The organism is Streptomyces mangrovisoli, assembly GCF_000974985.2.
Classification (GTDB): domain Bacteria; phylum Actinomycetota; class Actinomycetes; order Streptomycetales; family Streptomycetaceae; genus Streptomyces; species Streptomyces mangrovisoli.
This window is the reverse complement of the sequence record NZ_LAVA02000072.1, coordinates 1-43,531: the sequence shown is the minus strand read 5'-3', so window position 1 is coordinate 43,531 and position 43,531 is coordinate 1. Positions and strand designations below refer to the sequence as shown.

40 protein-coding genes are annotated in these 43,531 nt (G+C 73.5%); 19 read left to right on the top strand and 21 right to left on the bottom strand.

The window, feature by feature from the left end; genetic code table 11:
• Positions 1-28 precede the first annotated feature (28 nt).
• Entirely contained in the window at positions 29-1,750 is a 1,722-nt protein-coding gene (gene leuA, locus WN71_RS27445; RefSeq protein ID WP_046581807.1) for a 2-isopropylmalate synthase, read from the bottom strand.
• 339 nt (positions 1,751-2,089) lie between these two features.
• Between leuA and WN71_RS27440 the strand changes: the two genes are divergently transcribed.
• The 4 genes from WN71_RS27440 to WN71_RS27425 all read left to right on the top strand — a co-directional run bounded on the left by WN71_RS27440 (position 2,090) and on the right by WN71_RS27425 (position 6,124).
• Positions 2,090-3,160, top strand: a complete 1,071-nt coding sequence (locus WN71_RS27440; protein ID WP_046581806.1) for a M4 family metallopeptidase — start codon at positions 2,090-2,092, stop codon at positions 3,158-3,160.
• 53 nt (positions 3,161-3,213) lie between these two features.
• Positions 3,214-3,480, top strand: coding sequence for a protealysin inhibitor emfourin (locus tag WN71_RS27435; RefSeq protein ID WP_046581801.1), 267 nt, complete (start codon positions 3,214-3,216; stop codon positions 3,478-3,480).
• Positions 3,481-3,557: 77 nt separating this feature from the next.
• A complete protein-coding gene (locus tag WN71_RS27430) occupies positions 3,558-4,871 on the top strand; it encodes a GH1 family beta-glucosidase (protein WP_046581799.1) in 1,314 nt (437 codons plus the stop codon).
• Entirely contained in the window at positions 4,868-6,124 is a 1,257-nt protein-coding gene (locus tag WN71_RS27425) for an MFS transporter (protein WP_046581798.1), read from the top strand. The genes WN71_RS27430 and WN71_RS27425 overlap by 4 nt, the downstream gene beginning before the upstream one ends.
• Positions 6,125-6,155: 31 nt before the next feature.
• On the opposite strand, the gene WN71_RS27420 is transcribed toward WN71_RS27425, so the two are convergent.
• A complete protein-coding gene (locus tag WN71_RS27420; protein WP_046581796.1) occupies positions 6,156-7,013 on the bottom strand; it encodes an NAD-dependent epimerase/dehydratase family protein in 858 nt (285 codons plus the stop codon).
• Between the two features lie 143 nt (positions 7,014-7,156).
• On the opposite strand from WN71_RS27420, the gene WN71_RS27415 reads away from it, so the two are divergent.
• From WN71_RS27415 to WN71_RS27395, 5 genes are all read left to right on the top strand, one after another.
• Entirely contained in the window at positions 7,157-8,005 is an 849-nt protein-coding gene (locus WN71_RS27415) for a helix-turn-helix transcriptional regulator (protein ID WP_046581794.1), read from the top strand.
• A 142-nt stretch (positions 8,006-8,147) separates the two neighbouring features.
• On the top strand, positions 8,148-9,218 hold the full coding sequence (locus WN71_RS27410; RefSeq protein WP_046581792.1) for a PhoH family protein: 1,071 nt from the start codon (positions 8,148-8,150) through the stop codon (positions 9,216-9,218).
• Between the two features lie 14 nt (positions 9,219-9,232).
• The gene (ybeY, locus tag WN71_RS27405; RefSeq protein ID WP_046581790.1) at positions 9,233-9,730 is read left to right on the top strand and encodes an rRNA maturation RNase YbeY; all 498 of its coding nucleotides are present in this window, start codon (positions 9,233-9,235) and stop codon (positions 9,728-9,730) included.
• Positions 9,727-11,040, top strand: coding sequence for a hemolysin family protein (locus tag WN71_RS27400; protein ID WP_046581788.1), 1,314 nt, complete (start codon positions 9,727-9,729; stop codon positions 11,038-11,040). The genes ybeY and WN71_RS27400 overlap by 4 nt, the downstream gene beginning before the upstream one ends.
• A 4-nt stretch (positions 11,041-11,044) precedes the next feature.
• Positions 11,045-11,404 (top strand): MmcQ/YjbR family DNA-binding protein, encoded by a 360-nt coding sequence (locus WN71_RS27395; RefSeq protein WP_046581785.1) that lies wholly within the window; start codon positions 11,045-11,047, stop codon positions 11,402-11,404.
• A gap of 58 nt (positions 11,405-11,462) precedes the next feature.
• On the opposite strand, the gene WN71_RS27390 is transcribed toward WN71_RS27395, so the two are convergent.
• Positions 11,463-12,965 carry an MFS transporter gene (locus WN71_RS27390; protein ID WP_079178150.1) on the bottom strand — a complete coding sequence of 501 codons (1,503 nt, stop codon included), beginning with the start codon at positions 12,963-12,965 and terminating at the stop codon, positions 11,463-11,465.
• Between the two features lie 99 nt (positions 12,966-13,064).
• Between WN71_RS27390 and WN71_RS27385 the strand changes: the two genes are divergently transcribed.
• The 5 genes from WN71_RS27385 to WN71_RS27365 all read left to right on the top strand — a co-directional run bounded on the left by WN71_RS27385 (position 13,065) and on the right by WN71_RS27365 (position 17,853).
• Positions 13,065-13,940 carry a helix-turn-helix transcriptional regulator gene (locus WN71_RS27385; protein ID WP_079178149.1) on the top strand — a complete coding sequence of 292 codons (876 nt, stop codon included), beginning with the start codon at positions 13,065-13,067 and terminating at the stop codon, positions 13,938-13,940.
• A 76-nt stretch (positions 13,941-14,016) separates the two neighbouring features.
• Positions 14,017-14,370 (top strand): hypothetical protein, encoded by a 354-nt coding sequence (locus WN71_RS27380; RefSeq protein ID WP_046581784.1) that lies wholly within the window; start codon positions 14,017-14,019, stop codon positions 14,368-14,370.
• Between the two features lie 259 nt (positions 14,371-14,629).
• Positions 14,630-15,106 carry a hypothetical protein gene (locus tag WN71_RS27375; protein ID WP_046581782.1) on the top strand — a complete coding sequence of 159 codons (477 nt, stop codon included), beginning with the start codon at positions 14,630-14,632 and terminating at the stop codon, positions 15,104-15,106.
• 158 nt (positions 15,107-15,264) lie between these two features.
• Complete coding sequence (locus tag WN71_RS27370) at positions 15,265-16,593, top strand: WxL domain-containing protein (protein WP_046581780.1); 1,329 nt, start codon at positions 15,265-15,267, stop codon at positions 16,591-16,593.
• A 216-nt stretch (positions 16,594-16,809) separates the two neighbouring features.
• The gene (locus WN71_RS27365) at positions 16,810-17,853 is read left to right on the top strand and encodes a WxL protein peptidoglycan domain-containing protein (RefSeq protein WP_046581778.1); all 1,044 of its coding nucleotides are present in this window, start codon (positions 16,810-16,812) and stop codon (positions 17,851-17,853) included.
• Here the strand turns inward: WN71_RS27365 and WN71_RS27360 are convergent.
• Positions 17,747-18,085: a P-II family nitrogen regulator gene (locus tag WN71_RS27360; RefSeq protein ID WP_046581777.1), complete on the bottom strand. Its 339-nt coding sequence runs from the start codon at positions 18,083-18,085 to the stop codon at positions 17,747-17,749. The genes WN71_RS27365 and WN71_RS27360 overlap by 107 nt on opposite strands.
• Positions 18,082-19,398, bottom strand: a complete 1,317-nt coding sequence (locus WN71_RS27355; protein WP_046581830.1) for an ammonium transporter — start codon at positions 19,396-19,398, stop codon at positions 18,082-18,084. Before WN71_RS27355 ends, WN71_RS27360 begins: the two co-directional genes overlap by 4 nt.
• A 228-nt stretch (positions 19,399-19,626) precedes the next feature.
• On the opposite strand from WN71_RS27355, the gene era reads away from it, so the two are divergent.
• A complete protein-coding gene (gene era, locus WN71_RS27350; RefSeq protein WP_046581828.1) occupies positions 19,627-20,580 on the top strand; it encodes a GTPase Era in 954 nt (317 codons plus the stop codon).
• Positions 20,581-20,954: 374 nt separating this feature from the next.
• Here the strand turns inward: era and WN71_RS27345 are convergent, their stop codons facing one another.
• The 3 genes from WN71_RS27345 to WN71_RS27335 all read right to left on the bottom strand — a co-directional run bounded on the left by WN71_RS27345 (position 20,955) and on the right by WN71_RS27335 (position 24,720).
• Positions 20,955-22,046: a carbohydrate kinase family protein gene (locus tag WN71_RS27345; RefSeq protein ID WP_046581827.1), complete on the bottom strand. Its 1,092-nt coding sequence runs from the start codon at positions 22,044-22,046 to the stop codon at positions 20,955-20,957.
• A gap of 384 nt (positions 22,047-22,430) precedes the next feature.
• Positions 22,431-23,726, bottom strand: coding sequence for a glucarate dehydratase family protein (locus WN71_RS27340; protein ID WP_046581775.1), 1,296 nt, complete (start codon positions 23,724-23,726; stop codon positions 22,431-22,433).
• Between the two features lie 52 nt (positions 23,727-23,778).
• Positions 23,779-24,720, bottom strand: coding sequence for a 5-dehydro-4-deoxyglucarate dehydratase (locus WN71_RS27335; RefSeq protein ID WP_046581772.1), 942 nt, complete (start codon positions 24,718-24,720; stop codon positions 23,779-23,781).
• 126 nt (positions 24,721-24,846) lie between these two features.
• On the opposite strand from WN71_RS27335, the gene WN71_RS27330 reads away from it, so the two are divergent.
• Together WN71_RS27330 and WN71_RS27325 are read left to right on the top strand one after the other, a co-directional pair.
• Entirely contained in the window at positions 24,847-25,647 is an 801-nt protein-coding gene (locus WN71_RS27330) for an IclR family transcriptional regulator (RefSeq protein ID WP_046581770.1), read from the top strand.
• Between the two features lie 300 nt (positions 25,648-25,947).
• Entirely contained in the window at positions 25,948-27,180 is a 1,233-nt protein-coding gene (locus WN71_RS27325; protein WP_046581768.1) for an MFS transporter, read from the top strand.
• Here WN71_RS27325 and WN71_RS27320 read toward each other — a convergent pair.
• The 10 genes from WN71_RS27320 to hrcA form a co-directional block, all read right to left on the bottom strand.
• Positions 27,144-28,136, bottom strand: a complete 993-nt coding sequence (locus WN71_RS27320; RefSeq protein ID WP_046581766.1) for an adenosine deaminase — start codon at positions 28,134-28,136, stop codon at positions 27,144-27,146. The two genes, WN71_RS27325 and WN71_RS27320, sit on opposite strands and share 37 nt — an antisense overlap.
• A gap of 20 nt (positions 28,137-28,156) precedes the next feature.
• On the bottom strand, positions 28,157-29,062 hold the full coding sequence (locus WN71_RS27315) for a ribonuclease Z (protein WP_046581764.1): 906 nt from the start codon (positions 29,060-29,062) through the stop codon (positions 28,157-28,159).
• Positions 29,063-29,068: 6 nt separating this feature from the next.
• Positions 29,069-29,422 carry a histidine triad nucleotide-binding protein gene (locus WN71_RS27310; RefSeq protein ID WP_046581762.1) on the bottom strand — a complete coding sequence of 118 codons (354 nt, stop codon included), beginning with the start codon at positions 29,420-29,422 and terminating at the stop codon, positions 29,069-29,071.
• A 264-nt stretch (positions 29,423-29,686) separates the two neighbouring features.
• Entirely contained in the window at positions 29,687-32,881 is a 3,195-nt protein-coding gene (locus WN71_RS27305) for a S41 family peptidase (RefSeq protein ID WP_046581825.1), read from the bottom strand.
• Between the two features lie 107 nt (positions 32,882-32,988).
• A complete protein-coding gene (locus WN71_RS27300) occupies positions 32,989-33,549 on the bottom strand; it encodes a hypothetical protein (RefSeq protein ID WP_240529785.1) in 561 nt (186 codons plus the stop codon).
• Positions 33,550-33,637: 88 nt separating this feature from the next.
• Complete coding sequence (locus WN71_RS27295) at positions 33,638-34,030, bottom strand: VOC family protein (RefSeq protein WP_046581760.1); 393 nt, start codon at positions 34,028-34,030, stop codon at positions 33,638-33,640.
• Positions 34,031-34,065: 35 nt separating this feature from the next.
• The gene (locus tag WN71_RS27290) at positions 34,066-34,809 is read right to left on the bottom strand and encodes a 16S rRNA (uracil(1498)-N(3))-methyltransferase (protein ID WP_046581759.1); all 744 of its coding nucleotides are present in this window, start codon (positions 34,807-34,809) and stop codon (positions 34,066-34,068) included.
• Positions 34,806-35,894 (bottom strand): nitronate monooxygenase, encoded by a 1,089-nt coding sequence (locus WN71_RS27285; RefSeq protein WP_046581758.1) that lies wholly within the window; start codon positions 35,892-35,894, stop codon positions 34,806-34,808. Before WN71_RS27285 ends, WN71_RS27290 begins: the two co-directional genes overlap by 4 nt.
• Positions 35,895-36,062: 168 nt before the next feature.
• Complete coding sequence (gene dnaJ, locus WN71_RS27280) at positions 36,063-37,202, bottom strand: molecular chaperone DnaJ (protein ID WP_046581757.1); 1,140 nt, start codon at positions 37,200-37,202, stop codon at positions 36,063-36,065.
• Between the two features lies 1 nt (position 37,203).
• On the bottom strand, positions 37,204-38,220 hold the full coding sequence (gene hrcA / locus WN71_RS27275; protein ID WP_046581756.1) for a heat-inducible transcriptional repressor HrcA: 1,017 nt from the start codon (positions 38,218-38,220) through the stop codon (positions 37,204-37,206).
• A gap of 177 nt (positions 38,221-38,397) precedes the next feature.
• Here hrcA and WN71_RS27270 point away from each other — a divergent pair, with 177 nt between their 5' ends.
• Together WN71_RS27270 and WN71_RS27265 are read left to right on the top strand one after the other, a co-directional pair.
• Complete coding sequence (locus WN71_RS27270) at positions 38,398-39,120, top strand: MBL fold metallo-hydrolase (RefSeq protein WP_046581755.1); 723 nt, start codon at positions 38,398-38,400, stop codon at positions 39,118-39,120.
• 91 nt (positions 39,121-39,211) lie between these two features.
• A complete protein-coding gene (locus tag WN71_RS27265; protein ID WP_046581754.1) occupies positions 39,212-40,027 on the top strand; it encodes a DUF3097 domain-containing protein in 816 nt (271 codons plus the stop codon).
• A 62-nt stretch (positions 40,028-40,089) separates the two neighbouring features.
• Here the strand turns inward: WN71_RS27265 and WN71_RS27260 are convergent, their stop codons facing one another.
• From WN71_RS27260 to WN71_RS27250, 3 genes are all read right to left on the bottom strand, one after another.
• Positions 40,090-40,593 (bottom strand): hypothetical protein, encoded by a 504-nt coding sequence (locus WN71_RS27260; RefSeq protein ID WP_046581753.1) that lies wholly within the window; start codon positions 40,591-40,593, stop codon positions 40,090-40,092.
• Between the two features lie 26 nt (positions 40,594-40,619).
• Positions 40,620-41,852 carry a radical SAM family heme chaperone HemW gene (hemW, locus tag WN71_RS27255; protein WP_046581752.1) on the bottom strand — a complete coding sequence of 411 codons (1,233 nt, stop codon included), beginning with the start codon at positions 41,850-41,852 and terminating at the stop codon, positions 40,620-40,622.
• Between the two features lie 241 nt (positions 41,853-42,093).
• Positions 42,094-43,531 (bottom strand): PP2C family protein-serine/threonine phosphatase (locus WN71_RS27250; protein WP_167382963.1); only part of this gene is annotated, 1,438 nt, incomplete at its 5' end.

Genomic DNA, 43,531 nt, shown 5'->3' with positions numbered 1-43,531 from the left:
GGCCGGGGAACAGCCGGTCGAGGAGGGGTCAGCGGGCGGCGCGGTTGACCGCGGAGACGACCGCCTTCAGCGAGGCACGCGTGGTGTTCGCGTCGATGCCGATGCCCCACAGGACCTTGTCGCCGATCGCGCACTCGATGTAGGAGGCGGCCTGCGCGGAGGCGCCCTCGCTCATCGTGTGCTCCTGGTAGTCCAGCAGCCGTACGTCGATGCCGATGGACTCCAGGGCGTCGAAGAAGGCCGAGATCGGACCGTTGCCGGAGCCGGACAGGACGGTGTCCTCGCCGTCGACGGTGGCCTCGACGGTCAGGGTGTCCACGCCGTCGGTGTCGGTGGTCGACTGGCCGGTGCGGACCTGGATGCGGCCCCAGGCGTTGTCCGGGTTCGGCAGGTACTCGTCCTGGAAGACGGCCCAGATGTCGCCCGGCGTGACCTCGCCGCCCTCGGCGTCGGTCTTGGCCTGGATCAGCTTGGAGAACTCGATCTGCATCCGGCGGGGCAGGTCCAGCTTGTGGTCGTTCTTCAGGACGTAGGCGATACCGCCCTTGCCGGACTGCGAGTTGACGCGGATGACGGCCTCGTAGGAGCGGCCGACGTCCTTGGGGTCGATCGGCAGGTACGGCACCGCCCACTCGATGTCGTCGACGGTGACGCCCTTGGCCTTCGCCTCGGCCTCCATCGCGTCGAAGCCCTTCTTGATGGCGTCCTGGTGGGAGCCGGAGAAGGACGTGTAGACCAGGTCGCCCACGTACGGGTGGCGCGGGTGGACCTCCATCTGGTTGCAGTACTCCCACGTACGACGGATCTCGTCGATGTCGGAGAAGTCGATCTGCGGGTCGACGCCCTGGGAGAACAGGTTCATCCCCAGGGTGACCAGGTCGACGTTGCCGGTGCGCTCGCCCTGCCCGAACAGGCAGCCCTCGACGCGGTCGGCGCCCGCCATCAGGGCCAGCTCGGCGGCGGCGACGGCGGTGCCGCGGTCGTTGTGCGGGTGGATCGACAGGCACACGTACTCACGGCGGGACAGGTTGCGACCCATCCACTCGAACCGGTCGGCGTGCGTGGAGGGGGTCGAACGCTCCACGGTGGCGGGCAGGTTGAGGATGATCTCGCGGCCCGGACCGGGCTGCCAGACGTCCATGACCGCCTCGCAGACCTCCAGCGCGAAGTCCAGCTCGGTGTCGGTGAAGATCTCCGGGCTGTACTGGTAGCCGAACTCGGTCTCGGGGCCCAGCAGTTTCTCGGCGTACTCGGCGACCAGGCGGGTGCCGTCGACGGCGATCTGCTTGATGTCGTCCTTGGAGCCGCGGAAGACCACCCGGCGGAAGACCGGCGCGGTGGCGTTGTACAGGTGCACGGTGGCACGCCGGGCGCCCTTCAGGGACTCCACGGTCCGCTCGATCAGGTCCTCACGGGCCTGGGTCAGTACGGAGATCGTGACGTCGTCCGGGATCGCGCCCTCTTCCTCGATGATGGAGCGCACGAAGTCGAAGTCGGTCTGGCCGGAGGCCGGGAAGCCGACCTCGATCTCCTTGTAGCCCATCTTGACCAGCTGGTCGAACATCCGGCGCTTGCGCTCGGGCGACATCGGGTCGATCAGCGACTGGTTGCCGTCGCGCAGATCGGTGGAGAGCCAGCGCGGGGCGGCGGTGATCCGCTGGGCGGGCCAGGTGCGGTCCGGGATGTCGACCTGGTCGTACTGACCGTACTTGTGGATCGGCATGGAGGTGGGCTGCTGGCGGTTGGCCATGATCGCGTGGGCTCCTCTGGGTGTCCGGATGTCCGAATGGACGGCCGACGACGCAACGCCAGAGCTCCGCGGGGAGGGGGTCGGCCTCGACTACAGACCCTCGCCGCGGCAGCTAAGAAGAAGCAGCCCGAAACGCATGATGCCGTGCAGCCTAGCCCAGCCGCGCCGGGCGCGCGGGCCTGTATCAGTATGCGGGACGGGCCACGCGGAAGGGGAAAAATGGGGCGAAAGGTGTTCCATACCACTCCGCGCTACCGAGCTGTGCCGAATGTCCGGCTTTTTCACCAATCATGGTTGCGGGTAGTGACAGCCGCGCAGCACGGTGCCAAGGTGCCCGGCATGACGACCAACGGGGGCTTCGAGCCCGTCTTCTGCACGATCGTCCCGCCCCACGTCCTCGACAAGCTGGCCCGGCACGACGACCCGGAGCTGTCCGGGCCCGCCCGCGCGTCCCTGGAGCACGACGCCTACCAGCGCACCCGCCGCCGGCTGACCACCGTGCTCGGCGCGCCCGCCGTCGCGACGCCCGAGGGCGCGCCCGCCGCCCAGCCGCACCGCACGATCTACGACGCCCACCACAAGGAGGACCTGCCCGGCCGCAAGGTCCGCGCCGAGGGGGCCGCGCCGGGCAAGGACGCCACCGTCAACCGCGCCTACGCGGGCCTCGGGGCCACCTTCGAGCTGTACCTCCAGGCGTACGGCCGCGACTCCATCGACGGCCAGGGCCTGCCGCTGGACGCCAGCGTGCACTACGGCGAGAACTACGACAACGCGTTCTGGAACGGCGAGCAGATGGTGTTCGGCGACGGCGACGCCGAGGTCTTCCTCGACTTCACCATCCCGCTGGACGTCATCGGCCACGAACTGACCCACGGCGTCACCCAGTACACCGCCAACCTCACCTACTTCGGCCAGTCCGGCGCGCTCAACGAGTCGCTCTCCGACGTCTTCGGCTCGCTCATCAAGCAGCACGCGCTCGGCCAGACCGCCGCCGAGGCGGACTGGCTGATCGGCGCCGGACTGCTCGCCGAGCGCATCCACGGCATCGCCCTGCGCTCCATGAAGGAGCCCGGCACCGCCTACGACGACGAGGCGCTCGGCAAGGACCCGCAGCCCGCCACCATGGACGGCTACGTGCAGACCGGCCAGGACAACGGCGGCGTCCACATCAACTCCGGGATCCCCAACCACGCCTTCTACCTGACGGCGAGCGCGCTCGGCGGCCACGCCTGGGAGCGGGCCGGGCAGATCTGGTACGACGTGCTCACCGGCGGCGAGTTGAAGCAGGACGCCCTCTTCGCCGACTTCGCCACGCTCACCGGCCGTGCCGCCAAGGCCCGTTACGGCGAGGGCGAGGAACTGACCGCTGTACTGAAGGCGTGGGAGCAGGTCGGGGTGCGCACGACGTAGTCGCGGACCTCATCGGGGTGCGCGCCACCGGGTTCCGTACTACACAGGAACCCATGCGGATTTCGGTGAGGCGTACGGGAGGCTTCGCGGGCATCGAGCGGCACGCCGAGGTGGACACCTCGGACCGCCCCGACGCCCACGCATGGCAGGCCCTGGCCGAGCGGGCGGTCGCCGCCGGCCGGGGCACTCCGCCGGAGGGGGTGCCGGACGGCTTCAGCTACCGGATCACGGTCGACGGCCGGACGGTGTATGCGGCCGACCCCCGGCTCACGGAGGACCAGCGCACGCTGATCTCCCGGGTGCTGAAGGAAGGCGCGTGAGCCGCCCCCGCAAGCACTGAGAGCCCGTTGCCGCCGGGGCGTTGACTTCCGTTACCCCGGGTACGGATGATCCGCGCATGGCGACTGATGCAGGCAACGCGCTCCCCCGCTTCCCGGCCGGATTCCAGTGGGGCGTGTCCACCTCGGCCCACCAGATCGAGGGCGCGGCGGACGAGCGGGAGCGGTCCGTGTGGGACGACTTCACGGACGCGCCGGGACGGGTCAAGGACGGTTCCACGGCGGCGGTGGCCTGCGACCACTACCACCGCTACCGCGAGGACGTGGCGCTGCTGGCCGGCCTCGGCGTGGACGCGTACCGCTTCTCGATCTCCTGGCCCCGGGTGAACTCCCTGGGCGGTCTCGACTTCTACGACCGGCTGGTCGACGAGCTGGCCGCGGCGGGCGTACGGCCCGTGCCCACCCTCTTCCACTGGGACCTGCCGTCCGGCCTGGACTGGCTCGAGCGGGACACCGCGGCCCGGTTCGCCGACCATGTCGCCGTCGTCGCCGAGCGCCTCGGCGACCGCGTCACCAAGTGGATCACGCTCAACGAGCCCGCCGAGCACACCCTGCTGGGCCACGCCCTCGGCGCCCACGCGCCCGGCCGGAAGCTGCTGTTCGACGCGCTGCCGGTCGCCCACCACCAACTGCTCGCCCACGGGCTCGCGGTGCGGGCGCTGCGCGCGGCCGGGGCCGCGGACGTCGGCGTCGCCAACTCGCACGGCCCGACCTGGCCCGCCTCCCCGGACCAGCCGGACGTGGAGGCCGCCGACTTCTACGACCTGCTGCTCAACCGGCTGTTCGCCGACCCGCTGCTCCTCGGGCGGTACCCGGACGGGATCGCCCCGCTGATGCCCGGCGACGTCGAGGCGGACCTCAAAGTGATCGCCGAACCCCTCGACTTCTACGGCGTGAACTACTACGCGCCCACCCGGGTCGGCGCACCGCAGGGCAGCGAGATCGAGTTCGGCGGGCTCACCCTCCCCGCCGAACTGCCCTTCTCCGTCAGGGACATCGAGGGCGTCCCGGTCACCGACTTCGGCTGGCCGATCGTGCCGGAGGGGCTGACCGAGCTGCTCACCGGCCTGCGCGAGCGCTACGGCGACCGGCTGCCGCCGATCGTGATCACCGAGAACGGCTGCTCCTTCGAGGGGACCGACGACCAGGACCGGATCGCCTACCTGGACGGCCACCTCCGCGCCCTGCACCGGGCGGTGGAGGCGGGCGTGGACGTCCGCGGCTATTTCGTGTGGTCGCTGATGGACAACTTCGAGTGGGCGGAGGGGTACGCGCGCCGCTTCGGCCTGGTGCACGTCGACTTCGCGACCCTCGAGCGCACCCCGAAGGCGTCGTACCGCTGGTACCGGGACGCGCTCAGGGCGCAGAGATGACCGCGACCGAGCGGCCGCCCGGCGCCCTCGCGGAGCCGGTGGAGCGGGTCGGGCGGGGCTGGACCGCCTCGCTCTCGCTCGCCAACGGGGCGATCTGGGTGGGCTGGTACGGCCCGCTCCAGATCCTGCTGGCCTCCCAGGCCAAGGACTTCGCGCCCGGCTCCGGCATGTCCAAGGAGACGCTGCTGGCCTGGGTGACCGGCGCCGGCGCGCTGGTCTCGCTGCTCGCCAACCCGCTGTTCGGGGCGCTGTCGGACCGCACGGTCTCGCGCCGGGGCCGCCGTACGCCGTGGATCGTGGCCGGGACCGCGGGCGGCGCGCTGTCGCTGCTGCTGCTCGCGGGCGCGAGCGGCCCGGTGACGATGGCCGCGGGCTGGTGCCTGGTGCAGCTGACGCTGAACGCGGCGTTCGCGGCGGTGACGGCGGCGGTCCCGGACCGGGTGCCGCGCCTGCAGCGCGGGTCGGTGGGCGGCTGGCTGGGCGCGGCGCAGATCCTCGGGGTGGTGGCCGGCACCGGCCTCGCCACCGTCGCGGGCGGGATCACCGCCGGGTACGTGGCCTGCGCGGTGTTCACGGTCGCCGGGGTGGCGCCGTACGTCCTGCGCCACCCGGATCTGCGGCTGGCCCGCGAGGACCGGCCGCCGTGGGCCTGGCGGGCCTTCCTGGCCGGGTTCCGGCTCAGCCCGCGCCGGTACCCGGATCTCGGCTGGGCCTGGCTGACCCGCTTCCTGATCAACCTGAGCAACTCCCTGGTGCTGCTGTACCTCCTGTACTACCTGCGCGACCGCATCCACTACGGCGACCCCGACCAGGGCGTGCTGGTGCTGACCGCGGTCAACGGGCTGACCCTGATGGCGACCGTGGTGGTCGGCGGGGTCGCCTCCGACCGGGTGGGGCGGCGCAAGCCCTTCGTGCTGTGGTCGGGCGTGGTGATGGCGGTGGCGACGGCCCTGCTCGCGCTCTGGCAGACCTGGCCCGGCGCGATCGTCGCCGCGGCCGTCCTCGGGGTGGGGTTCGGGGTGTTCACCTCGGTGGACTTCGCGCTGATGACGGACGTCCTGCCCAAGGCGCTCGACCGGGGCAAGGACCTCGGCGTGATCAACGTGGCCAACGCGCTGCCCCAGGTCGCCGCGCCCGTCCTCGCCGCGCCGATCGTGACCCACCTGGGCGGCTACCGGGTGCTGTACCTGGCCGCCGCGGTGATCGGGCTCGCGGGGGCGCTGCTGGTGCGGCGGATCAGGGGGGTGGACTGAGCCGCGGTCCGGTGACCCGGCCGCCGCGGGCTCACAGCGCGCCCGCGTCCCGGGCCGACCACACGCTCGGGAAGTGCGGGCGCCAGCCCAGTTCGCGGCGGATGCGCTCGGTGGAGAGGATGCCGTACCAGGGGTCGGGGTCGGTGTTGGCGGACAGCTCGGCCGGCACCTCGACGCCGCACAGGGCGTACAGCTCGACCGTGGTCACGGGCGCGTCGTCGCCGACGTTGTAGATCCGGCCCGCGATGCCCGGCGCGTGCAGCAGCCGGAGCAGGGCCTGGGCGACGTCCACGTGGTGGGCCATCTGGAGCCGCTGCGCCGGGGCCCACTTCGGCGCCCAGTTCAGGGCCGCCGCGAGGTGCGGGTCGCCCTCGCCGTAGACGAACGGCAGCCGCGCGACGCGCACGTCCACACCGTCCAGCGCGAGCAGCGCCCGCTCCGCCGCCAGCTTCGACTCGGGGTAGGCGCCCCACATCTGCGCGCCCTCGGGACGGCTCTCGTCGTCCTCGGTCATCGGGCGGCCCCGCCCGCTGCCGTAGATCACGGCGGTGCTGACCTGCACGAAACGCGCCACCCCGGCGCCCTGCGCGGCCCGGCCCAGCTCGATCGCCGCGTCCCGGTTCACCGCCCACGCCTCCTCGTCCGGCACCCCGCGGAAGGAGGCGGCGACGTTGACCACCGCGTCGGCGCCCGCGACCGCCTTGCCGAGCGCCTCCGGGTCGCGCAGGTCGCCCACGGCGATCTCCGCGCCGAGCCGCGCGAAGGGCTCGGCCCGCGCCGCGTCCCGCACCAGGACCCGCACCCGTTCCCCGGGCCGGGTCTGCGCCAGCAGCCGCGGCACGAAGCGCCGCCCCACCTGTCCCGTCGTGCCCGTCACCAGTGTCAGCATCGCGCTCTCCTCGGTCCGTGCCCGGCGGCCGCTCCGCCCGGTGCCACCAGCCTCGGCCGGGGCGGGCCCGGCCGGGAGAGACCTCTCGATCAGGGGACCGGCACTCCCTGGATAAGCCGGGCCCGGTGGCGCAGCCTGGAGGGGTGGACCGACCCGAACTCGCCGACTTCCTGCGCGTGCACCGCGCCCGCCTCGACCCCGCCGACGTGGGCCTCGGCCCCGGGGCCCGGCGCCGTACCCCAGGGCTGCGCCGGGAGGAGGTGGCCGCCGTCGCCGGGATGTCCGTGGACTACTACACGCGCCTGGAGCAGGCCCGTGGCCCGCACCCCTCGCGGCAGATGCTGACCGCGCTGGCGCGGGCGCTGCGCATGACCGGCGACGAGCGCGACCACCTCTTCCATCTGGCGGGCGAGCAGCCGCCGCGGCAGCGGGCGGCGTCCCGGCACGTCTCCCCCGGGCTGCTGCTGATCCTGGACCGGCTGCACGACGCGCCCGCCCAGGTGCTCACCGACTGCGGGGAGGTGCTGGCGCAGAACGCGCTGTCGCGGGCGCTGGGCGGCGACGCGCTGTCCCGGCCGCCCCGGGAGCGCAACATGATCCGCCGGTTCTTCCTGGACCCGGCCGGGCGGACCCTGCTGGTGCCGGAGGACTTCGACGAGCACGCCCGCTCCCATGTGGCGAACCTGCGCGCGGTGGCCGCCTCCCGGCCCGCGGACCCCGAGCCCACGGCGCTGGTGGCGGAGCTGCGGGCGGGCAGCGAGGAGTTCGCACGGCTGTGGGCGGAGCACGAGGTGGCCGTGCGCCGGGCCGCGGTCAAGCGGTTCCGGCACCCGGTGGTGGGCCTGCTGGAGCTGGACTGCGAGGTCCTCGTCAACGACGAGCACCACCAGATGCTGGTCGTGCACACCGCGCGCCCGGGGACGGCGTCGTACGAGCGGCTGGAGCTGCTGCGCGTGGTGGGGCTCCAGGACCTGTCGGCGCGCACGGGCTGAGCGGGTCCCCCGGGCCGCGGGGGACCCGTGGAAAAGCCCTACGGGGTTGTCGGTGGCCCGGCGTACCCTGGAAACCGCCAGGCCGCCCATGTGGCGGGCGTGTCGTATCGAGGAGGACGAGCAAGGCCTCAAGCGCCGGCCCATGACTCAGACACCCACAGCTCAGACCCCCGCGCAGGGGCAGGCGAGTGCGCGGTTCGCGGTTCCCGCCCGGCATCCGATGGTCGCCGTGCTGGGATCCGGCGACTCCCTCCTGCGTGTGATCGAGAAGGCCTTCCCGGCGGCCGACATCCACGTCCGGGGCAATGAGATCAGCGCGGTCGGCGATCCGGCGGAAGTAGCCCTCGTCCAGCGCCTGTTCGACGAGATGATGCTGGTGCTCCGCACCGGACAGCCGATGACGGAGGACGCAGTGGAACGCTCGATCGCCATGCTGAGGGCGAGCGGGAACGGGACGAGCGACGGCCGGGAGACCCCGGCCGAGGTGCTCACGCAGAACATCCTGTCCTCGCGCGGCCGCACGATCCGCCCCAAGACGCTCAACCAGAAGCGCTACGTGGACGCGATCGACCACCACACGATCGTCTTCGGCATCGGCCCCGCGGGCACCGGCAAGACCTACCTCGCCATGGCCAAGGCGGTGCAGGCCCTGCAGTCCAAGCAGGTCAACCGCATCATCCTGACCCGCCCCGCGGTGGAGGCCGGCGAGCGCCTCGGCTTCCTGCCCGGCACGCTGTACGAGAAGATCGACCCCTACCTGCGCCCGCTGTACGACGCGCTGCACGACATGCTCGACCCGGACTCGATCCCGAAGCTGATGGCCTCGGGCACGATCGAGGTGGCGCCGCTGGCGTACATGCGCGGCCGCACGCTGAACGACGCCTTCATCATCCTGGACGAGGCGCAGAACACCTCGCCCGAGCAGATGAAGATGTTCCTCACCCGGCTCGGCTTCGACTCGAAGATCGTGATCACCGGTGACGTGACGCAGGTCGACCTGCCCAACGGCACCAAGTCCGGTCTGCGCCAGGTCCAGGACATCCTGGAGGGCGTCGAGGACGTCCATTTCTCCCGCCTGTCGTCCCAGGACGTCGTACGGCACAAGCTGGTGGGCCGTATCGTCGACGCGTACGAGAAGTACGACAGCAGTCACGGCACGGAGAACGGCACCCACCCGGGCGGCCGGGGCAAGGCCGGGCACAAGGGGAAGTAGACAAGCACACCGTCATGTCGATCGACGTCAACAACGAGTCCGGAACCGAGGTCGACGAGCAGGCGATCCTCGACATCGCCCGCTACGCGCTGACGCGGATGCGCATCCACCCGCTCTCCGAGCTCTCGGTGATCGTCGTGGACTCCGACGCCATGGAGCAGCTGCACATCCAGTGGATGGACCTGCCGGGGCCCACGGACGTCATGTCGTTCCCGATGGACGAGCTGCGCCCGCCGTCCAAGGACGACGACGAGCCCCCGCAGGGCCTGCTCGGCGACATCGTGCTCTGCCCCGAGGTCGCCACCCGGCAGGGCAAGGAGGCGCCGACGCAGCACTCCATGGACGAGGAGCTGCAGCTGCTCACCGTGCACGGCGTGCTGCACCTGCTGGGCTACGACCACGAGGAGCCCGACGAGAAGGCCGAGATGTTCGGCCTCCAGGCGGCGATCGTGGACGGCTGGCGCGCGGAGAAGGGCCTGACCGGCCCGTCCCCCGCGCCGACCGTGTCATGAGTCCCGGGCTGGTCCTCGGCGCGGTCCTGCTGGTCGTCGTGGCGTGGCTCGCCGCCTGCGCGGAGGCGGGCCTCGCCCGCGTCTCCAGCTTCCGCGCCGAGGAGGCGGTCAAGGCCGGCCGCCGCGGCAGCGCGAAGCTGGCCCAGGTGGCGGCCGACCCGACGCGCTATCTGAACGTGGCCCTGCTGGTGCGGGTGGCGTGCGAGATGGCCGCGGCGGCACTCGTCACCTACGCCTGCCTGAACGAGATCGACACCACCTGGCAGGCGCTGCTCGCCGCGATCGGCACGATGGTGCTGGTGTCGTACGTCGCCGTCGGGGTCTCCCCGCGCACCATCGGCCGCCAGCACCCGCTGAACACCGCGACGGCGGCGGCCTACGTGCTGCTGCCGCTCGCGCGGATCATGGGCCCGATCCCGCCGCTGCTGATCCTCATCGGCAACGCGCTCACCCCCGGCAAGGGCTTCCGCCGCGGCCCGTTCGCCTCCGAGGCGGAGCTGCGGGCGCTGGTGGACCTGGCCGAGAAGGAGTCGCTGATCGAGGACGAGGAGCGCCGCATGGTGCACTCGGTCTTCGAGCTGGGCGACACCCTGGTCCGGGAGGTGATGGTGCCGCGCACCGACCTGGTGGTGATCGAGCGGTTCAAGACCATCCGCCAGGCCCTGACCCTCGCGCTGCGCTCCGGGTTCTCCCGCATACCGGTCACCGGGGAGAACGAGGACGACATCGTCGGGATCGTCTATCTGAAGGACCTGGCCCGCAAGACCCACATCAGCCGCGACGCCGAGTCGGAGCTGGTCTCGACGGCGATGCGCCCCGCGGTCTTCGTGCCGGACACCAAGAACGCGGGCGATCTGCTGCGCGAGATGCAGAAGGACCGCAACCACGTCGCCGTCGTCATCGACGAGTACGGCGGCACCGCGGGCATCGTCACCATCGAGGACATCCTCGAGGAGATCGTCGGGGAGATCACCGACGAGTACGACCGCGAACTGCCCCCGGTGGAGGAGCTGGGCGGCGACCGGTACCGGGTGACGGCCCGCCTCGACATCACCGACCTCGGCGAGCTGTACGGCCTGGAGGAGTACGACGACGAGGACGTGGAGACGGTCGGCGGACTGCTGGCCAAGGCGCTGGGCCGGGTGCCCATCGCCGCCGCCTCCGCGGTCGTCGACCTGCCGGACGGCCGCGCGCTGCGGCTGACCGCCGAGTCCGCGGCCGGCCGCCGGAACAAGATCGTGACGGTGCTGGTGGAACCGGTCGGCCCGGCCGCGGCCGCCGGTTCCGGCCCCTCGGAGCGGGACGGGTGACCGGATGACGCCGAAGCAACTGCGCGCCCTGTGCCTGTCGTTCAACGCGAGCGTGGAGGACTTCCCGTTCAACCCGGAGACCTCCGTGTTCAAGGTGCTCGGCAAGCTGTTCGCGCTGACCGCCCTGGACGCCCGGCCGTTGACGGTGAACCTGAAGTGCGACCCGGAGGACGCGATCCGGCTGCGCGCCGACCACCCGGGCCTGATCGTCCCCGGCTACCACATGAACAAGCGGCACTGGAACACGGTGACGGTCGACGGCGAGCTCCCGGACCGGCTGGTCCGGGAGCTCGTGGAGGACTCGTACGACCTCGTCGTGGCGGGGCTGCCGCGGGCCGAGCGGCTGCGGCTCGACCGGCCCTGAGTCGCGGGGGCCGTCAGACGCGGGGCCGTCAGACGCGGGGCCGTCAGACGCGGGGCCGTCAGGCGCGGCGGCCGGTGCGCAGGCCGAGGGCGACCAGGGCCGCCGCGGCCAGCACGATCGCCGCGTCCAGGGCCATCACGGTGTGCACGCCGGTCAGCAGGTCGCCCGAGGTGGTGGCGAGGACGCCGAGCAGCGGGATGCCGATCGTGATGCCGACCTGCTGGGTGGAGGTGACCAGGCCGGTGGCCAGGCCCTGCTCCTCGTCCGGGACGCCGGAGGTCACGATGAGGCCGTAGGAGATGATCGCGCCGAGGTGGCACATGCTGGCCAGGGAGACCGCGGCGGTGGCCAGCCAGACCGACCCGCCGTGCGCGTCCAGCCCCAGCAGGGCGGCGATCAGGGCGCCCTGGCCGGTGAGCGAGCCGACCAGGGTGCGGCGGGCGCCGAACCGGCCGATGACCTTCGGGGCGCGCACCCCGGCGACCGCCGAGAGCACGCCCTGCACGCCGAAGACCAGGCCGGTCTCGAAGGCCGACAGGTGCAGGGTCTGCTGGAGGTAGAGGGTCAGCACGAAGACGACCGTCGACATCATCGAGAAGGTGACCAGCCCGCCGAGGTTGCCCCACGCGACCGTGCGGCGGCGCAGCATCGGCAGGGAGACCAGCGGGGCGGCGGCGCGGGACTCGACGGTCACGAACGCGGCCAGCAGCAGGACGCCCGCGGTCAGCCCGGCGACGACGTCCGCGCCGCCGAAGCCGCGGTCGGCGGCGGTCGACAGGGCGTAGATCAGGCTGAGCAGGCCGGCGGTGACGGTGACGGCGCCGGGGATGTCGAGGCGGGGCCGGTCGGGGGTGCGGGACTCCGGCAGCAGTCCCGGCGCGAGCGGCAGGACGACCAGGACGAACAGGGTCAGCAGGGCCATCGTGGAGCGCCAGCCGAACGCGTCGGTGAGGACGCCGCCCGCCACCATGCCGACGGTGAAGCCGAGCGAGAGCAGGGTGCCCGAGATGCCGAGGGCGCGGTCGCGGGCCGGTCCCTCCGCGAAGGTGGTGGTCAGCAGGGACATGCCGGTCGGGACGATCGCCGCCGCGCCGAGCCCCTGGAGCGCCCGGCCCGCGAGGAAGGACGCGGGGTCCCAGGCGAGCGTGGCCAGCAGGGAGGCGGCGCCGAAGAGGGCGAGCCCGGTCAAGAACAGCCTGCGGCGGCCGAACAGGTCGCCGACACGGCCGAACAGCAGCAGGAAGCCGCCGGAGGGCAGCGCGAACGCGGTGACCGCCCACTGGAGGGTGGAGTCGGTCATGCCGAGGTCGGAACCGAGCGCCGGCAGGGCGACGTTCAGGACGGAGAAGTCGAGCGCCACCATGAACTGGGCGGCGCACAGGACGAACAGGACGAGCCGGTCGCGCGTCGAGAGCCGGGGGGCGCCGGACGGGGCGCCGATCGCGTCCGCGGTGGTGGGGGCGGTGGTGGTGCGGGCGGTCGTGGTGCCGTGGGCCGTGGTGCCCGCGGTGGTCGTGCCCTCGGTGGTGGTGTCGTCGTCGGTGGTGGTGTCGGTCGCCATGGAACGAGCTTCGGGCGCGCGGAATACCGCTGGGGAGTCGGAACTTATGGTGGTGGTGGCACCACCAGACGCGCGGACAGGACCTAGGGGGAGCGGTACGTGGCGGAGGATCCGGCCAAGAGCCGTCGGCTGCGCGAACTGCGCGAGTTCCTGATGAGCAGGCGGGCCCGGGTGACACCGGCCGAGGCGGGGCTGCCGGACGGCGGCGCGCGGCGCCGTACGCCGGGGCTGCGGCGCGAGGAGGTCGCGGTGCTCGCCGGAGTGGGCGCCTCCTGGTACCAGTGGCTGGAGCAGGGCCGGGACATCTCGGTCTCACCGCAGGTGCTCGACGCGGTGGCCCGGGTGCTCCGGCTCAGCGACGCCGAGCGGCGGCACCTGTACCTGCTCGCCGGGCTGAACCCGCCCGCGCCCGAAGTGGCCCCGGAGAAGCGCGACATGTGCGAGGGGCTCCGGCGGCTGATCGACACCTGGATGCCGTATCCGGCGCACATCATGGACGCGTACTACAACTGCGTGATGTACAACGACGCGGCCGCGGTGGTGCTCGGGATGCGGCCGGACATCACGCAGAACTGCCTGGTGGACTTCTTCACGGACCCGCTGTACCGGTCCCGTTCGAAGAGCTGGGAGCGCAACGCCCGTACGGTCGTGGCCCAGTTCAGGGCGGCTTCCTCGGCCCGCCCCCAGGACGGCGGGTATCAGGCGCTGCTGGACGAACTGACCGGGGCCAGCCCGGAGTTCGCGCGACTGTGGGCGGAGCGGGACATCGAGGACGCGGGGCAGATCCGCAAGGAGCTGGACCATCCGCTGGTCGGGCTGCTGTGCGTGGAGTCGACGGCGATGAAGGTGCCGGCCCGGCCGGATCTGACGATCGTGCTGCACACCCCGCTGGACGAGGCGAACACCGCGGCGAAGCTGGAGTGGCTCGCCTCCCCGGAGGGCAGGCGCGGGGCGATGTACCCGGTGGCGGGGTGAGCGGGCGCCGTACGGCGGTGGCGGGTGGGCGGGCCCGGTCCGCCGGGCGGGTCCCGGGGCTTCGTATGCTCAGGTCATGACCGACAGCAACGCGCTCGACGCCGAGGACCTCAAGATCGTCACCCTGGCCCGTTCGGCCCGGGCCCGCAACGCCGTGCCGGAGGGGGCCGCCGTACGGGACGAGACCGGGCGCACGTATGTCGCCGGGACCGTCGGCCTCGCCTCCCTGAAGCTCAGCGCCCTGCGGACCGCGGTGGCGATGGCGGTGGCGTCCGGGGCGGAGTCCCTGGAGGCGGCGGCCGTGGTCACGGCGGCGGAGGGCCCTTCGGCGGAGGACCTCGCGGCCGTGCGCGACCTCGGCGGCGCGGGCACGCCGGTGCACGTGGCCGGTCCGGACGGCGTGGTCCGGGCGACGCTCCCGGCCGTCTGAGACACGTCCGGCCGGGGCCCGGTCCGCCGCCGCGGCGCGTCCGCGCACGGCCCGTCCGGGCTCGGCCGGGGCTCTGCCGGGGCTCGGCCGGATTTCACTCTTGTCGGGGACACGCCCATCGCGCATCAATGGGAAAGCGATTTCCGACGGGTCGTCAGATCCGTCGTAGCCCTCAGTGTGTCCGCACCCACCTGACGGTGAGTACCTCCCGTCCATCCCCACATGGCATCCCCATACATCGGGAAGGGAGTCGGATCCCATGAGAGGCAAGCGATTGTTCACCGGTGCGGCACTCACGGTCGGGACCCTCGCGGTCACCGGCCTGGCGTTCGCACCCACGGCCGCCGCCGTCACGCCGACGACCGCGACGACCACCGCGAGCTGCGGCATCTTCGGCGGTGGCGCGGCCACGCTCACCGCGACGCAGAGCGGCACCTCGGCCACCATCACGCTCACGTCCACCGCGATCACCGCGCCGCTCGCGCTGTCCGCGAACTCCATCACGTCCACGCTCACCATGGCCAAGTCCGGGGGCGGCTCCGTCGCCTTCAGCGGCAAGGTGAACCCGGCGATGGCCACCGGCGACCCCGTCACCGTCGGCCCGCTCCCCGGCACCGTGGCCTCCGGCGACAGCCTGGACTTCTACGGCGGTTCGCTCAAGATGGTGATCTTCGGCATCACCGTCACCTGTACGACGTCCTCGGCCCAGTCGCCCGGTCCGTTCGTGTTCGACTGACCGGCCCCGCGCCGAGCGATCCGTTCCGGATGCCGCAGAAACTGATGAGCCGTCAGCTTTCTGCGGCATCTCCATTGACTTCTCACCCTGCCTGCACATCAATGGCCCCCTGTCGGCGCAGAAGAGCCGCTGCGCCCGCATCCCTCAGGAGGGGGCCCATGGCTTGGACACTCCGAAGATCCCGCGGCCGGCACTGGGCGACGCTGCTCGGCGCGACCGCGCTCGCGGTCACCGCGGGCGGCGCGCTGGCCTGCCCGGCGGGTGCCGCGAGCGCGAACGTGGACTTCGCCACGCACTGCATCCCGCCCGCGGTCGCCGGGATCCCGCCGATCGACGGCACCACCACCGCGAACATCTCGGTGGACAACGAGACGCCCAAGGTCGGCGACACCGTCACCGTGACCTACACGGTGGTCACCCCGGCCGCCAACAACCCCACCAGCCTGGCCCTGCCGGCCGACATCATGACGCCCACCGGCAAGGTCACGCTCGGCGGCGCCCAGACCGGTGACGTCACGGTCACCGGCCCCAAGAAGAACGACCCGGTCCCGGGCAACGGCGTCTTCCCGTCGTTCTCCATGACCGGCACGTTCACCGTCACCAGCCCCGGCACGATCACCCTCTCGCCGGGCGACTACAACATCCACACCAGCTACATCCTGGAGCTGGACACCCCCTGCACGGTGACGAACCCGCCCGCCCCGGTGTCGGAGTCGGTCACCGCGTCGCCGGTGAGCCAGCCCAACACCCGTGCGATCAGCCTGAGTTCGGCCTCCGGTGCGCCGGGTGCCGCGGTCTCCGTCACCGGCAGCGACTTCACGCCGGGCGCCAGCGTCACGCTGGCCGGGCGGTCCGGTGACAACCAGACGGCGGACACGGCCACCGTGACCGCCGACTCCTCGGGCGCCTTCAGCGGCTCGCTGGTCGTCAACGACAAGACGACGAGCGGGATCGTGGCGTACGAGGGCAGCGCGTGGAGCTCCGACAAGGGCGCGGGCCCCGCCGCGTACGCCGTCATCGACGACACTCCCGTGCCGGCCGGCAGCCAGAAGCTGACGACCACCGTCAAGGCGGGCACGCTGTCGATGTCGCAGGCCGGGGACGCGGTCGCGCTGTCGTCGGTGGACTTCGGCAAGGGGGGTGCCTCCACGGGCGCCCTGCAGACCGTCACCGTGCAGGACTTCCGCGGCGGGCCCGCGGGCTGGTCCCTGACCGGCAAGGTCACCGACTTCACCGGGACCGGTGCCTCGATCGGGGCCGGGAAGCTGAGCTGGACCCCCGCGTGCGTGACCAAGGCGGGCAGCCCCAGCACCTGCAAGGCCGGTTCCGCGGGCTCGGTCGGCGCGTCGGGGGCGACCCTGGCGTCGGCGCCCGACGCCACGACCACCGGTGGTGAGTTCACCGTCGACGCCGGACTCTCGCTCGACGTCCCGGCGTTCACGCCTCCCGGCTCGTACTCGGCCGTGCTGACGCTGACGCTCACCTGATCGTCGTACCGGAAGCATCACTCCGCACCACCCGGCACTCCGCACCACCCGGCACGCCGTACCACTCAGCGCGTCGTATCGCTCAGCACGCCGTACCGCTCAGCACGCCGTACAGAGAGATCCGTACCGCCTCAGGCGGCCGGGCGACCGTTCCGTACGGTCCGCACCCGCCCGTCCGCCCCGGACAATTCCAGCCTTCCGTGGGGGTCCGCACCCATGCGCAAGCCGTCCGCCCTCCTGCTCCTTCCCGGCCTCCTCCTCGGTCTGCTCGGCTGCCTGGCCCTCGGTGTCACGGCCGCGGCCCCGGCGGCCGCCGCGGACAACGGGAGCTGGTCCGTCTACCCCGTCTCCTCGGCCGTCTCCGCGCGGCCCTACTTCTATCTCTCCGCCGATCCCGGGCAGACCGTGCGGGACCAGGTGGTCGTCGCCAACAAGACGGGCAAGCCGCTCACCTTCCGGCTCTACGCGGCCGACGCCTACAACACCGCCCGGGACGGCGGGTTCGCGGTGCGCTCGGCCGGCGAGCGGATGCGCGGGGTCGGCGCGTGGGCCCGGCCCGCGAAGTCGACGGTGACCGTGCCCGGCCACAAGAAGGTGACCGTGCCGTTCACGCTCCATGTGCCGAGCGACGCCGAGCCCGGCGACCACCCCGGCGCGATCGTCGCGCTGGACGAGCGGGTGGACCGGGGCGACGGCTCCCTCGCGCTGGGCGTCCAGCGGGCCGTCGGCGCCCGCGTCTACCTCAAGGTCGGCGGGCCGACGCTGCCCGCGATCTCCGTCGAGAACGTGACGGTCAGCCACCACCAGCCGCTGGTGCCGGGCCTCGGCGACAGCACGGCGGTGATCTCCTACACGCTGCACAACACCGGCAACGTCACCCTCGACCCGAAGGTGGAACTCAAGGCGCACGGGCTCTTCGGCCGGACGCTGCTCACCCGGGACCTGAAACGCGTCCCCTCGGAGCTGCTGCCCGGCCAGCGGGTGCGGCTGAGCGAGACCTGGCGCGGCGCGCCCCAGTTCGACCTCGGGCACGTCACGCTGACGGCGAGCGCGAAGGGCACCCGCGAGTCGGCGGGCGCCGGGTTCCTCGCGCTGCCCTGGCTGGTGGTCGCGGTGGTCTTCGCGGCCGGGGTGGCGACCGGGGCGCTGCTGGTCAGAGCGCGTCGGGGCCGCGCTCGCCGGTCCGTACCCGTACGACCGTCTCGACGGGCACGGCCCACACCTTCCCGTCCCCGATCTTCCCCGTCTGCGCGGCTGTGACCACCGCGTCGATCACGGCGTCGGCGTCCGCGTCCGCGACGACGACCTCGATGCGCACCTTGGGCACGAGGTCGACGCGGTACTCGGCGCCGCGGTAGACCTCGGTGTGGCCGCGCTGCCGGCCGTAGCCGCTGGCCTCGGTGACGGTCAGGCCCTGCACGCCGAGCTCCTGGAGCGCGGTCTTGACCTCGTCGAGGCGGTGCGGCTTGACGATCGCGGTGATGAGCTTCATGCCTGGGACCTGGTCTTCCGGGCGGTGGGCAGGGCGGAGTGGGAGTGGGAGACCGGGGCGCCATGGCCCAGGACCCCGTGATCGTAAGCCGTCTCGGCGTGCACCGTAAGGTCCAGGCCGGTGTGCTCGTGGTCCTCCGCCGCCCGCAGCCCCATGGCCTTGTCGAGCGCCTTGCCGATGCCGTACGTCGCCCCGAAGGCGTAGCCGCCGACCACCACGACCGCGACCAGCTGCCGGCCGAGCTGGGCGAGCCCGCCGCCGTAGAGGAGGCCGTCGACGCCGCCGGTCATGCCGGCCGTCGCGAACAGGCCGATGAGCAGCGTGCCGATGATCCCGCCGACCAGGTGCACGCCGACGACGTCCAGGGAGTCGTCGTAGTTCAGGCGGAACTTCCAGCTCACGGCGTACGAGCAGACGCCGCCGGCGGCGAGCCCCACGACCAGGGCGCCGAGCAGGGAGACCTCGCCGCAGGACGGGGTGATGGCGACCAGGCCCGCGACCGCGCCGGAGGCGGCGCCGAGGGTGGTGGGGTGGCCGTCGCGGCGCTGTTCGACGAAGAGCCAGCCGAGCAGGCCGGTGCAGCCCGCGGCCATCGTGTTGAGGAAGGCCGCCGCGGCGAGACCGTTCGCGCCGAGCGCCGAGCCCGCGTTGAAGCCGAACCAGCCGAACCACAGCAGACCGGCGCCGAGCATCACCATGGGCAGGTTGTGCGGGCGCATGGCGTCCTTCTTGAACCCCAGGCGGGGGCCGAGGACCAGGCAGAGCGCGAGCCCGGAGGCGCCGGAGGCGATCTCGACGGGCAGGCCGCCCGCGAAGTCGAGGGCGCCGAGCCGCTCGCGGATCCAGCCGCCCGGACCCCACACCCAGTGGGCGACGGGAACGTATACCAGCAGCGCCCACACCGGCACGAACACCAGCCATCCGGTGAACCGGGTGCGGTCCGCGACGGCGCCGCTGATCAGGGCCGCCGTGATGATCGCGAAGGTGAGCTGGAAGGTCGCGAACAGCAGGGTGGGCACGGTGCCGTGCACGCTGTGCGGGCCGATGCCCGCCATCCCGGCGTGCCCGAGGCCGCCGATCAGGCCGCCGCCGACGTCGTCGCCGAACGCCAGCGAGTAGCCGGCCGCGAGCCACACCACGGTCACCAGGGCGATCGACACGAAACTCATCATCAGCATGTTGAGCACGCTCTTGGCACGGACCATGCCGGCGTAGAACAGAGCGAGGCCCGGGGTCATCAGCAGCACCAGGGCGGTGGCGGCGAGCAGCCAGGCGGTGTCGCCCGTGTCCACGTGGGCGGCGGCGAGGGTCACGGTCACTCCAGCGGTGTGGGGGCTCGTGGGGCTCGTCAGAGGTTCACGGGTTCGCGTTTCCTGTTGCGCACGGGTGTGTTTCCGCGACGTTTCGTTGCGCGAGGGTTACCGGATTCTCACCATGCGCCGGGGTTGGGGGCACCGGGAGCCCGACCGCGCGGCGCCGCCGTGGGGGCCCCGGCGGCGCGCAGTGCGGCAGGGCTCCGGGGATCAGGGAGAATGGGCGGCATGAGCGTTCGCACCCAGTCATCGAAGCAGCCGGCCGAAGCCGACCACCGGGCCGGTTTCGCCTGTTTCGTGGGCCGCCCCAACGCGGGCAAGTCCACCCTCACGAACGCTCTGGTCGGGCAGAAGGTGGCGATCACCTCGAACCGGCCGCAGACCACCCGGCACACGGTGCGCGGCATCGTGCACCGGCCGGAGGCGCAGCTGATCCTGGTGGACACCCCCGGCCTGCACAAGCCGCGCACGCTGCTGGGCGAGCGGCTGAACGACGTCGTGCGCACGACGTGGGCCGAGGTCGACGTGATCGGCTTCTGCCTGCCGGCCGACCAGAAGATCGGCCCCGGTGACCGGTTCATCGCCAAGGAGCTCGCGGGCATCCGCAAGACGCCCAAGGTGGCGATCGTCACCAAGACCGACCTCGTCGACTCCAAGTCCCTCGCCGAGCAGCTCATCGCCATCGACCAGCTCGGCAAGGAGCTGGGCTTCGAGTGGGCGGAGATCGTGCCGGTGTCGGCGGTCGGCGGCGCGCAGGTCGAGCTCCTCGCCGATCTGCTGGTGCCGCTGCTGCCGGAGGGGCCCGCGCTCTACCCCGAGGGCGACCTGACGGACGAGCCGGAGCAGGTGATGGTGGCCGAGCTGATCCGCGAGGCCGCGCTGGAGGGCGTCCGGGACGAGCTGCCGCACTCCATCGCCGTCGTGGTGGAGGAGATGCTCCCGCGCGAGGACCGGCCGGCGGACAAGCCGCTGCTGGACATCCACGCGAACCTGTACATCGAGCGGCCCAGCCAGAAGGGGATCATCATCGGTCCCCAGGGCAAGCGGCTCAAGGAGGTCGGGATCAAGTCGCGCAAGCAGATCGAGGCGCTGCTGGGGACGCCGGTCTTCCTCGACCTTCATGTGAAGGTCGCGAAGGACTGGCAGCGGGATCCCAAGCAGCTGCGGCGGCTGGGGTTCTGAGGTCCCCCTCCGGGGCGGGGTCCCCTCCGGGGCGGGGCTGGTCGGGTGGCCACGGGGCCGCCGGGGTTCTCGCGCGGTTCCCCGCGGGCCCCTGGCGGGGGCTCGGCGGCGTGGATCTCTGCGGGCCGTCCTGGGCTGATCGCGCAGTTCCCCGCGCCCCTTTCAGGGGCTGGGGTGCGTGGGTCGCTGCGGGTCGTTTCTAGTTGATCGCGCAGGTCCCCGCGCCCCTTTCAGGGGGTGGGGTGCGTGGGTCGCTGCGGGCCGTCCTCGGTTGATCGCGCAGGTCCCCGCGCCCCTTTCAGGGGCTGGAGCGCGTGGGTCGCTGCGGGCCGTCCTCGGTTGATCGCGCAGGTCCCCGCGCCCCTTTCAGGGCGCTACGGGAGGCGGCTGCCGAAACCGATGGTGGGGACTGCTCTGCGGAGGGGCCAGGGGCGGGTCTGGGTCTCGGGAACCAGGTGGTCCAGGAACGCGTAGCGGCGCAGTGCCGCCCGGTTCTGGCGGTCCAGTGACTGCACCTTGCGCCACCACGCGCCGACCTCCGCCCAGCCCGGCGCGGACAGCGAGCCGCCGAACTCCTGGACCGACAGGGCCGCGACCAGGCCCGCGAAGGCGAGCCGGTCGGCGAGCGGCCAGCCCGCGAGGGTGCCGGTGACGAAACCGGCCACGAACACGTCCCCCGCGCCGGTCGGGTCGAGCGCCTCGACCTCGATCGCGGGCACCTCGGCGGTCTCCCCGGTACGCCGGTCCACCGCGTACGCGCCCTCCCCGCCCAGCGTCACCACGGCCACCGGGACATGCTCGGTCAGCGCGTGGGCCGCCGCCCGCGGGGTCGCCGCGCCGGTGTAGCGCATGGCCTCCTCCGCGTTCGGCAGGAACGCCTCGCAGTGCGCGAGGTCGGCGAGCCCGGCCAGGTCCCAGGCGCCGGTGTCGTCCCAGCCGACGTCGCCGAAGACCTTGGTGCCCTCCGCGGCGGCCTGCGCGATCCAGTGGGCCTGGCGGCCCGGCGTCAGGGAGGCCACGGCGGCCCGCGCGCGGGGCGGGCAGTCGGGGGCGGGCTCCTCGGGCGGCGGCTCGTGCCCGTGCGAGACCATCGTGCGCTCGCCCTCGTACGCCATCGAGACGGTGACCGGGCTGTGCCAGTGCGCGACCGTGCGCGAGGCGGACAGGTCGACGCCCTCACCCTGCTCCAGCGCGTCCCAGCAGTACTCGCCGTAGTGGTCGTCGCCGAAGGCCGCCGCGAGTGAGGTGCGCAGGCCGAGCCGGGCCAGCGCGGTGGCCATGTTGGCGATGCCGCCGGGGCTGGAGCCCATCCCGCGCGCCCAGGACTCGGTGCCGCGCACCGGGGCGGAGTCGAGCCCGGTGAAGACGATGTCGAGGAAGACGGTGCCCGTGAGGTAGACGTCCCAGGGTGGGCCGCCGGGGGTGCCGCGCAGGGCGGCGAGCGGGTCGACGTGGGGCGCCGACAGGGCCTGCCGGGCTCCCTGGTCCGGGGACGCGTCGAAGGCGTCGGAGGCGTTCACGGTGCGCTCCCTGACGTGGTACGGATCAGGCCAGTGTGCACCACGTCACCCAAAGGACGCCGGGCGTCACGCCGAGCCCCGCCGCCGAAAGGGACGCGAGGAACCGCGCGACCAGCCCACAACGACCGACACCGACCCACCCACCCCAGCCCCGAAAGGGGCGCGGGGAACTGCGCGACCAGCCCACAACGACCGGCACGGACCCACTCACCCCCGCCATCGAAGGGGCGCGGGGAACTGCGCGACCGGCCCCGACGGACCCGCACCCGCCGCCCTCACCCCCGCCCGACAGGGCCCCGCCCGGCAGGACCCCGCCCGGCAGGGCAACGCCTACCAGCGCGGCACAGAAGGCGCGACCCAGCCCGGCCGGGCAACCCGCATCGCCGCGGCGTCGTCCCGCTCCCGCAGCACCCCGTCCGCCTCGACCCACCGCCGGTGCAGGAACTCCACCCGCTCCCGGTCGAGTTCGACACCGAGCCCAGGCGCGTCCGACACCGCGACGGAACCGCCGTCGAACGCGATGCGCTCGCCGAGCACGTCCTCCGACTGCCACGGATAGTGCGTGTCGCACGCGTGGTGCAGATTCGGCACGGTGGCCGCCACCTGGGTCATCGCGGCCAGCGAGATCCCGAGGTGGGTGTTGGAGTGCATGGAGATGCCGACCCCGAACGTCCGGCAGATCGCGGCCAGTTGCTGGGTGTTGCGCAGTCCGCCCCAGTAGTGGTGGTCGGAGAGCACCACCTGGACGGCGCCCCGCGTGAACGCCTCCTCGATCTCCGCGAAGGTCGTCACGCACATGTTGGTCGCCAGCGGCACCCCGGTCCGTGCCGCGACCTCGGCCATCGCCGGGGTGCCGAGCGCCGGGTCCTCCAGGTACTCCAGGAGATCGCCGACCTCCTCGGCGACCCGCACCGACGTCTCCACCGACCAGGCGCCGTTGGGGTCGAGCCGCAGCGGCCGGCCGGGGAACGCCTCCGCGAGGGCCCGTACGGCCGCGATCTCCTCCTCGGGCGCGAAGACCCCGCCCTTGAGCTTGTACGACGTGAAGCCGTACCGCTCGGTGAACCGGCGGGCCTGCTCGACGATCCCGGCGGGGTCGAGGGCCGCCCCCCAGTCGTCGCGCTCGGCGGGTACGCCGTCGGGGTGGGCGGCCCACTTGTAGAACAGGTACGCGCTGTACTCGACCGCGTCCCGCACCTTCCCGCCGAGCAGCGCGTGCACGGGCAGGCCGAGCGCCTTGCCGAGGGCGTCGAGGCAGGCCACCTCGAAGGCGGAGACGACGGACAGGCGCAGCTTGTCGGCGGTCTGCACGCCCCGCAGCCCGCCGACGTCGACCCGCGCGGAGACCCGCGAGCGGTCCACGGCCAGTTCGTCGGCGACCGTGAACAGGCCGTTCAGGTCACTGACCTGACGCCCCTTCAGCTGCTCGGCGAACGGCCGGGCGAGTTCCAGGTACTTGGTGTCGCCGTACGTCTCCCCGACGCCGGTGATCCCGCCGGCCGTCACGATCTCCACGATCAGGCGGGGGGTGTAGGGCTGGTGCACGCCCTGCGTGTTGAGCAGCGGCGGGTCGGCGACCAGGATCGGGGTCAGCCGGACGTCGGCGATCGCGAGGTCGGCGTTCACAGGGCGGCTCCTACGGGATCGGCGGTCACGGCGGCTGCCACGGATGCGGCGGTCACAGGGCGGCTCCCACCAGGTCGAGGCCGGTGGCGAGCAGCGCCCGCAGCTCGGCCAGGTCGGCGGGCGAGGGGTCGGTGAGCGGGGCGCGCACGGGGCCGACGCGCTCGCCGCGCAGCCGGGCCGCCGCCTTGACGAGGGACACGGCGTAGCCGGGCACACGGTCGCGGATCTCCACGAGCGGGACGTAGAAGTCCCGCAGCAGCTTGTCGGCCGTACCGCCGTCGCCGTCGCGCAGGGCGGTGAAGAAGGCGTTCGCGACCTCCGGCGCGAAGGCGTGCACGGCGGAGGAGTAGGCGGGGACGCCCACGGCGGCGTAGGCCCGCGCCTGGATCTCGGCGGTGGCGGCGCCGTTGAAGAAGAGGAAGTCCTCCGGTGCGGCGAGGGTGAGCCGCTGGAGCCGGTCCAGGTCGCTGTGGCCGTCCTTGAGGCCGACGACGCCGGGGATGCGGGTGATGCGCCGGAACGCGTCGAGGCCGTAGGCGACCTGGCCGCGCTGGTAGGCGATCAGGGGCAGCCGGGTGCGGGCGGCGAGGCACTCCAGCTGGGCGACCAGGCCGCCTTGCGGGGCGGCGGTCAGGTAGTGCGGCAGGACGAGCAGGGCGTCGGCGCCCGCGTCCTCGGCGATGCGGGCGAAGCGGGCCGCCTGCGCCCAGCCGTAGCCGGTGCCCGCGACGACCGGGACCCGGCCCGCGGACTCCTCGACGGCGATGGTCACGACCTGCCGGTACTCGTCCTCGTCCAGGGAGAAGAACTCGCCGGTGCCGCAGGCCGGGAAGACGGCGCCGGGTGCGGTGGCGAGCCGGTCGGCGACATGGGCGCGGAAGCCGTCCGGGTCGAGGGTGCCGTCCTCGTGGAAGGCGGTGAGCGGGAAGGACAGCACCCCGCGGGCCATGCCGTCGCGCAGCCTGCGGACCGCCTCGGTGTGCGCCACCGTCATCCATCTCCCTATGTAGACGTCATCCACGTATGAAGACAGAGCCTAGATACGCGAACGCCCGGCGTCAACGACGCCCCGGCCCGCCCGGCGGCGACGGCTCCCCCGCCCGCCCCTTACGATCACCCCATGCCGGAGAGACCGGAGAGACCGGAGACGCCGGGCGTGCGCGAGGTGAAGTCGGCGGCGCGGACCGTCGAGCTGCTGGAGCTGCTCGCGGCGCGCGGCGACCGCCCGGCACGCCTCCAGGAGCTGGCCGACGAACTCGCCGTGCCGCGCAGCTCGATGTACGCGCTGCTCCAGACCCTGATCGCGCACGGCTGGGTGCGCACGGACGTCACCGGCTCGCTCTACGGCATCGGCATCCACGCCCTGCTGACCGGCACCAGCTACCTCGACTCCGACCCGCGCGTGCGCATCGCGCGCCCCCATCTCGACGAGGCGTCCGAGGCGCTCGGCGAGACCATCCACCTGGGCCGGCTCGACGGCCGTGACGTCGCCTATCTCGCGACCCGCGAGTCGCACGCCTATCTGCGCACGATCAGCAGGGTGGGGCGACGGCTGCCCGCGCACGCGGGAGCGCTGGGCAAGGCGCTGCTCGCGGAGCGCCCCGACGCGGAGCTGCCCGAGGGGCCCTTCGAGGCGCTCACCCCCAACACCCGCACCGGCAGACAGGCGCTGGCCGCGGACCTCACGGAGGTGCGCGAGCGCGGCTGGTCCGTCGACCGCGAGGAGAGCGTCCTCGGGATCGTCGGGTTCGGCTTCGCGCTGCGCTACGACTCCCCCGCACGGGACGCCATCAGCTGCTCGGTACCGGTGGCCCGGCTGACCCCGGCACACGAGGAACGGATCGTGGCGGTGATGCACGAGACCAGGGCGAGGATCGAGGCGACGGCCCCGACAACAGCAGGCGCCCCGAACTGGCGCTGACCCGCACCCCTTAGCGCCGCCCACCCCCAAAGGGGCGCGGGGAACTGCGCGACCGGGCCCCACCGGCCCGGGGTGGTGTCCGCCCACCGACGGATCGGGGCGCCCCAAGCCCAAGAGGGGACGCGCCTACCCCCCTCCCCCCGCCCCAAACCCACCGTGCCGCACATCACACCCAAACCGCTCTTCATCCACAACCAACCGCTTGATACAACTTGCTCGCGCGTTCCTGTCCCTCGACGGCCTGCGCTCCTCCCCTCCCCCCGAGCCGAGCCGCTCCTTCCGCATGCCCCGGGAACGCCCGTGTCCGCCCCCCGCATCACCCCCTGGCCCCTCGTCGCCCTCTTCACGGCCGGGTACCTGGCCCCCTATCTGCTGCCGACGATCGTCGGCAGGCTCGGGGCCTCCCTCGCCCTGTCCGCCACCCAGGCGGGCGCCATCGGCAGCGCGCTGCTGCTGAGTTCGGCCGCCGCCGGATTCCTGCTGGCCGGCCGGGCCGACCGGTTCGGGCCGCGTGCCCTCGCCCGCGCCGGGCTCGCCCTCGCCGTCCTCGGCTACGGCGGCGCCGCCCTGACCCATGCCGTACCGGCCGTGATCGCGGGCACCGTCCTCGGCGGCCTCGGCTCCGGCACGGCCACCACGGTCGCCGCCACCGGGATCGCCGCCCTGGGCGCACAGCCCGCCGGCGCCGGGTCCGGCGGATGGCGCCGCGACCCGCACCGGGTGTCCACGCTCGGCCTGCTCGGGGTCTCCGTGCTCGCGGCCGTCGTCTATCTGACCGTCCCGCACCTGGGCGCGGGCCACGCGCAGCCGCTGGCCGCGATCGCCCTCACCATGGTCGCGGTGTGGCCGCTCACCGGCCGCCTGCCGGCCCGGACGGCGACCGGACCCGGCCGCGCCGCGCACGGCCCGCTGCCCCGACCGCGCGCCGGCGCCGTCCTCGCCGCCGCGCTGCTGCTGTGGTCCCTGGCGCAGAACAGCCTGTGGGGGGTCAGCGGCCGGATCGGCACCACGCAGGCGCACCTCGGCGAGGCCGCCGTGGGCGTGGTGTTCGCGGTCGCGCTGGGCGCGGCCCTGCTCGGCGTGCTGGGCGCGGGCGCGCTCGGGCAGCGGCTCGGCCGGGCGCTGCCGATCGGCGGCGGGACCGTGCTGATCGCGGGCTGCATCGCGCTCAGCGCCTCGGCCCGGGACCTGGGCGGCTTCGCGTTCGGCGAGATCGCCTGGAACGTGCTCTACCCGGTCGTCCTGTCGTACGTCATCGGGCTGGCCGCCTCCCTGGACCCGCGGGGCCGCTGGGCGGTGCTGGTCGGCTCGGCGTCCTCACTGGGCACCGCGGCGGGGCCGCTGGCCGGCAGCCTGCTGGCCGCGCGGGCGGGCTACCCGGCGATGGGCACGGTGCTGGCCGCCGGGCTGCTGGCGGTCGCGGTGCCGATGACCGCGGTCGCCCTGCGCACCGGCGGCGCGCGCCGTCGCCCGGCGCCCGCCGCCGCGTCCGTCCGTTACGAGAAGGTGTACGCCTCCACCTCGGCGATGTAGCGCGCCCGGCGCTCCTCGTCGTGCTCCAGGAAGGAGGCGAGGAAGGAGTTGCGGGCGAGCTCGCGCAGCCTGTCCTCGGTGAGCCCGAGCCGCTCGGCCACCGCGTCGAAGTTGTCGCCGACGTAGCCGCCGAAGTAGGCGGGGTCGTCGGAGTTGACCGTGCACAGCAGCCCGGCGTCGAGCATGGCGGGCAGCGGGTGGTCGGCGAGGGTGTCGACGGTGCGCAGCCGGACGTTGGACAGCGGGCACAGCGTCAGCGGGATCCGCTCGCGCACCAGGCGCTCGACCAGCGCGCCGTCCTCCATGCAGCGCAGGCCGTGGTCGACGCGTTCGACGCCGAGCACGTCGAGGGCCTCGGTGATGTACTCGGGCGGGCCCTCCTCGCCGGCGTGCGCGACCCGGCGCAGGCCGAGGGCGGCGGCCGCCTCGAAGACCTCACGGAACTTCACGGGCGGGTGGCCGACCTCGGCGGAGTCCAGGCCCACGCCGGTGATCCGGTCGAGGTGGGGCTTCGCGGCGTCCAGGGTGGCGAGCGCCGACGCGGCGGACTCGTCGCGCAGGAAGCACAGGATCAGCGCGGTGGAGATCCCGTGGTTCGCCTCGCTCGCGCCGAGCGCCCGCCACAGCCCCTCGACGACCGTGCCCATCGCGACGCCGCGGGCCAGGTGGGCCTGCGGGTCGAAGAAGATCTCCGCGTGGCGCACGCCCTGTGCGGCGGCGCGGGCGAGGTAGGCGTTCGCGAGGTCCTCGAAGTCCTGCTCGGTACGCAGGACGGTCATCAGCTCGTAGTACAGGTTCAGAAAGGACTGGAGGTCCTCGAACCGGTAGGCGTGGCGCAGTTCCTCGGTGTCCGCCCAGGGCAGGGTCAGACCGTTGCGCGCGGCGAGCGCGAACGCCAGTTCAGGCTCCAGGGTGCCTTCGATGTGCAGGTGCAGTTCGGCTTTGGGGAGGGGCATCGCAGTATCGTACGGCGCTTTCACCTGCGCTTCGGGACCGGTACGCGCATGAGGTCCTGTGCCACGGTGAGCTCGCCCTCGTAGCCCGCGGCCCGCGCCTGGCGCTCGAACTCCTCCGGATCGGGGTAGCGCTGGCTGAAGTGGGTGAGCACGAGGTGCCGTACGCCCGCGTCGGTGGCGGTGCGCGCGGCCTGGCCGGCGGTGAGGTGCCCGTGCTCGGCGGCGAGCCGGGCGTCCTCGTCGAGGAAGGTGGACTCGATGACCAGCAGGTCGCAGCCCTCGGCGAGGGCCTGCACCCCGGGGCAGAGCCGGGTGTCCATGACGAACGCGAACCGCTGCCCGCGGCGCACCTCGCTGACGTCGTCCAGTGAGGTTCCGTCGAGGACGCCGTCGCGCTGGATGCGGCCCACGTCGGGTCCGGTGATGCCGTGCGCGGCGAGCTTCTCGGGCAGCATCCGGCGCCCGTCGGGCTCGGTGATGCGGTAGCCGTAGGACTCCACGGGGTGGGAGAGCCGGAAGGCCTCCAGGGTGTACGACGTCGTCCGCGCGAGGACGCCGTCGCGGGCGACGGGCGCCTCGGTGATGCCGACGGTCTCGCGGTAGGCGGTGGCGTACCGCAGCCGGTCGAAGAAGCGCTGCCCGGAGGCCGGGTAGTGGGCGGTGACCTCGTGCGGCACCTGGTCGAGGTTGATCCGCTGGATCACTCCGGCGAGCCCGAGGCTGTGGTCGCCGTGGAAGTGGGTGACGCAGATCCGGTCGATGTCGTGCGCCGCGACCCCGGCGCGCAGCATCTGCCGCTGGGTGCCCTCGCCGGGGTCGAACAGGAAGCCCTGGCCGTCCCAGCGCAGCAGATAGCCGTTGTGGTTGCGGTGGCGGGTGGGGACCTGGCTGGCGGTGCCGAGCACCACCAGCTCACGCACGGACACCGTCGCCTATCCGGGGGGCCACGCGAGGCCCCGGCCGCCGACCACGTGCGCGTGCGCGTGGAAGACCGTCTGCCCGGCGCCCGCACCGGTGTTGAAGACCACCCGGTAGCTGTCCAGCTGGTCCTCGTCGGCGACGGCCCGCGTCTCGCGCAGCACGTCGGCGGCGAGTTCGGGGGCCTCGGCGGCGAGGGTGGCCGCGTCCTTGTGGTGCGCCTTGGGGATGACCAGGACGTGCGTCGGCGCCTGGGGGTTGATGTCCCGGAAGGCGACGGTGGTCTCCGTCTCGCGGACGATGGTCGCCGGGACCTGCCCCGCGACGATCTTGCAGAACAGGCAGTCCTCCTGCGGCTCCCCTGCCATGCGGGTTCCCTCCGGGGGTTGATCGGTTTTGGGCATCGTATCGCCGGTGGGCACGGGGTCGACGGACGGCGGGCCGTCGTCCGGGCGGCGGGCTCTCCTCCGGACGGCGGGCCGTCGTCCGGGCGACGACAGCGGGCGGGACCGGGCGGGCGGGGCCGCGGGGGTCGCGGACCGGTGGGACCGCGGACGGCACGGGCCAGCGGGCCGCGGGCGGGGCGGGGCCGGGCCGGGTGGGGGCCCGTCCTGCCCTGCCCTGAACGTCCGTCAGGAAGGCGGTGACGGCGGGGTCTTCGCCGGGCTGGTCTCCAGCGTCTCCAGGGCCAGGCGGATCGCCTCGTCGAGCTGGGGGTCCCGGCCCGCGGCCCAGTCCTGGGGGCGGTGGAGCACCTCGATGTCCGGGTCGACGCCGTGGTTCTCCACGTCCCAGCCGTAACCCTCCAGCCAGAAGGCGTACTTGGGCTGGGTGACGAGGGTGCCGTCGACCAGCCGGTAGCGGCTGTCGATGCCGATCACGCCGCCCCAGGTGCGGGTGCCGACCACCGGGCCGATGCCGAGGGCGCGGATCGCCGCGTTGACGATGTCGCCGTCGGAGCCGGAGAACTCGTTGGCCACCGCGACCACCGGGCCGCGCGGCGCGTCCATCGGGTAGCTGTAGGGCCGCATCCCGCGCGGGTTGGCCCAGCCGACGATCCGCCGGGCCAGCTTCTCCACCACCAGCTGCGAGGTGTGCCCGCCGCGGTTCTCCCGGACGTCGACGACCAGGCCCTCGCGGGCCACCTCCACCCGCAGGTCGCGGTGGATCTGGGCCCAGCCGGGGGCCTGCATGTCGGGCACGTGCAGATAGCCGAGCCGGCCCCCGGAACGCTCGTGGACGTAGGCGCGCCGGTCGGCGACCCACGCGTGGTAGCGCAGCGGCTCCTCGTCGGCGATCGGCACGACGACCGCGTGCCGCGGGTCGCCGCCGCCGGACGGGGAGACCGTCAGCTCGACCGGCTTGCCCGCCGTGCCCACCAGCAGCGGTCCCGGACCGGTCACCGGGTCGACGCCCTGTCCGGCGACCGCGAGGATCGCGTCCCCGGCGCGCACCGCGACGCCGGGCGCGGCCAGCGGGGAGCGGGCGTCGGGGTCGGAGGTCTCCGCGGGCAGCACGCGGTCGATGCGCCAGCTGCCGTCGTCGTGGCGGGAGAGGTCGGCGCCGAGCAGGCCCTGGCGGGGGCCGCCGCCGGAGCCGCGCGGCGTGACGTAGGCGTGCGAGGTGCCGAGTTCGCCGTGCACCTCCCAGAGCAGGTCCACCAGGTCGTCGTGGGTGGCGACGCGGTCGAGGACGGGCCGGTAGCGGTCGAGGACGCCGTCCCAGTCGACGCCGCTCAGGTCGGCGCGCCAGAAGTTGTCCCGCATGATGCGGCCGTTCTCGTCGTACATCTGCCGCCACTCGGCGGCCGGGTCGACGCTCTGCCGCACCCGCCCGAGGTCGATGGTGAAGGCGGTGTCGCCGTCCTCGTCCGAGGAGGCGCGGCGGTCGCTGGGCACGACCCGGAGCCGGCCGTCGGACCACAGCAGGACCCGCTTGCCGTCGCCGCTGACCCGGAAGTGGTCGGCGTCGTCCGCGAGATGCTCCAGGCGCTGCTGCACGAGGTCGTAGCGCTGCAGCTCGCTGCGCGGGTCGGGGTCGTCGGGCCGCGCGCGGCTGGCGCCGAGCACGCCGTGCACCGGGTGCCTGAGCCACAGCACGCCGTCCTTGGCGGCCCGCAGGCCGGAGTAGCGGCCGGCCTCCACCGGGAAGGGCACGATCCGGTCGGCGAGGCCCTCCAGGTCGACGCGGGTGGCCGGGGTGCCCTCGCTGTCGGGTGTCTCGTCCTTGTCCGGCGCCTCGAAGGGACGGCCGTGCCGCTGCGGGCCGAACGGCGAGGGCGTGGTCGCGGCGAGTGTGATCAGGTGCGGGCGGTCGCCGACCACGAACGCGAGGTCGAAGACGTGCTCGTCGTAGACCGGGTCGAAGGAGCGGGTGGACAGGAACGCCAGGTGCTTGCCGTCGGCGGTGAACGCGGGCGCGTAGTCCTGGAAGCGCAGCGGGGTCGCCTCGGTCACCGACAGGTCGGTGGTGTTGGCGAGCCGGAGCTGGCGCAGCGGGCGCGGCCCGGGGTGCGACCAGGCGAGCCACGCCGAGTCGGGCGAGAAGACCAGGCCGGTGACGTCGCCGTCCTCGCTGCGGTCGACCTCGCGGACCTCGCCGGTCTCCCGCTCGACGAGCAGCAGCCGTCCGTCGTGCGCGGCGACCGCGGCGCGGCTGCCGTCGGGCGCCATGGCGAGGCCCAGCACCCGGCCGAGCCGGCCGGCCGCGAGGCGGCGCGGGGTGGCGCCGGGAGCGAGGCCGGTCGCGGGGGCGAACTCCAGCGCGTCGTCGCCCTCCGCGTCGGTCACCCACACCACCCACTCCTCGCCGTCCGCGCGGAAGGCCCTGGGCAGCCGGGCGCGTACGCCGGGCCGTACCGCGAGGGCACGGGCGGGGCCGGAGCGGTGGGTCACCCAGTGGACGCCGCCACGCACGCAGACGGCGCTGCCGCGGCCGGTGTGGTCGGGGGACGCGGAGCCGAACCAGCGGGCCGCGTCGACCGGGTAGGGCTGCTGGTCGACGCGGGGGCCGCCGAGCCGGATGTCCAGGCGGCGCGGCTCGGCGCCGTCCAGGTCGTCCAGGAGCCAGAGTTCGCCGGCGCTGGCGTAGACGACGCGGGTGCCGTCGGTGGCCGCGTGCCGGGCGTAGAAGGCGTCGAGGGGGGTGTGGCGGCGCAGGTCGGAGCCGTCGGCGAGGGAGGAGTACAGGGCGCCGGTGCCCTCGTGGTCGGAGAGGAAGGCCACTCGGTCGCCGACCCAGAGCGGCTGTTCCAGGTTGCCGTCGAGGTCCTCGTGCAGCCGGACGAACTCGCCGGGTTCGTCGCGGTCGATCCACAACTTGCCCGCGGTGCCGCCCCGGTAGCGTTTCCACCAGGCGGCCTCACGGCCCATCGGCGCGGACAGCAGCACGGTGTGCGGGCCGAACGCGACGTCGCCCACAGGGCCGTACGGCAGGGTGGTGGCGGGTCCGCCGTCGAGCGGGACGGCCCGCGCCCAGCTGCGGCGCAGGCTCGCCTGGCCCGCGGCGCTGACCGCGAGGATCTGCCCGTCGGGGGTCCAGCCGCGCACCTGGGTGCGCGAACTGCCCCAGTACGTGAGGCGTTTGGACGGTCCGCCGGCGACCGACGCGAGATGCACCTCGGGTGCGCCGTCGCGGGTGGAGGTCCAGGCGACGAGGGTGCCGTCGGGCGACAGGCGCGGATGGGTCACCGGCATGTTGTCGGCGCTGACGCGCCAGGCCCGTCCGCCGTCGAGGGGCGCGAGCCAGACGTCGTCCTCGGCGGTGAAGACGACCGTATCGCCACGCAGATGCGGAAAGCGGAGATACGCGGGCTGCTCGGGCGGCAGGGGGTGAGTCACCTGGTCAGCCTATGCAGCGGCGCCGGGCGACGGGAGGGGTTCGGATCACTTGCCGGTCCGCGACCACCGCCCACCCGGTGGCTCCCCGGCCCGGGTCACTTGCCCTCGACCGGCCAGCAGGTCGGGTCGCCCTTGCACCACAGGGTGCGGGTGACGGTCACGGTGACGGTCGGCTCGGGCTGTCCGCCGCTCGGCCGGTAGGTGACCGCGGGGGTCGACGCGGCCGTGCAGTCGCCGAGCCCGGAGACGCGGAACGCCTGCTTGCCGCCCACCGTCGCGACGAGATCGCCGCGCACGCAGGCCCCGTCGACGGCGCGGGTGACCTTGCCGGTCACGGTGATCTTCCTGCCGTCGTCGGTCTGCCCCTGGCAGTCCACGGAGGCGACGGTGGTCTGCGACGGCGAGGGCGACTTCCCCGGGGTGTACGCCTTGTCCGCGCTGCCGAAGTTCGCCGTGCAGCTGAGCCAGCGCACGTGCACATGGCGCCGGTTCAGCTCCGCGGTCGCGGTCTTGTCGGTGGTGTACGCCACCGACGCCGTGGTCAGCTCGCCCGGCTCGCACGCCACGGCGCCGCCGCCGGCGACCAGTGCGAGCGCCGCCACCGCGAACGCGCGCCGCTGCCGTCGCTCGGGTCGTAACCGTCTCAACACCCCCATGGGGGCAGCCTGCCACCACCTCGGCGGCCGCGGTAGGGCGCATGCGGCCACTCGAGCGCCCCGCGAGTTCCGCCGCCCGTACGGGTGTTCAGCCGCCGAACAGCAGCCACTGCTGGAGTTCGACGAGGTTGCCCTCGGGGTCCTTGAGATGGGCGACGCGCATCCGGTCGGTCATCGGGGCGGGGCCGTGCAGTATCTCCGCGCCACGGGCCGCGATGGTCTCGCAGTAGGTGTCCAGGTCGTCGATCCTGAGCACCACCAGGGAGCGGTGTCCGGTGGCCGAGTCGCCCAGTTCGCCGAGGACTTCGGCCATCATCGACCGGTCCTGGAGCGCGATGCCCGCCGATCCGGTGGCCGGGCTGAACTTCTCGTAGGGGCCGCCCTCGGCGCCCGACTGCGGCTTGAGGCCGAGGACTTCACCGTAGAAGCGGTAACAGGCGGCGAAGTCGCTGACGAGCAGCCGTACTTGAGCGAGTTCCAAGGTGTTCCTTCCCCGTGTGGTCGGTGCGGCTCAGGTCAGGACCAGCGGCCGGTCAGGCCGAGGAGCAGGGCGGCCGCGGCCGTCCCGGCGGTCGATGTACGCAGCACGCTACGCCCGAGGACGTAACTCGCCGCCCCCGCCTCGGCGAACGCCGCCAGCTCCTGGGGCGACACGCCTCCCTCAGGGCCGACGACGAGCACGATCTCGCCCTCGGCGGGCAGTTCGGCGGTCGCGAGGGACCTGTCGCCGCTCTCGTGCAGCACGGCGGCGAAGTCGGCGCGCGCCAGCAGCTCGGCCACCTGCCTGGTGCTCGCCGCGTCCGCGACCTCGGGGAAGCGCGCCCGCCGGGACTGCTTGCCGGCCTCGCGGGCGGTGGCCCGCCACTTGGCGAGCGCCTTCAGGCCGCGGTCGCCGCGCCACTGGGTGATGCAGCGGGAGGCCGCCCACGGCACGATCGCGTCGACGCCGACCTCGGTCATGGTCTCCACCGCCACCTCGCCCCGGTCCCCCTTGGGAAGGGCCTGGACGACGGTGATGCGGGGCTGCTCCCGCGGTTCCTCGACGACCTTGTCCAGGCCCGTGAGGACGAGGCGGTCCTTGCCCTCGGCGGCCTTGACGACGCCCTCGACCCAGCGGCCGCGGCCGTCCGTGAGGACGACGTCCTCGCCGGGGCGCAGCCGCTTGACGGACACCGCGTGGCGTCCCTCGGGGCCGTCGAGGACGAACTCCCCCGCCTCGAAGGCCGGAAGGGGGTCGAGCACGAACACCGGCGCGGTCATAGGACGTCTCCTCCCGCCTGCGGAAACGCAGACAACGCTGTCGTGGCGGCGGCGAGTTCGCCGGCCAGCACCTCCACCAGCCGCCCCGCGGGCAGCTGCCGGGCCATCCGGTGGCCCTGTCCCGCCCACAGCGCCATGCCCTGCGCGTCGTCCGCCTTCGCGGCCGCCTTGCGCAGCGGCACGGTGAGGTGGTGCACCTCCGGGTAGGCGGCCGGGGCGTACGGCCCGTGCTCGCGCAGGAAGCGGTTGACCAGGGCGCGGGCCGGGCGCCCGGAGAAGGCCCGGGTCAGGTCGGTGCGCACGAACAGCGGGTTGATCAGGGCCTGTTTGTGCACGGTGGGCGCGCCCGACTCGGGGGTGGCGAGGAACGCCGTGCCGAGCTGGGCCGCGCTCGCGCCCTCGGCGAGCACCGCGGCGATCTGCCCGCCGCGCATGATGCCGCCCGCGGCGACGATCGGGATGTCCACGGTCTCGCGGATCTGCGCGACGAGGGAGAGCAGCCCGATGCCGGTGCCGTCGTTCTCCTGGATGTCGCGGTGGGTGCCCTGGTGGCCGCCCGCCTCGACGCCCTGCGCGATCACCGCGTCCGCGCCGGCCCGCTGCACGGCGAGCGCCTCCTCGGCGGTGGTCGCGGTCACCAGGGTGAGGGTGCCGGCCCGGCGCAGCGCCTCCAGGGTGTCCTCGCTCGGCACGCCGAAGTGGAACGACACGGCGGCCACCGGCTTGTCGAGCAGCACGGCGAGCTTGGCGTCGTAGCCGTCGTCCCGGTCGCGGTCCGGGTCGCCGAGCTCGGTGCGGTACCAGGCGGCCTCGCCGGCCAGCTGGTGGGCGTAGACCTCCACGGCGGAGAGGTCGGAATGCTCCGGTTGCGGCATGAACACGTTCACGCCGAAGGGGCGGGAGGTGAGTCCCCGCAGCTGCTTGATCTCCTGGTACATGCCGTCGGCCGTCTTGTACCCGGCGGCGAGGAAGCCGAGCCCGCCCGCCTCGGACACGGCGGCGGCGAGCTGCGGGACGGATACGCCGCCCGCCATGGGGGCCTGCACGATCGGTAGTGGGAAGAGATCGGTCAGTGCGGAGGACATGACGGCATGTTGTCACGTCCCCCCAACAAGTCCGAATCCAGCCTTCCGCCCGGCATAGGCCAATGGCACGCCCCCGGCCGGAGGTCCGGCCGGGGGCGTCCCCGGGCTGGTGGAAAGCGCTCGCGGAGCCGCCGTCGGCGGCCTTCGAAGCCCTTCCGGTGGCCGCCGTCAGCGGCCGTTGAAGGCGTCCTTCAGGCGGGAGAACAGGCCCTGCTGGCCCGGCTGGAACTGGCCCGTCGGGCGCTCCTCGCCGCGCATCTTGGACAGCTCGCGCAGCAGCCGCTCCTGCTCCGGGTCGAGCTTGGTCGGGGTCTGCACCTCGACGTGCACGATCAGGTCGCCGCGACCGCCGCCGCGCAGGTGCGTGACGCCCCGGCCGTGCAGCGGGATCGACTGGCCGGACTGGGTGCCGGGCCGGATGTCGACCTCCTCCATGCCGTCCAGGGTCTCCAGCGGCACCTTGGTGCCGAGGGCGGCCGCGGTCATCGGGATGGTGACCGTGCAGTGCAGGTCGTCGCCGCGCCGCTGGAAGGTGCTGTGCGGCAGCTCGTGGATCTCGACGTACAGGTCGCCGGCCGGTCCGCCGCCGGGGCCGACCTCGCCCTCGCCGGCCAGCTGGATGCGGGTGCCGTTGTCGACACCGGCCGGGATCTTGACGGTCAGGGTGCGCCGCGAGCGCACCCGGCCGTCACCCGCGCACTCCGGGCACGGGGTCGGCACGACCGTGCCGAAGCCCTGGCACTGGGGGCAGGGGCGGGAGGTCATGACCTGGCCCAGGAAGGACCGGGTCACCTGCGACACCTCGCCGCGGCCGCGGCACATGTCACAGGTCTGCGCCGCCGTGCCGGGGGCCGCGCCCTCGCCGTTGCACGTGTTGCAGACGACGGCCGTGTCGACCTGGATGTCCTTCGTGGTGCCGAAGGCCGCCTCGTCGAGCTCGATCTCCAGCCGGATCATGGCGTCCTGGCCGCGGCGGGTGCGCGAGCGCGGTCCGCGCTGCGACGCCGTGCCGAAGAACGCGTCCATGATGTCGGAGAAGTTGCCGAAGCCGCCGGCGCCGAAGCCACCGGCACCGCCCGCGCCGCCCGCCTGCGAGAGGGGGTCGCCGCCGAGGTCGTAGACCTGCTTCTTCTGCGGATCCGACAGGACCTCGTAAGCGGCGTTGATCTCCTTGAACCGCTCCTGCGTCTTCGGATCGGGATTGACGTCCGGGTGCAGCTCGCGGGCGAGCCGCCGGAACGCCTTCTTGATCTCGTCCTGCGACGCGTCGCGGCGCACGCCGAGTACGGCGTAGTAGTCCGTGGCCACTTCAGGACTCCGCCAGGATCTGTCCGACGTACCGTGCCACTGCGCGTACCGCTCCCATCGTTCCCGGGTAATCCATGCGGGTCGGTCCGACCACGCCGAGCTTGGCTACTGCCTCGCCGCCCGAACCGTAGCCGACCGAGACCACGGACGTGGAGTTGAGTCCCTCATGCACGTTCTCGTGACCGATGCGCACGGTCATGCCCGAATCCTTCACCTCGCCCAGGAGCTTGAGGAGCACGACCTGCTCCTCCAGCGCCTCGAGCACGGGACGGATCGTGAGAGGGAAGTCATGGTTGAAGCGGGTCAGATTGGCGGTGCCGCCGATCATCAGCCGCTCCTCGTTCTCCTCGACCAGTGTCTCCAGAAGGGTGGAGAGCACGGTGGAGACCGTACCGCGGTCCTCGACGTCGAAGGCCTCCGGGAGGTCCTCCACGAGTCGCGGCACGTCGGCGAACCGGCGGCCCGCGACCCGGCTGTTGAGCCGCGCCCGCAGATCCGCCAGCGAGGCCTCGCCGAACGGCGCCGGGCAGTCCACCAGCCGCTGCTCCACCCGGCCGGTGTCCGTGATCAGCACGAGCATCAGCCGCGCGGGCGCGAGCGACAGCAGCTCCACGTGGCGCACGGTCGAACGGGTCAGGGACGGGTACTGCACCACCGCGACCTGCCGGGTCAGCTGCGCGAGCAGCCGCACCGTGCGGGCCACCACGTCGTCGAGGTCGACGGCGCCGTCGAGGAAGTTCTGGATCGCGCGCCGCTCGGGCTGGGTCATCGGCTTGACGCCCGCGAGCTTGTCGACGAAGAGCCGGTAGCCCTTGTCGGTGGGGATGCGCCCGGCGCTGGTGTGCGGCTGCGCGATGTAGCCCTCGTCCTCCAGGGCCGCCATGTCGTTGCGCACCGTCGCCGGGGAGACGCCGAGGCTGTGCCGTTCGGTGAGCGCCTTGGAGCCCACCGGCTCCTCGGTGCCGACGTAGTCCTGGACGATGGCGCGCAGCACCTGGAGCCTGCGTTCACTCAGCATCCCGCGCACACCTCCAGCCGTCGTTCCCGTATGTCGTTCCTGTGGCGCTTCGCCTGGCACTCTGCGCGCGCGAGTGCCAGCGCTCCCCAGCTCAGTGTACGGCCGTGGGGTACGCCCCGGGCAAGGTCCGCCGCCGGGGTTCGGGTGCCGTCGGCGTCGTAGGGCTAGCGTCGCGGTATGACGGTGACTTGGGAAGAGCTGGGGTGGGAGCGGGTGGCGTCCGGGGTGGGACGCCGCAGGCTGCCGCGCTGGGACTGCACGGCGGGGCTGGTGGTCGGCCGGGGCGCGGCGCTGGTCGTCGACGCGGGGTCCGGGCTCGGGGAGGGCGCGCGGCTGCGGGCCCAGGCGGAGGCGCTGGCGCATCACCGTGTGACCCATCTCGCTCTCACCCATCCGCACTTCGACCACGTTCTCGGCGCCCCGGCCTTCGCGGGCGCCGAGGTGTTCGGCGCGGTCGGGGTCGGGGCGGTGTTCGCGCACGAGGCCGGGGAGCTGCGGGCGGACGCGATCCGGTGCGGTCTGGAGGCGGCCGCGGCGGACGAGGCGCTCGACGTGCTGACCGCGCCCCGCCACGAGGTCAGCGGCGAGTGGACGCTGGACCTCGGGGGCGGCGTCCAGGTGCTGATCGCGAACGTCGGCCCCGGCCACACGGCGCACGATCTGGCGGTCCTGGTGCCGGGCGATCGGGAGGTGGTGTTCTGCGGCGACCTGCTGGAGGAGTCGGGCGAGCCGCAGGCGGGCCCCGACGCGGTCCCGGCCCGGTGGCCGGCCGCGCTCGACCGGCTGCTCGCGCTGGGCGGCGAGGACGCGCGGTACGTGCCAGGTCACGGGGCGGTGGTGGACGCGGCGTTCGTACGACGACAGCGCGACGAGCTGGCGGCACGGTTCGGCGTGTCGTGAGCAGGGGTCCGGTGTGTGACGCGTGCCCGGTGCACGTCGATTTTCGGCGTGTCGTGGGTCCGTCCGGGTCGGTTCTCCTATCGTCGTTCGAATGCGCCAGTACTCTCCGGACCTGACCCCGCCCTGGAAGAAGCCGCAGCCCGTCCCCGAGGTGCCGGCGGAGCCCGGCCTGGTCGTCGAGGAGCCCGGCACGGGCTACTGCGGCGCGGTGATCCGCTGCGAGGCGGGCACGGTCACCCTGGAGGACCGCTTCGGCAAGCACCGGGTGTTCCCGCTGGAGCCGCGGGGCTTCCTGCTGGAGGGCCGGGTCGTGACCCTGGTGCGCCCGCCCGCCGCGGGCCCGGCGCGCCCGGCCCGTACCGCCTCCGGTTCGGTCGCCGTCCCGGGGGCCCGCGCACGGGTCGCCCGCGCCGGCCGGATCTACGTGGAGGGCCGGCACGACGCCGAGCTGGTCGAGAAGGTGTGGGGCGACGACCTGCGCGTCGAGGGCGTGGTCGTGGAGTACCTGGAGGGCGTCGACGACCTGCCGTCGATCGTCGCGGAGTTCGCGCCGGGCCCGGACGCGCGCCTCGGCGTCCTGGTGGACCACCTGGTCCCGGGCACCAAGGAGTGGCGCATCGCGCAGTCGGTGACGAGCGAGCACGCGCTGGTGGTCGGGCACCCGTACATCGACATCTGGGAGGCCGTGAAGCCCGCCTCGCTGGGCATCGCGGGCTGGCCGCGGGTGCCGCACGGTCAGGACTGGAAGACGGGTGTGTGCCGGGCGCTGGGCTGGCCGTCGGAGAACACGGGCGCGGTGTGGCAGGCGATCCTGAAGCGGGTGGGGTCGTACAAGGACCTGGAGCCGGAGCTGCTGGGCCGGGTGGAGGAGCTGATCGACTTCGTCACGGACAGCGGTGGGGCCTGATGTCGGCGAAGGCGCCGAACCGGAACCCCGGGGCTGTTCACCCCGCCGGGTGATCGGCCGCCCTACGCCCGCGTCTCCTCTCCGAACAGCAGGTGCTGCGGGGCGTAGCGCCACAGGGCGCGTTCGCAGGGGGTGCGGCAGAGCATGATGTCGATGAGTTCGGCCTCGCCGTCGCGGAACCGCAGCTCCAGCACGACGATCTTTCCCCACCGGCCCGGCGGCGATCGGAACCAGCCACCCATGGGGCTCGTCTGCCGCTGGACGCCGACCCCGTCCAGCTCGTCCCACGGGATCAGCTCGGCACCCCGGGCGGACAGCCGCCACACCCCGGAACGGTCGAAGGCGAGGGCCCGCCCGCGCTCCCGCCAGGCCAGCAGGAGCTGCCGGAAGCCGAGGACCGCGAAGGGCAGGAACAGCAGGCCGATCGGGCTGCCGGTGACGACGGCGGCCAGCCCCAGCGAGCCGATGAGACACGCGGGCAGCGCGGGCAGCACCAGTACGGGCAGCCGCCGCAGCGCCCACCGCACCACGATCGCGTTCTCGTCGGGTTCACCGCCAGGGATCATGACGGCGAAATCTAGACCCGCGGGGCTCAGTCCACCAGATCCCTGACGACGGCGTCCGCGAGCAGCCGCCCGCGCAGGGTGAGGACCGCGTGGCCCGCGTCGTACGGCTCCCGCTGGAGCAGGCCGTCGGCGAGCGCGCGGCGGGCGGCCTCGCGGCCCCTCTCGTGCAGCAGGGACAGGGGCACGCCCTCGCGCAGCCGCAGCTCCAGCAGGACGCGCTCCACCCGTCGGTCCTCGTCGCTCAGCAGCTCACGGCCCGCGCCGGGCGTACGGCCGGACGCCAGGGCCGCCGCGTACGCCCCGGGGTGCTTGACGTTCCACCAGCGGACGCCGCCGACGTGGCTGTGCGCGCCGGGGCCCGCGCCCCACCAGTCGGCGCCGCGCCAGTACAGCTCGTTGTGCAGGCAGCGTCCGGCGTCCGAGGTGGCCCAGTTGGAGACCTCGTACCAGTCGAAGCCCGCCGCCGACAGCGTCTCCTCGGCGATCAGATAGCGGTCCGCGTGGACGTCGTCGTCCGTCATCGGGACCTCGCCCCGGCGGATGCGGCGGGCCAGCTGGGTGCCCTCCTCGACGATCAGGGCGTACGCGCTGACGTGGTCGGGACCCGCGCCGATCGCCGCGTCCAGGGAGGCCCGCCAGTCGTCGTCGGACTCCCCCGGGGTGCCGTAGATCAGGTCCAGGTTGACGTGCGCGAAACCGGCCGCGCGGGCCTCGGCGACACAGGCCTCGGGGCGGCCCGGGGTGTGGGTGCGGTCGAGGATGCGCAGCACGTGCTGCTTCGCGCTTTGCATGCCGAAGGAGATCCGGTTGAAGCCGCCCTCGCGCAGGGTCGCGAGATAGGCCGGGTCGACCGACTCGGGGTTCGCCTCCGTCGTGACCTCCGCGTCGGGCGCGAGGCCGAACTCGTCGCGGATCGCGGCCAGCATCCGCACGAGGTCGCCGGCCGCGAGCAGGGTCGGGGTGCCGCCGCCGACGAAGACCGTGCGGACCGGGCGCGGGTCGTCGCCGAGCACCTTGCGGGCGAGGCGGACCTCGTCGATCAGGGTGTCCGCGTAGTTGTCGCGGGAGGCGAGCACGCCGCCGGTGCCGCGCAGCTCCGTCGCGGTGTACGTGTTGAAGTCGCAGTAGCCGCAGCGGGTGGCGCAGTAGGGGACGTGCAGATAGAACCCGAGCGGGCGGGCGGCGGCCCCGGCGAGCGCGGACGCGGGGAGCGCGCCGTCGTCGGGGACGGGTTCGCCGTCGGGAAGAGCGGAAGGCATGGACCCATTGTCCAGGACACGAGCCCACCCGCGGCCCGGTGGGTGGCCAGCCGCGCGGTTCCCCGCACCCCTTGAGGGGGCCTGGGCAGGGGCCCACCAGGGGCGCGGGGAACTGCGCGATCAACCCCCACCGACCCGCGGACGACCACCGCCCCCCGACCCCGCGCAGGCGCAGGCGCCTTCAAGGGGCGCGGAGAACCGCGCGAAAGCCCCCCACCGGCCCGCGGCCGACCACAGCCCCCTACTCCCCCGAGCGGAGCGCCACCGCCTGGAGGACCAGCAGCGCCAGGTCGTCCTCCGGCGGACGCCCCCCGAAGTCGTGGACCAGCCGCCGGATCCGCTCCGCGATGTCCTCGGCCCCGAGCCCCGCGCAGCCGGCGAGCGCCGCCGCGAGCCCGTCGCCGTCGTCGAACTGGCGGGAGCCGGAGCGCCGCTCGGTCACTCCGTCCGTCACGCACAGCAGGCTGTCGCCGGGGCCCAGCGCGAAGCTCTCACTGGTGTACGACGCGTCCTCGATCACCCCGAGCAGGGTCTGCGGCTGCGCGGCCGTACGCACCGACCCGTCGCGGCCCAGCAGCAGCGGCAGCGGATGCCCGGCCGAGGCGAGGGTGCAGCGGACGCCGCCGTCGAAGGGCGCGAGCTCGCCGTAGAGCAGGGAGAGAAAACGTGTCTGCGGACCGTCGCCCGCGGCCACCGCGCGGCCGCCCGCCGCGACCAGCGCGCGGGCCGCCGCGTCCGCCGCCTCGGTGGCGTCGTCGAGCAGAAGCTGGTTGAGGCGGTCCAGCACGTCGGCGACCCGGTAGCCCTCGCGGGCGAGCAGCCGCAGCCAGGGCCGGGCAAGCCCGATGACCACGGCCGCCTCGGGGCCCTTGCCCTGGACGTCGCCGACGGCGAAGCACCAGCGGCCGTCGCCCGCCGGGAAGAGGTCGTAGAAGTCCCCGCTGGGGCCGCCCTTGTCGCAGGGTTCGTAGACGAGGGCGCTGGCCACCCCGGGGATCTCGGCGACGGCCCCGGGCAGCAGGCCGCGCTGGAGCACGGCGCTGATGGTGGCCTGGCGGGCGTACTGGCGGGCCGCCCCGATGGCGAGCGCGACCCGGCGGCTGAGGTCCTCGATCAGCCCGGTGATCTCGTCGGGGAAGCGCGCCAGGCCGCGCCGCCCGATGACCAGCGTGCCCAGCGGGCGGCCCCCGGCGATCAGCCGGTACGCCAGCGCCGTGCCGTGCGTGTCGTGCGGGCCGACGGCGGCGGCGCCGGGCCAGGGGTAGGGGGCGGGCCCGGCGCGCAGGCCGTCGGGGTGGCCGGGCGGGTCCTTCTCCAGGGCGCGGCGCAGCGCGTCGATGCTGTTCTCGCTGGTGTGCCAGACGCGGGCGAGGCGGGGGCCGGTGCCCGCGGCGGGGCCGCCCCAGCCGTCCGTGTCGCCGCCCGGGGCCGGGTGCGGCGGCCCCCAGCGCCCGGTGGACTCGTCCTCCAGCCAGACCGCGCACCAGTCGGCGAGCCGGGGCACGATCAGCTGGCCGGCCAGGGCGGCGACGAGGTTCTCGTCGAGCTGCCCGGCGAGCAGGTCGGACGCCTCGGCGAGGAAGGACAGCGCCCCGCGGCCGAGCCAGTCCCGGTCGCGCTCGGCCCGCGAGGGACCGTGGCGTTCAGCCGGGGGCGGGGGGAGCTGGGCGGGGAGGGAG

Excerpts from the sequence above, each read along its gene's own strand:
- leuA (WP_046581807.1), bottom strand. The coding sequence starts at position 1,750 with ATGGCCAACCGCCAGCAGCCCACCTCCATGCCGATCCACAAGTACGGT.
- WN71_RS27440 (WP_046581806.1), top strand. The coding sequence starts at position 2,090 with ATGACGACCAACGGGGGCTTCGAGCCCGTCTTCTGCACGATCGTCCCG.
- WN71_RS27435 (WP_046581801.1), top strand. The coding sequence starts at position 3,214 with ATGCGGATTTCGGTGAGGCGTACGGGAGGCTTCGCGGGCATCGAGCGG.
- WN71_RS27430 (WP_046581799.1), top strand. The coding sequence starts at position 3,558 with ATGGCGACTGATGCAGGCAACGCGCTCCCCCGCTTCCCGGCCGGATTC.
- WN71_RS27425 (WP_046581798.1), top strand. The coding sequence starts at position 4,868 with ATGACCGCGACCGAGCGGCCGCCCGGCGCCCTCGCGGAGCCGGTGGAG.
- WN71_RS27420 (WP_046581796.1), bottom strand. The coding sequence starts at position 7,013 with ATGCTGACACTGGTGACGGGCACGACGGGACAGGTGGGGCGGCGCTTC.
- WN71_RS27410 (WP_046581792.1), top strand. The coding sequence starts at position 8,148 with ATGACTCAGACACCCACAGCTCAGACCCCCGCGCAGGGGCAGGCGAGT.
- ybeY (WP_046581790.1), top strand. The coding sequence starts at position 9,233 with ATGTCGATCGACGTCAACAACGAGTCCGGAACCGAGGTCGACGAGCAG.
- WN71_RS27400 (WP_046581788.1), top strand. The coding sequence starts at position 9,727 with ATGAGTCCCGGGCTGGTCCTCGGCGCGGTCCTGCTGGTCGTCGTGGCG.
- WN71_RS27395 (WP_046581785.1), top strand. The coding sequence starts at position 11,045 with ATGACGCCGAAGCAACTGCGCGCCCTGTGCCTGTCGTTCAACGCGAGC.
- WN71_RS27390 (WP_079178150.1), bottom strand. The coding sequence starts at position 12,965 with ATGGCGACCGACACCACCACCGACGACGACACCACCACCGAGGGCACG.
- WN71_RS27380 (WP_046581784.1), top strand. The coding sequence starts at position 14,017 with ATGACCGACAGCAACGCGCTCGACGCCGAGGACCTCAAGATCGTCACC.
- WN71_RS27375 (WP_046581782.1), top strand. The coding sequence starts at position 14,630 with ATGAGAGGCAAGCGATTGTTCACCGGTGCGGCACTCACGGTCGGGACC.
- WN71_RS27370 (WP_046581780.1), top strand. The coding sequence starts at position 15,265 with ATGGCTTGGACACTCCGAAGATCCCGCGGCCGGCACTGGGCGACGCTG.
- WN71_RS27365 (WP_046581778.1), top strand. The coding sequence starts at position 16,810 with ATGCGCAAGCCGTCCGCCCTCCTGCTCCTTCCCGGCCTCCTCCTCGGT.
- WN71_RS27360 (WP_046581777.1), bottom strand. The coding sequence starts at position 18,085 with ATGAAGCTCATCACCGCGATCGTCAAGCCGCACCGCCTCGACGAGGTC.
- era (WP_046581828.1), top strand. The coding sequence starts at position 19,627 with ATGAGCGTTCGCACCCAGTCATCGAAGCAGCCGGCCGAAGCCGACCAC.
- WN71_RS27335 (WP_046581772.1), bottom strand. The coding sequence starts at position 24,720 with ATGACGGTGGCGCACACCGAGGCGGTCCGCAGGCTGCGCGACGGCATG.
- WN71_RS27330 (WP_046581770.1), top strand. The coding sequence starts at position 24,847 with ATGCCGGAGAGACCGGAGAGACCGGAGACGCCGGGCGTGCGCGAGGTG.
- WN71_RS27320 (WP_046581766.1), bottom strand. The coding sequence starts at position 28,136 with ATGCCCCTCCCCAAAGCCGAACTGCACCTGCACATCGAAGGCACCCTG.
- WN71_RS27310 (WP_046581762.1), bottom strand. The coding sequence starts at position 29,422 with ATGGCAGGGGAGCCGCAGGAGGACTGCCTGTTCTGCAAGATCGTCGCG.
- WN71_RS27300 (WP_240529785.1), bottom strand. The coding sequence starts at position 33,549 with ATGGGGGTGTTGAGACGGTTACGACCCGAGCGACGGCAGCGGCGCGCG.
- WN71_RS27290 (WP_046581759.1), bottom strand. The coding sequence starts at position 34,809 with ATGACCGCGCCGGTGTTCGTGCTCGACCCCCTTCCGGCCTTCGAGGCG.
- WN71_RS27285 (WP_046581758.1), bottom strand. The coding sequence starts at position 35,894 with ATGTCCTCCGCACTGACCGATCTCTTCCCACTACCGATCGTGCAGGCC.
- hrcA (WP_046581756.1), bottom strand. The coding sequence starts at position 38,220 with ATGCTGAGTGAACGCAGGCTCCAGGTGCTGCGCGCCATCGTCCAGGAC.
- WN71_RS27270 (WP_046581755.1), top strand. The coding sequence starts at position 38,398 with ATGACGGTGACTTGGGAAGAGCTGGGGTGGGAGCGGGTGGCGTCCGGG.
- WN71_RS27265 (WP_046581754.1), top strand. The coding sequence starts at position 39,212 with ATGCGCCAGTACTCTCCGGACCTGACCCCGCCCTGGAAGAAGCCGCAG.
- WN71_RS27260 (WP_046581753.1), bottom strand. The coding sequence starts at position 40,593 with ATGATCCCTGGCGGTGAACCCGACGAGAACGCGATCGTGGTGCGGTGG.
- hemW (WP_046581752.1), bottom strand. The coding sequence starts at position 41,852 with ATGCCTTCCGCTCTTCCCGACGGCGAACCCGTCCCCGACGACGGCGCG.